This window comes from Paenalicyclobacillus ferrooxydans, assembly GCF_001399675.1.
Taxonomy (GTDB): domain Bacteria; phylum Bacillota; class Bacilli; order Alicyclobacillales; family Alicyclobacillaceae; genus Alicyclobacillus_B; species Alicyclobacillus_B ferrooxydans.
The window spans coordinates 1-56081 of record NZ_LJCO01000085.1 but is presented as its reverse complement, the minus strand read 5'-3'; the positions used below and the strand labels follow the sequence as shown (position 1 = coordinate 56081).

70 protein-coding genes (1 of these 70 running past the window's edge) are annotated in these 56081 nt (G+C 50.8%); 14 read left to right on the top strand and 56 right to left on the bottom strand.

The genetic code is table 11. From position 1 onward, the window contains the following. The 21 genes from AN477_RS19810 to AN477_RS19715 form a co-directional block, all read right to left on the bottom strand. Positions 1–2239, bottom strand: the 5' portion of a protein-coding gene (locus tag AN477_RS19810) for a phage portal protein family protein (RefSeq protein WP_054970920.1). 101 nt of this gene lie to the left of the window's left edge; only the first 2239 of its 2340 coding nucleotides appear in the window; its start codon is at positions 2237–2239; the stop codon falls past the left edge of the window. A gap of 15 nt (positions 2240–2254) precedes the next feature. Then, complete coding sequence (locus tag AN477_RS19805) at positions 2255–3739, bottom strand: hypothetical protein (RefSeq protein WP_054970919.1); 1485 nt, start codon at positions 3737–3739, stop codon at positions 2255–2257. Continuing rightward, positions 3736–4263 (bottom strand): terminase small subunit, encoded by a 528-nt coding sequence (locus tag AN477_RS19800; RefSeq protein ID WP_054970918.1) that lies wholly within the window; start codon positions 4261–4263, stop codon positions 3736–3738. The genes AN477_RS19805 and AN477_RS19800 overlap by 4 nt, the downstream gene beginning before the upstream one ends. A gap of 239 nt (positions 4264–4502) precedes the next feature. After that, a complete protein-coding gene (locus AN477_RS19795; protein ID WP_054970917.1) occupies positions 4503–4844 on the bottom strand; it encodes a hypothetical protein in 342 nt (113 codons plus the stop codon). Positions 4845–4863: 19 nt separating this feature from the next. Continuing rightward, the gene (locus AN477_RS19790) at positions 4864–5388 is read right to left on the bottom strand and encodes a Holliday junction resolvase RecU (RefSeq protein WP_054970916.1); all 525 of its coding nucleotides are present in this window, start codon (positions 5386–5388) and stop codon (positions 4864–4866) included. Beyond that, complete coding sequence (locus tag AN477_RS24790; RefSeq protein WP_054970915.1) at positions 5385–5681, bottom strand: BC1872 family protein; 297 nt, start codon at positions 5679–5681, stop codon at positions 5385–5387. Before AN477_RS24790 ends, AN477_RS19790 begins: the two co-directional genes overlap by 4 nt. An 11-nt stretch (positions 5682–5692) precedes the next feature. Then, positions 5693–6148 (bottom strand): DUF5651 domain-containing protein, encoded by a 456-nt coding sequence (locus AN477_RS19780; protein ID WP_054970914.1) that lies wholly within the window; start codon positions 6146–6148, stop codon positions 5693–5695. Further along, positions 6145–6381 (bottom strand): hypothetical protein, encoded by a 237-nt coding sequence (locus AN477_RS19775; RefSeq protein WP_054970913.1) that lies wholly within the window; start codon positions 6379–6381, stop codon positions 6145–6147. The genes AN477_RS19780 and AN477_RS19775 overlap by 4 nt, the downstream gene beginning before the upstream one ends. Beyond that, positions 6378–6635, bottom strand: a complete 258-nt coding sequence (locus tag AN477_RS19770; protein WP_054970912.1) for a hypothetical protein — start codon at positions 6633–6635, stop codon at positions 6378–6380. Before AN477_RS19770 ends, AN477_RS19775 begins: the two co-directional genes overlap by 4 nt. Then, positions 6632–6805, bottom strand: coding sequence for a hypothetical protein (locus tag AN477_RS24785; protein WP_157062083.1), 174 nt, complete (start codon positions 6803–6805; stop codon positions 6632–6634). Before AN477_RS24785 ends, AN477_RS19770 begins: the two co-directional genes overlap by 4 nt. Beyond that, entirely contained in the window at positions 6802–6978 is a 177-nt protein-coding gene (locus AN477_RS24780; protein ID WP_157062082.1) for a hypothetical protein, read from the bottom strand. Before AN477_RS24780 ends, AN477_RS24785 begins: the two co-directional genes overlap by 4 nt. A 12-nt stretch (positions 6979–6990) precedes the next feature. Beyond that, positions 6991–7887 (bottom strand): ATP-binding protein, encoded by an 897-nt coding sequence (locus tag AN477_RS19765; protein WP_083486502.1) that lies wholly within the window; start codon positions 7885–7887, stop codon positions 6991–6993. Continuing rightward, positions 7793–8800, bottom strand: a complete 1008-nt coding sequence (locus AN477_RS19760) for a replication protein (RefSeq protein ID WP_054970910.1) — start codon at positions 8798–8800, stop codon at positions 7793–7795. Before AN477_RS19760 ends, AN477_RS19765 begins: the two co-directional genes overlap by 95 nt. Positions 8801–8819: 19 nt before the next feature. Then, positions 8820–9605: a phage antirepressor KilAC domain-containing protein gene (locus AN477_RS19755; RefSeq protein ID WP_054970909.1), complete on the bottom strand. Its 786-nt coding sequence runs from the start codon at positions 9603–9605 to the stop codon at positions 8820–8822. 165 nt (positions 9606–9770) lie between these two features. Beyond that, the gene (locus tag AN477_RS23985; RefSeq protein ID WP_083486500.1) at positions 9771–10277 is read right to left on the bottom strand and encodes a LysM peptidoglycan-binding domain-containing protein; all 507 of its coding nucleotides are present in this window, start codon (positions 10275–10277) and stop codon (positions 9771–9773) included. 411 nt (positions 10278–10688) lie between these two features. Continuing rightward, complete coding sequence (locus AN477_RS19740; protein ID WP_054970906.1) at positions 10689–11408, bottom strand: MBL fold metallo-hydrolase; 720 nt, start codon at positions 11406–11408, stop codon at positions 10689–10691. Then, positions 11405–12289, bottom strand: coding sequence for a recombinase RecT (locus tag AN477_RS19735; protein ID WP_054970905.1), 885 nt, complete (start codon positions 12287–12289; stop codon positions 11405–11407). Before AN477_RS19735 ends, AN477_RS19740 begins: the two co-directional genes overlap by 4 nt. Before the next feature lies 1 nt (position 12290). Continuing rightward, positions 12291–14267: an AAA family ATPase gene (locus tag AN477_RS19730; protein WP_054970904.1), complete on the bottom strand. Its 1977-nt coding sequence runs from the start codon at positions 14265–14267 to the stop codon at positions 12291–12293. Further along, positions 14264–14530 carry a hypothetical protein gene (locus tag AN477_RS19725; RefSeq protein ID WP_054970903.1) on the bottom strand — a complete coding sequence of 89 codons (267 nt, stop codon included), beginning with the start codon at positions 14528–14530 and terminating at the stop codon, positions 14264–14266. Before AN477_RS19725 ends, AN477_RS19730 begins: the two co-directional genes overlap by 4 nt. Continuing rightward, positions 14515–14697, bottom strand: coding sequence for a hypothetical protein (locus AN477_RS19720; protein ID WP_054970902.1), 183 nt, complete (start codon positions 14695–14697; stop codon positions 14515–14517). Before AN477_RS19720 ends, AN477_RS19725 begins: the two co-directional genes overlap by 16 nt. Before the next feature lie 14 nt (positions 14698–14711). After that, positions 14712–15218 carry a helix-turn-helix domain-containing protein gene (locus AN477_RS19715; protein ID WP_054970901.1) on the bottom strand — a complete coding sequence of 169 codons (507 nt, stop codon included), beginning with the start codon at positions 15216–15218 and terminating at the stop codon, positions 14712–14714. A 167-nt stretch (positions 15219–15385) separates the two neighbouring features. Between AN477_RS19715 and AN477_RS19710 the strand changes: the two genes are divergently transcribed. Beyond that, on the top strand, positions 15386–15583 hold the full coding sequence (locus tag AN477_RS19710; protein ID WP_054970900.1) for a hypothetical protein: 198 nt from the start codon (positions 15386–15388) through the stop codon (positions 15581–15583). Between the two features lie 159 nt (positions 15584–15742). On the opposite strand, the gene AN477_RS19705 is transcribed toward AN477_RS19710, so the two are convergent. From AN477_RS19705 to AN477_RS19690, 4 genes are all read right to left on the bottom strand, one after another. Beyond that, entirely contained in the window at positions 15743–16045 is a 303-nt protein-coding gene (locus AN477_RS19705) for a helix-turn-helix domain-containing protein (protein WP_054970899.1), read from the bottom strand. A 79-nt stretch (positions 16046–16124) separates the two neighbouring features. Next, the gene (locus AN477_RS19700) at positions 16125–16337 is read right to left on the bottom strand and encodes a hypothetical protein (protein ID WP_054970898.1); all 213 of its coding nucleotides are present in this window, start codon (positions 16335–16337) and stop codon (positions 16125–16127) included. Between the two features lie 198 nt (positions 16338–16535). Next, positions 16536–16736: a hypothetical protein gene (locus AN477_RS19695; RefSeq protein ID WP_054970897.1), complete on the bottom strand. Its 201-nt coding sequence runs from the start codon at positions 16734–16736 to the stop codon at positions 16536–16538. A 12-nt stretch (positions 16737–16748) separates the two neighbouring features. After that, positions 16749–16982, bottom strand: coding sequence for a helix-turn-helix transcriptional regulator (locus AN477_RS19690; protein WP_245631905.1), 234 nt, complete (start codon positions 16980–16982; stop codon positions 16749–16751). Positions 16983–17137: 155 nt separating this feature from the next. On the opposite strand from AN477_RS19690, the gene AN477_RS19685 reads away from it, so the two are divergent. After that, positions 17138–17524: a helix-turn-helix domain-containing protein gene (locus AN477_RS19685; protein WP_054970895.1), complete on the top strand. Its 387-nt coding sequence runs from the start codon at positions 17138–17140 to the stop codon at positions 17522–17524. Positions 17525–17560: 36 nt separating this feature from the next. Here the strand turns inward: AN477_RS19685 and AN477_RS19680 are convergent, their stop codons facing one another. Then, positions 17561–18214, bottom strand: a complete 654-nt coding sequence (locus AN477_RS19680; protein ID WP_054970894.1) for a stalk domain-containing protein — start codon at positions 18212–18214, stop codon at positions 17561–17563. A gap of 165 nt (positions 18215–18379) precedes the next feature. Here AN477_RS19680 and AN477_RS19675 point away from each other — a divergent pair, with 165 nt between their 5' ends. The 5 genes from AN477_RS19675 to AN477_RS19660 all read left to right on the top strand — a co-directional run bounded on the left by AN477_RS19675 (position 18380) and on the right by AN477_RS19660 (position 21981). Further along, positions 18380–19012: an ImmA/IrrE family metallo-endopeptidase gene (locus tag AN477_RS19675; RefSeq protein WP_054970893.1), complete on the top strand. Its 633-nt coding sequence runs from the start codon at positions 18380–18382 to the stop codon at positions 19010–19012. A gap of 11 nt (positions 19013–19023) precedes the next feature. Beyond that, positions 19024–19458: a hypothetical protein gene (locus AN477_RS19670; RefSeq protein ID WP_054970892.1), complete on the top strand. Its 435-nt coding sequence runs from the start codon at positions 19024–19026 to the stop codon at positions 19456–19458. A 1-nt stretch (position 19459) separates the two neighbouring features. Further along, positions 19460–20617 (top strand): site-specific integrase, encoded by a 1158-nt coding sequence (locus AN477_RS19665; RefSeq protein WP_054970891.1) that lies wholly within the window; start codon positions 19460–19462, stop codon positions 20615–20617. A gap of 371 nt (positions 20618–20988) precedes the next feature. Continuing rightward, positions 20989–21162: a hypothetical protein gene (locus AN477_RS24775; RefSeq protein ID WP_157062081.1), complete on the top strand. Its 174-nt coding sequence runs from the start codon at positions 20989–20991 to the stop codon at positions 21160–21162. Between the two features lie 219 nt (positions 21163–21381). Further along, on the top strand, positions 21382–21981 hold the full coding sequence (locus AN477_RS19660; RefSeq protein ID WP_054970890.1) for a transglycosylase SLT domain-containing protein: 600 nt from the start codon (positions 21382–21384) through the stop codon (positions 21979–21981). Between the two features lie 128 nt (positions 21982–22109). Here the strand turns inward: AN477_RS19660 and AN477_RS19655 are convergent, their stop codons facing one another. Beyond that, entirely contained in the window at positions 22110–22340 is a 231-nt protein-coding gene (locus tag AN477_RS19655) for a hypothetical protein (RefSeq protein WP_054970889.1), read from the bottom strand. Between the two features lie 72 nt (positions 22341–22412). Between AN477_RS19655 and AN477_RS19650 the strand changes: the two genes are divergently transcribed. From AN477_RS19650 to AN477_RS19635, 3 genes are all read left to right on the top strand, one after another. Beyond that, entirely contained in the window at positions 22413–23822 is a 1410-nt protein-coding gene (locus AN477_RS19650; RefSeq protein ID WP_054970888.1) for a purine-cytosine permease family protein, read from the top strand. A gap of 358 nt (positions 23823–24180) precedes the next feature. Continuing rightward, positions 24181–24384 (top strand): hypothetical protein, encoded by a 204-nt coding sequence (locus tag AN477_RS19640; protein ID WP_054970886.1) that lies wholly within the window; start codon positions 24181–24183, stop codon positions 24382–24384. Between the two features lie 319 nt (positions 24385–24703). Further along, entirely contained in the window at positions 24704–26005 is a 1302-nt protein-coding gene (locus AN477_RS19635; protein WP_054970981.1) for an amino acid permease, read from the top strand. A 237-nt stretch (positions 26006–26242) separates the two neighbouring features. Here AN477_RS19635 and AN477_RS19630 read toward each other — a convergent pair whose 3' ends face one another. Then, the gene (locus AN477_RS19630; protein WP_054970885.1) at positions 26243–26548 is read right to left on the bottom strand and encodes an aspartyl-phosphate phosphatase Spo0E family protein; all 306 of its coding nucleotides are present in this window, start codon (positions 26546–26548) and stop codon (positions 26243–26245) included. 185 nt (positions 26549–26733) lie between these two features. Beyond that, on the bottom strand, positions 26734–27996 hold the full coding sequence (locus AN477_RS19625) for a UDP-N-acetylmuramoyl-tripeptide--D-alanyl-D-alanine ligase (protein ID WP_083486514.1): 1263 nt from the start codon (positions 27994–27996) through the stop codon (positions 26734–26736). A gap of 235 nt (positions 27997–28231) precedes the next feature. Between AN477_RS19625 and AN477_RS19620 the strand changes: the two genes are divergently transcribed. Further along, a complete protein-coding gene (locus AN477_RS19620) occupies positions 28232–29275 on the top strand; it encodes a CapA family protein (protein WP_054970884.1) in 1044 nt (347 codons plus the stop codon). On the opposite strand, the gene AN477_RS19615 is transcribed toward AN477_RS19620, so the two are convergent. The 8 genes from AN477_RS19615 to AN477_RS19580 form a co-directional block, all read right to left on the bottom strand. After that, complete coding sequence (locus tag AN477_RS19615; RefSeq protein ID WP_054970883.1) at positions 29265–30029, bottom strand: GNAT family N-acetyltransferase; 765 nt, start codon at positions 30027–30029, stop codon at positions 29265–29267. The two genes, AN477_RS19620 and AN477_RS19615, sit on opposite strands and share 11 nt — an antisense overlap. Before the next feature lie 46 nt (positions 30030–30075). Beyond that, the gene (gene asnB, locus AN477_RS19610) at positions 30076–31977 is read right to left on the bottom strand and encodes an asparagine synthase (glutamine-hydrolyzing) (RefSeq protein WP_054970882.1); all 1902 of its coding nucleotides are present in this window, start codon (positions 31975–31977) and stop codon (positions 30076–30078) included. A 219-nt stretch (positions 31978–32196) separates the two neighbouring features. Next, the gene (locus tag AN477_RS19605) at positions 32197–32727 is read right to left on the bottom strand and encodes a hypothetical protein (RefSeq protein ID WP_054970881.1); all 531 of its coding nucleotides are present in this window, start codon (positions 32725–32727) and stop codon (positions 32197–32199) included. Positions 32728–32752: 25 nt separating this feature from the next. Continuing rightward, positions 32753–33586: a hypothetical protein gene (locus AN477_RS19600; protein ID WP_054970880.1), complete on the bottom strand. Its 834-nt coding sequence runs from the start codon at positions 33584–33586 to the stop codon at positions 32753–32755. A 15-nt stretch (positions 33587–33601) separates the two neighbouring features. Then, entirely contained in the window at positions 33602–34117 is a 516-nt protein-coding gene (locus AN477_RS19595; protein WP_054970879.1) for a hypothetical protein, read from the bottom strand. Continuing rightward, positions 34114–34623 carry a hypothetical protein gene (locus AN477_RS19590; RefSeq protein ID WP_054970878.1) on the bottom strand — a complete coding sequence of 170 codons (510 nt, stop codon included), beginning with the start codon at positions 34621–34623 and terminating at the stop codon, positions 34114–34116. The genes AN477_RS19595 and AN477_RS19590 overlap by 4 nt, the downstream gene beginning before the upstream one ends. A 192-nt stretch (positions 34624–34815) precedes the next feature. Beyond that, entirely contained in the window at positions 34816–37242 is a 2427-nt protein-coding gene (locus AN477_RS19585) for an AMP-dependent synthetase/ligase (RefSeq protein WP_054970877.1), read from the bottom strand. A gap of 333 nt (positions 37243–37575) precedes the next feature. Further along, positions 37576–37770, bottom strand: a complete 195-nt coding sequence (locus AN477_RS19580) for a hypothetical protein (RefSeq protein WP_157062079.1) — start codon at positions 37768–37770, stop codon at positions 37576–37578. 230 nt (positions 37771–38000) lie between these two features. Here AN477_RS19580 and AN477_RS19575 point away from each other — a divergent pair, with 230 nt between their 5' ends. Beyond that, positions 38001–38225, top strand: coding sequence for a hypothetical protein (locus AN477_RS19575; protein ID WP_054970875.1), 225 nt, complete (start codon positions 38001–38003; stop codon positions 38223–38225). A 132-nt stretch (positions 38226–38357) separates the two neighbouring features. On the opposite strand, the gene AN477_RS19570 is transcribed toward AN477_RS19575, so the two are convergent. Continuing rightward, positions 38358–38843 (bottom strand): hypothetical protein, encoded by a 486-nt coding sequence (locus tag AN477_RS19570; RefSeq protein WP_083486495.1) that lies wholly within the window; start codon positions 38841–38843, stop codon positions 38358–38360. Positions 38844–39041: 198 nt separating this feature from the next. Here AN477_RS19570 and AN477_RS19565 point away from each other — a divergent pair, with 198 nt between their 5' ends. After that, positions 39042–39425 (top strand): DUF2512 family protein, encoded by a 384-nt coding sequence (locus tag AN477_RS19565; RefSeq protein ID WP_054970874.1) that lies wholly within the window; start codon positions 39042–39044, stop codon positions 39423–39425. 58 nt (positions 39426–39483) lie between these two features. On the opposite strand, the gene AN477_RS19560 is transcribed toward AN477_RS19565, so the two are convergent. The 18 genes from AN477_RS19560 to AN477_RS19475 all read right to left on the bottom strand — a co-directional run bounded on the left by AN477_RS19560 (position 39484) and on the right by AN477_RS19475 (position 55680). Beyond that, positions 39484–40008: a hypothetical protein gene (locus AN477_RS19560; protein ID WP_054970873.1), complete on the bottom strand. Its 525-nt coding sequence runs from the start codon at positions 40006–40008 to the stop codon at positions 39484–39486. Then, entirely contained in the window at positions 40005–40202 is a 198-nt protein-coding gene (locus AN477_RS19555) for a hypothetical protein (protein ID WP_054970872.1), read from the bottom strand. The genes AN477_RS19560 and AN477_RS19555 overlap by 4 nt, the downstream gene beginning before the upstream one ends. 67 nt (positions 40203–40269) lie before the next feature. Next, the gene (locus AN477_RS19550) at positions 40270–40878 is read right to left on the bottom strand and encodes a cytochrome c oxidase subunit 3 family protein (protein ID WP_054970871.1); all 609 of its coding nucleotides are present in this window, start codon (positions 40876–40878) and stop codon (positions 40270–40272) included. After that, entirely contained in the window at positions 40878–42749 is a 1872-nt protein-coding gene (locus AN477_RS19545) for a cytochrome c oxidase subunit I (RefSeq protein ID WP_054970870.1), read from the bottom strand. The genes AN477_RS19550 and AN477_RS19545 overlap by 1 nt, the downstream gene beginning before the upstream one ends. 54 nt (positions 42750–42803) lie before the next feature. Next, positions 42804–43616: a cytochrome c oxidase subunit II gene (locus AN477_RS19540; protein WP_054970869.1), complete on the bottom strand. Its 813-nt coding sequence runs from the start codon at positions 43614–43616 to the stop codon at positions 42804–42806. A 39-nt stretch (positions 43617–43655) separates the two neighbouring features. After that, positions 43656–44291, bottom strand: a complete 636-nt coding sequence (locus AN477_RS19535; RefSeq protein WP_054970868.1) for a cupredoxin domain-containing protein — start codon at positions 44289–44291, stop codon at positions 43656–43658. 48 nt (positions 44292–44339) lie between these two features. After that, positions 44340–44879, bottom strand: a complete 540-nt coding sequence (locus AN477_RS19530) for a sulfocyanin-like copper-binding protein (RefSeq protein WP_054970867.1) — start codon at positions 44877–44879, stop codon at positions 44340–44342. An 86-nt stretch (positions 44880–44965) separates the two neighbouring features. Beyond that, a complete protein-coding gene (locus tag AN477_RS19525; RefSeq protein ID WP_054970866.1) occupies positions 44966–45751 on the bottom strand; it encodes a cytochrome c oxidase assembly protein in 786 nt (261 codons plus the stop codon). Between the two features lie 189 nt (positions 45752–45940). Beyond that, positions 45941–48376 (bottom strand): heavy metal translocating P-type ATPase, encoded by a 2436-nt coding sequence (locus AN477_RS19520; protein WP_054970865.1) that lies wholly within the window; start codon positions 48374–48376, stop codon positions 45941–45943. Beyond that, positions 48364–49101 carry a sulfite exporter TauE/SafE family protein gene (locus AN477_RS19515; RefSeq protein ID WP_211266038.1) on the bottom strand — a complete coding sequence of 246 codons (738 nt, stop codon included), beginning with the start codon at positions 49099–49101 and terminating at the stop codon, positions 48364–48366. Before AN477_RS19515 ends, AN477_RS19520 begins: the two co-directional genes overlap by 13 nt. 83 nt (positions 49102–49184) lie before the next feature. Continuing rightward, complete coding sequence (locus AN477_RS19510) at positions 49185–49589, bottom strand: hypothetical protein (RefSeq protein WP_054970864.1); 405 nt, start codon at positions 49587–49589, stop codon at positions 49185–49187. A 616-nt stretch (positions 49590–50205) separates the two neighbouring features. Next, entirely contained in the window at positions 50206–51114 is a 909-nt protein-coding gene (gene trhO / locus AN477_RS19505; protein ID WP_054970863.1) for an oxygen-dependent tRNA uridine(34) hydroxylase TrhO, read from the bottom strand. Positions 51115–51228: 114 nt separating this feature from the next. Beyond that, complete coding sequence (locus AN477_RS19500) at positions 51229–51585, bottom strand: hypothetical protein (protein ID WP_054970862.1); 357 nt, start codon at positions 51583–51585, stop codon at positions 51229–51231. Positions 51586–51661: 76 nt separating this feature from the next. Beyond that, positions 51662–52108: a CBO0543 family protein gene (locus AN477_RS19495; RefSeq protein ID WP_054970861.1), complete on the bottom strand. Its 447-nt coding sequence runs from the start codon at positions 52106–52108 to the stop codon at positions 51662–51664. Beyond that, on the bottom strand, positions 52108–52632 hold the full coding sequence (locus tag AN477_RS19490) for a CBO0543 family protein (protein WP_054970860.1): 525 nt from the start codon (positions 52630–52632) through the stop codon (positions 52108–52110). Before AN477_RS19490 ends, AN477_RS19495 begins: the two co-directional genes overlap by 1 nt. Positions 52633–52719: 87 nt before the next feature. Further along, positions 52720–53850, bottom strand: a complete 1131-nt coding sequence (locus AN477_RS25570; RefSeq protein WP_054970859.1) for a universal stress protein — start codon at positions 53848–53850, stop codon at positions 52720–52722. Positions 53851–53877: 27 nt separating this feature from the next. Continuing rightward, a complete protein-coding gene (locus AN477_RS25565; RefSeq protein WP_054970858.1) occupies positions 53878–54963 on the bottom strand; it encodes a universal stress protein in 1086 nt (361 codons plus the stop codon). A gap of 192 nt (positions 54964–55155) precedes the next feature. Beyond that, entirely contained in the window at positions 55156–55680 is a 525-nt protein-coding gene (locus AN477_RS19475) for a hypothetical protein (RefSeq protein WP_054970857.1), read from the bottom strand. 104 nt (positions 55681–55784) lie between these two features. On the opposite strand from AN477_RS19475, the gene AN477_RS24770 reads away from it, so the two are divergent. After that, on the top strand, positions 55785–55937 hold the full coding sequence (locus AN477_RS24770; protein WP_157062077.1) for a hypothetical protein: 153 nt from the start codon (positions 55785–55787) through the stop codon (positions 55935–55937). Positions 55938–56081: the final 144 nt, after the last annotated feature.

Below are 56081 nucleotides of genomic sequence, written 5' to 3'. Positions count from 1 at the left end.
ATCTGCAATTAAAGTGTAACGGTGGCCTGAACACATCAAAATCCGGATTATCTACGCTGATGGTTTTGCCGTCCAAACTAGCACAGAGCGGACACGTCTTGTTATCCAGGAGCGCACTCCATTGCGCGCCTTGGACGCCTTTATCCCGTGCTTCCGAACCACGCCCGATATTGAGCGCCTCACCGACGCTGACGTTGGCTGACAGCTTGAGGTCGTTCCCTTCGATGTATTGCGTACCTGCTTCCTTGGCGGCCGCAATCGCTCGTCGAATATCACCGTTAACGTTGTCACCTGCCATTGGCCTCTCGAGGGATTGTAGCGCTGCCAGCTGGACAGCGTTCACTAGCTTTCCGGTCTGGATTGATGTAAGTGTCTTTGCCTTCGCCTCGAATGCGGCTTTGATATCCTTTGGCAACTCCTTCGGGACACCAGGCCTAGTAAGTTCCTTTGCAACAGTTCGCATACCGTGCTCAGCCACTCGCTCTAGCTGTGTGACAATGGCATCCTCATAAGCAGCCACGTCACTGACTTTGAGCGTAGCTACCTTTTTCATTGCCGACTGGAGTGTTAAACCGGTAAGGACTTGCTCCATGTGCTTGTACACCCCGTCGGCAACCTTGTGCATTTGGTGCCTGAGTTCGATCAACATAGCTCCCTCAGCAGCAATCCAGTACGCCTCGATAGCCTTCACGTCTACCTGTTGCTCGTATTGGGTTAATGGACGGCTGTATGTACCATTCTGAGTCTGTGCCGTTCCGCCCTGCGATGTATCGGCAAACGTCAAGCCGCTTTCGTCATCTGACATTTGTTGCTTGCCTTGTGTGCCACCACCTTGTGCAAGCAGTCCCTTAGTAGACTCACCGATAGTTTGCTGTTGTTGCTGAATCTGACGTATCTGTGCAGGTGTAAGACGCGTATCAGGCACAATCGGCGGTACATAGTTTGTTTGGGGCAAACTACGCTGATTAGCAAGTGCAGCTTCAGGGATCGGCGGAATGCCCATCATGCCACGCAGAGCATTCTCTAGGCTTTCGTCTGGATTGAGCAAGTGGCCTGAACCAAGTGCGGCAATGGCCGTCATCCGGTCCGTAACACTGTCGATGTTGATAGACCCGTGTTTGAGGATTGGCACGGGTGCATCTTTGCCAAAGTTCCACTCCACGAGCTGCTCGATGTCCTTCTGCACCTCACCGGCAATATAGCCTGCAATAGCCTCAAGGCCCATGACGAACATGCCGACCATCGTGTTACCGAGTGCATACGAACCGCCAGAGGCACTGCTCATCGTGCCCAGGTTAATGAACTGAGCAAGCATTGAGCGAGCGATTTGCGTGTCCATGTGCTCGATGAAAGGCATCGCGTTCACGGCATTACTCTTGCCCTCAAGGATCGAAACAGTGACACCTTCGGGAAACGTCGCGCCTGCTTCTTCTGCCACACGCATAGCTGTGAGTGTCTCAAGTATTCTTGTTCGGTCCGTGTCTGATGTGCCTTTGGGTAGTGTCGCGTAAGGTGTACCAATCAGCCCTTTTTCCACGCCGACTGCAACGATACGATACAGAGCGTCTTTGATATACCAGTGCTTGTATGCAGCACGTAGAGCACTGATGCCGATTGGATTGTCTCCTTCGCGCTGATATGTGTAAAGCCGCGACTTTGACAGCGGGATGTCGTAGAATTCGCCGGTATAAACATTCAGCTGCTGAACCGCAATGATGGCGCCAGTCTTCTCATCCTGCGGAAAACGCCATATGCTAGGCGCTACACGCGGCGCATACTTGTCGAGCACAATAACAGGCTTACCTTCGTACTCATCGAAGCGAAATACCTTCTCAAACATGCTGAAGCCGAAGTCGAGCATCAGCAGAGCTTCACGAAGATGGTCGTCCCAACTGAACTTCATTCCACCCCCTAGCAAGTTCCACTCAACGAACTCAGCAATCTTTTCTGCCAATCCCTTGTCCTTCGCGTCATCGTCAGGTTCGACGTACCATTTCGCGCTGCGGATTGGAAGTTTCATTGCATTCAAGACGCCCGCAACCTGCCCGTCAGACCGCCGCATCTGGTCGTACACCTGTACAGACTGAGGAAACGCCAAATCCGGATTATATTCATCCATCGGCAAGCCACTGAATATGAGGTTGCCAGTGTACCCAATCTCACCACTCATTTTGCGCGGCACAACCGGCGTTTCAGCCTTTCCACCGCGTAACGCTTTCCACGCATCTTTTACACCCATAGGATTGCCACCTTCCTAAAACCGCTTCTGGCGAAGCCCAGCAGTTGCCGGTTTCGACTTCACGGTTTGCACTTCGTTCCGGATGTTTATACCCGCATCATACAAGCACAGCACGAACGCATCGGCGCGGTCAGGACTTCCTTCTTCCGCATGGCGCTTCTTGTAATCGTCCTTGGACTCAATCTTGAACTTGCCACCCTTCCAAGTGACGTTGTATTTCCGCGTGGTCAGCTGCCCGATGGTTCGGTCATCGTTCGGAATGTGCAACTCAGGCAACTTATCGCGTGCAGTCTTATAAGCGATTGTGGCGGCATCGTCACAGTCTTCGTCACCAGCGCCACCGAAGTTAAACGGCACGATGTTCCACTGCCCTGGGAATGTTGATTTACCCACCACATCAGCAACCTCGTCGTGTACGCCGGAGCCCATCGCACCCATGTCAATGACCACTGTGATGTCCGGTCTACGCCAGCGTTCCATGAGATCACGTCCGAGTTGGATAATTCGTCCGGATAGCTCTGTCGTCTTAAGGTTGTGAAACACCAACGGCTCGAACACGTACGCACCAACACGCGGATAGATGACGATCTCATCGCCGCCCATGCGCGCTGGGTCAACGCCTAGCTGTATCGGCTGGCCTTCCAGCAGTGGTATGCGTTCAATCACGCGCCCTTGTGCATCAGTCCGTTCGTCATACTCACACACGTCACGCATTGTCGCCTGTTCAACGAGGGGCAGCGGAATGAACACATCCGGCTCCGAATCCGGGAAGTCTCCTTTGACGCGTACCTTGTAGACTTGCGAATGTTCGCCGTACTTCTGCTTCAGGTTGTCGATGTACTCACGCGTGACTCGAGGACTATCCAGGCAAGACACGTGCATTGGGTGATACAGATGTCTGCGACGATGGAAGGCCTCGTAAAACTCGCCAGACAGCTGCGTCGGGTTTCCGCACAAGATGAGCTTTGCGTCTGGCGTTGTCAGCGCACCTTCTGCGACTTCGTATATCTTGTCGCTGATGCCACTTGCCTCGTCGCAAACGATAAGGACATGCTCTTCGTGGATGCCGGCGAAGTTATCAGGACGTGTGGCCGTTCGTGCAGATGCCCACCAACGTTCTGGGGACTGGACCATGATGATACGCGTCTTCTGCCACTCAAAATACGTCTCAAGCACTGAAGACGTCTGCATCCATTTAGCAAGCTCAGGCCACAGAATATCGATGAGCTGCTGCTTGCTCGGTGCAGTAGCAACCACCTTTGGGAACGGCCGCGTGAACAAGAACCAGAGGATTGCCCAGGCTTCAAATGCAGACTTGCCAACTCCATGACCCGCGCGAACTGCGAGGCGCCCTCGGTCAACGAGTGCGGTTAGCGCTTCAATTTGCCACTCATCGGGTTCAGCACTGAGTACCTCACGAACAAACGCCACCGGGTCGCGGATGTATCGCCGCATGCCGATGGCGAGCTTCTTCATGTCTTGTTGGGTGCTGACAGTCATGTATTATCACCCTGCTCCATGTTCCAGGCTTCCGAAAGCACATCCGCGAGAGATGTGGTAATGTTCACATTCAGCTTCGTATCTGTCAGGCCGAAATGCTTGGCAAGCAATCCAATCATCGACTCTTTGCTCACGAGCTTGAGCTTCCGCGTTGTGATTGGACCCATTAGCGTTTCACGAACTTCCTCGCTTACTTCAGAAACGAGTTGGCCGTCGATAGAATCTGCAGACCGAACTCGAAAGCCTTGTTCCTCGTTGTCCCATTCAACGAACTGACGAATGTCCGCAAACGCAGCGCGAGTTATCAGACGCAAGACGTCATCAGCATTGATATCTGCTCGACGAATCTTGTCGCGCCAAGCTTCTTCCAGAGCCGCTTGAATCTCAACATTTTTCAACATGCGTGAGCCTTGTGAATACGCGGTCTTCTCACTGAAACCAGCGCGAATGGCAGCCTGCGTGGCATTCATGTCCACTAGGTATTCATGCACGAAGACCTGTTGCTTACGCGTCAATCCTGCCACTGCTTCTCACCTCGCTACTTTTTCAGCAATTTGTCCTCGATATGTCCGCTACGACTGACAACCTTCACACACTTCGGCACGCTACAGATGACTCGAGTCTCGCTTTCTTTTCGTCCCCATTCACATTTGTGTCCAGTCTGGCACGGTCGTTTCTTTGGGCTCATTCGACCACCCCTCTGAAACAAAGGTAGCGGACAAAAAAAAGACAGCGACGCAGTTTACACGTCACTGGGGTGTTATCAAACATGCTGTTCCCTCAAGTATGGAATTCCCTCTATCCCGTGGCGCCGTAACTTGCAAATCTGCCTCTGCAGATTCCAGGGAGTCCGTCCGAGAGCATACGACAGACTCAGCACATCATCCTTGCCCCACCAGTCAAGAAGGTACTTTGTGTCAGACGCCGACCACGCTCTGCCGTTCTTCGGAAAGTAACTCTTGTACTCCATCGGGTCGATGTCAGCCAGTCCACGATACCGAGCAAGGATATCCGGGCTATATCGAGTCACTTGCATGGTTCGGCGACGAACAACAGTCTCCTCACCGAATAGTTCCACCATAAAGTCTGCTTGTATCGCCGCCATCACCATGCTCCTCTCGTTATTAGGCCGTCTGCTGCTCTAGCAACTTGTCCACTACAGCCAGATAGTCCAAGACCACGCCGCGTCCGGAGGCTAGTGGAAAGCACAAGCGCTCGATGTCGTCGTACGGCACTGACTTGCGTCCACCATTCACACCTTTGTCCCAGGTATCGATAACCAGTTTCCCGGGCACGTAGTAGGTCTTGCGTAGCTGCGTAAACTCGACAATGAGAAATGTCACTGCCCCCTGCATTGCGCAGGCCCGTAGGTGCTCCACCTGGTGCTCATGAATGTTGTCCAGCGGGAACCGTGTCTTCTCTTTCGTCATTTTCGCGTCGAAGTAGAGTGCACGGCCCCGGTAAACTCCTGAGTAGTCAACCGTGCTTTTTGCCTCCAGGAAGGCTGCAGTAATCCTTGTGCCCTGCGTCTTCATGATTTTCACAGGGGTTGGCAGTTTACCCACGACTGCAATCCCCTTGGCCATATACTGCTGATTGGCGAAGTTGATGAGCTGCTCGAGCTCCATGCCTCGATTGCCCTGGTTCATAGCACTTGCACCCCCATCACCGCTAGAGCAGCCAAGCAGATGGCCTCGGGTGCAGTCTGTGCAATGGCTTTGTATTGCTTGTCGCCCATGCGTCGAAAGATCGCAATCCATGTATCATCGTCACTGTCTAACGTGAAGTCGTACATCTCGGAACGCATGAGTGTGACCACTTCCCACGCAGCCGATATTTTGGACGTAAACCAGCGCACGGTTGCGGTGTCTACTTTGTGGCCGAAAATCCTTTCTGCAACTAGCGCATTGCGTTGTCCGGGAGACATTTCTGACCATTTCATCATGTACCACCTCACACCATGGAATACGGGCAATTGCGATGATTCGGGTCAAACTGTGGTACATCGAAGTGCACGTAGCTCTCATAGAGCGGACAAGTGTCACGACAGGCTCCATCACAACTCGCACATTTGGCCTCCATCGTAATTTCAGCCATCCGATGCACAAACTCCTTGCCTCCGATGTACATGTCGGTTGACTGCTTCCACGCTTGCACGTCCTTCTTGCTCACGATGCCGATATCGACATCCTTAATGATGTTGAGCAGCTGTCGCTTCGTCTTGTCATCGAGTGGTTTCAACGTCGCCTGTACCGCCTTCCAGGCGAACGACTTGGCGCGCTTCATGTCAGACTGGGCAGCCTTTGGAACGTGGCGGATGCCCTCGAGTGACTGTTCAAGAAATCCCGCGCAGGCAGTCATCATTGTGATTGCCTGCTTGTCCGCTGAGTTGAGATAATGAAGCTTCATGTGTTCATCGCCTCCAGTTCATCAAAGGTGGTTGCCAATCGGTAAATTGCAGGGTAGGCAGCCGCGATGCTTCCAACATCCCCTTTGGTTTGTTTGTCTATCAGCCCATACCGCCAGTTTTTCACGGCCTCATACAACCGCTGTAGACCCGCATACTCAGCTCTCGTCAACACCTTGTATCCTGCTGCCTCGATGTCGTCGATGACAGGCTTAGCAATAACACTGTCGGTCATTCGTCGTCACCGTCCTCGTCGGATTCAGAGCGCTCTCGCGTCTCAGCATCGTAATACGCTAATTCATAAGCCTGACTTTCAATGTCCGACATGATGTATTCGAGTTCGCGGTCAAAGTCTTGCTCGTCAAAGTTCACACCTCCGATTTGGTGGGCGCCGTAAGATGTCAGTTCATGATTTGCCACATACGTCTTATCGTCCATTTCTAAGGTGACCGAATACTTCTGCCCGCTTGTTTCAATTGTGACTTTCATCCAACCTCACCGCTTTCTACCCAAGCCTTCGCCGTCATCACAGGAGCAGGAACGACGATGGTTTTGTGGGCTATCTGGCGCACCATTGCTCGCGCCATGTCGGATGTCACCGGAGAACTAGGCCACCATCCGCCTTCGGTTCGATGCCACACGATGTATAACTCACTCACGCAGCACCATCTCCATCCGGCTTGCGCAACTCAACCATGGACCGGTCAGTCTTGTCTAGTCGGTACCACGCCAGGTTGAACACCTCTGTCACGTCTCCATCGCGCACGACTGCATAGCCGTCACGTATTTCGCTTACGTGGCCTTGGATTGTTGATTTCAAGGCTAATGTCATGTCACTCGCTCCTTATCCCTCAAACCCAAGCAGTCTGTGATTTAGTGACCCCTTCGGTTCTCCGTCCTTGTAAGTCATGTCAGCGATGTAACTGCGCTCAAACAACCGCGATGCTGTGGCCTCACCGATAACGCCGTCCGAGGCGAGTTCTGCGTACATCTCACTGGACCAAATCACTGGCAGGTTGTTCTCGTACCGAAAATCAATCAGCGCGTAGATCTCGTCAAAAACAGACTTGTTGATGCCTACTGATTTGGCCCTACGGTCAAACTTCCCTTTCGCAAGGTCGTCAATCATGAGCACTTCACAGGTCATTAGTTCCCACCGAATTTCCTCAACAGCTTGGCCGCCCTGGTCATACTTCGCAAACATCTCTTTAAAGCCGGTCACGAAGTTAAAATACCGAACGAAGATGCCGCGAGAGAGTAGTGCATTTGCAATCGCACAGAGCAGATGCGTTTTCCCGATGCCCACAGCACCTACGATGCCAAACCAATTTTTTGACTCACCACGACGTTCTTCAAACGTCTCCGCGTACCGCTTCGCCAGTCGGTAAGCCATCTGAATCCGCTTGTCCTTCCCTTGCGTTTCAAACGTTTCGAACGTGCGTTTACGAAACTCCTCGCTGATGTGGCTGTGTTTCAGTGCCTTATCAACACGCTTTCGTGGTACACACCGACAAGATTCAACATGGTGCCTTTTCAATGCCGGTGGATGTACCGACCAGTCAAACAGTTTCATGTCTCCGACCGGGACACGTTCTCCTGTTTCCTCGATGACTGCACAAACGCATTCATCACGACAGATTTCACAATCAACTTCCCTTTCGGTCAATAAGTCGTTGGATGTAGACTTCCGCTCCCGGATCTTCTGCTGTATGTCCAGCACGCGCCCTGTGATAGCCTCCATGGGACTCCCCTCCTACGGCAATTTCTTGAACGGTCTGTGATAATGCCCACGTGTCATAGATAGGGCCTTCGAAATATGCGAACGATGTTATCCCCCGGTCGTATTCGTGCTTTGGCTGATACTTTTTGCACGTATCGTCAACCGCATCGAGAATCGTTTGTTTGGGTATTCCTTTTGCCAACATCCCATGAAGCAGAAGCCTGTCCGTGGTTTTGAGTATGTATCGCTCATTCCCTGTGCCTTGCTTCACATGCCACTCGACCTCGGTCTCGAATTCCGACTCCGACATGTCAAGGGGGGATATAGGGGGGATAGGAGAAGAAGCGATCTCTTTACTTTCTTTAATACTTTCTTTAGACGCCCCGAATCCCGCGCCACTACTGGGATTTTCGGATATAAAGGTTGTTCTAGAGGACAACCGTTGCGTTGTTCTAGAGGACAACCGTTGCGTTGATGAAAGGTTGTCTTGCAGAACAACCGTTGTGCTAGAAGACAACATTTTTTTGGACGAGTGTACATACAAATTTTGGCCGATTGCTTTTAACAGTTTTTCTTTGTCAATCGCCTCGTCTGACCATGAAGCAATATCCGTGTTCACGCCGTACTCTTTGGTACGGCCCGCTTGCTCCACGGTGATCACGTTGGCCGCAACGAGCACCTTCAACATTTTTGACACGTATGTGCGTTCGGAGTTTACAGCCGCTGCAAATTCGTCCAGTGTAATGCGGTCCGTCTTGAACTTGTGCCCTTCGGCGTCAATCCATCCGTACGTCCTGCGCCAAATAAAGACAAGGACACTCTTTGCAACCCCGTGAAGTGTCGACATGGATACAGCCTCAAGAAGGAGGCGTGCAATGGGCACTGTGCCGTCTTCGATATCCGCTTTGAGATGCTTATAGTCCCCTTTTGGCACCTTCTGCACGCCTCCTTCCTTACACCTCGACTGGTTCTAATGATTGCTGTGTCTTGAACTTGTTCACGAAGTACACCTGGTCTTTACCAGTGACCTTCGTCGTCTTGCTGACCGTCACAGTACCGTTTGAATGCACGATTGGAGTCTCCTTGATTTCGAAGAGTCCCAATTCCTTGGCCTTCTGCGTTGGAGTATTGCGGTCCGTTCCAGCGCGCTTGATGAGGTAACCGTTGTCACGTAACCACTCGAACAGTCGCTTCTCTCCAATCTCGATATCGTTCTGCTTCAGAATGACTGCGAGCTCGCGAATGAGAATGGTATTCTGACTGACCGTGACAGCATCCGCGAATACAACCTTGGGGTGCTGGACACGCAGCTGGTACTCGAGTTCTGCGTTCTTCTTTTCTGCATCAAGACGAGCCATCTCCGATTCACGCGCAAGGTCGATAAGTTCCAAGCGAGACAGCTCACGAGGTTGAGACAGCGCCTCTTTCATACGCTTGAACTCATTCAAGAACTTGACCTTCATCTTCATTGCCTCCGGCGTTACGTAGGACATGGCAACGATGGCAAAAGCATCTTCGGTCATGTTGAACTTGGAGTAGAGTTGACCGTTCTGTGGATGCCTGTAAAAGGTCTCGCCAAAGTTGGTGACACCCCACTGGAACTCATTCGCTTCGTCCAACTTCGCTAGTTGTTGGCGAATGTCACGCATCACATGGTCATGAGACTTCTCAAATACTCGCGCAACTGTCAAACTATCCGTAACAAGTCGCCCATTATCTACAAAAACTAGCTGTCCCAAGTCAGTCCCTCCGTTCTGTTTCAGGCTTGTCCGACATACAGTAATGTGTGGGATGCGCGCGCAACACTCACGCCAACTGAAACACCTCGTACCGACGTAACTCCTGCAGATCATAGGTTGTCGGTGTAACTTTGCGTGCGCTGGCTACGCGCGCCCCCACCACCCCTATCTACCCTCTGGTATTTGAATTACTTCACCCGCTCGAATCATGGAGCTACCTAATCCGTTTTTCTTTTCTATCTCTTGCTCAACAGCCATCGGATACCCAGCATTGGACGCTGTAGCAATCCCATAGAGCGTTTCGCCAGCCTTCACGGTATGTAGATGCCAAGATGTGATGTGTGTTCCATAGAAGGCGTTAAGCCTGGCATTGACGGCCACTATCGATGCAGCCAAGAACATCACGAGAGCGGTCCATTTTAGGAGAGCCAGGAGAATCAAGCGCCAGCTATGTTCATCCGTACCTACGGACGGGTGTTTCGAATGCCCTTGATACGCTCCAACCTCGATAAACTCTGTGTTGCAAGACATGGTATGGAATGCCCAATTCTTCCGCCCAATCTTTGAGTATTCTTGTTTGTCCGCGGTACGTAATACGCCTACATACCCTCCGGTTGGATGTCTGTTCAGGCTTTGGAATCCACTTGCAATTTCGCGGCCCGTACTCCCCATCGTTGTCAACCCTTTCTAACGTGAGACCCTCACGATATCCATTACACACGGCCCAATCACGAAATGGTTCAAAGGTGTTCCACATTGGGTTGACGTGAATTCCACGACCACCATAGTTCGCATAAGCCTTGTCTGTTGGATTGCTACAGCGTGCCTTCATCGACGACCACACTTTGTAAAGCTTGGTGTTGCACTGACCGTGGCGTCGCATTCCCTTACCAATGTGTTTTCGAAAAATGCACCCACAATCCGTGATAATAAGGTTTTTCAACTGATATCCCGACAACGGCTTCTCTTTCATCCGTCCGCAATCACACTTGCAAACCCACATTCGCTTGCTATTTCCGGTGATTACGTCAACGACAGTCAGGTGACCAAACTTCATTCCAATCAAATTGTCTGGAGCCCCCATTAGCTGCGTCCCTCCTGGGCAACAAACACCTGCCTACCGGTTGCCTGCTGCACCTTACGTTTGAACTCCGCTTCATCCGAGTTCGAACTCGATAAGTGAATCAAAAAGATTTCTTGAACTCTTGATAAGTCGTTGGCCTTCAAGAACTCGATGGCCGTTTCGAGTGACATATGGCTGCGCAACAGGCGACTCGCCAGAACCTGTGGAACACGACCAGACGCAACGTTTTCACGAAGAATTTCCGAGCTATAGTTGGTCTCAATCATTACGTGCGTCAGTCCCGAGAAGCGATAGCGACAGTAATACGAATCTGTGATGAACACCAACTTCTCGCCAGCCATGTTCGCCAGCAGGTACCCCATCGGTTCACTCACGTCATGCTGTACATCGAAAGGAAGTACGGTCCAAGTCCCAACCGTGAATGATTGGAGGGACTGGACCGGATGCGCTCGGTGGTGTCCATCTAGCCCAAGCGCATTCCAGGTACCATAACTCGCGTAGACGTCGATCCCGGCCTTCATAACTTCCTTCACCGACCGCGAATGATCGCCGTGTTCATGACTCACCAAACATGCGGCGATACTGCTCATCTGGAACTCCACGCCCCGCTGAATGTCCCGATAACGGATGCCTGCCTCGAGGAGCAGAGGGGTTGTCCCATCGCTAACCAGGTAGGCATTACCCGCGCTGCTGCTCCCCAAAGGCTTGATGCTGATCAAAACGGAGGATCCCCTGACGCTGCTTTCTTCATCTGCGGAGCTGCGTCGAAGTCGAAAGAAGACTGTTCTGCGTCAGTCGGCGCCTGACTATCTTGGAACTGGTACTCCACGTCGATAGGCTGCTGGTTGGCGTTCTCGCTAATTTCAGCTTCCACGGAAGCCTGTTCCGCCTCAGTCTCCGTACGACGGTAGTGCTTCATCACAAGGCTGCTATCGTCCGAGGAATTGAGAAACGTCTTACAAGCACGGTTGATAACTGTCTTCTTGCACATTTCTTGTGGGAATTTGTTGTGGGTACTGCCTTCAGATTCGGAGTTCATCTTGCTCTGCTTCCATGCTTGCTTGATTTCGGCAATGGTCATGAACTCAGTGAACTCGCGGTCATCCGCGTCCACCAGCGTGCAATAGGCGCCTACAATTTCGCCCTGCTCGATGGTCTCCACGGTCTGCACGTGCTTGGTTACCCTCTTCTTGCCACGCACAATCTCAAAAGCGAAGTCATCGCCCTTGTAGACAACCTCTGCAAAGATGTCTCGAGCCCCAGTAGCACTCTTTGTAACCGCCATGGTGCCCAGGTAACTGCGCTGACAGGTGAGTTTGTTTCCGTAAACGATGAAATAGCACTGGTTCTTCGCAGGATTAAGGCCCTGCACAACCATGTCGAGGAGTGAGTTAGCAATACTGTCGCGCGTGCATACCTCCAATGCTGGCCTATGCGCCTTGTCCTCGACGGATTGCAGTACCAGCCACGCGCTTTTGAGAGCATTCTCAGGACTGTAGTTGGCTGGGAAGTGCAACTCACCAGAGTCCTGAAACTGCCGAATCTTGTCCGCCACAATGTCGACTGTGCTTTTCTTGACGAGTGCGATAGTTTCTCCCACGTTAGACCGCCTCCTGTTCCAAGTCTTCAATCTCGAGCTTCTTCTTTGTTGGGTCCGCAACGAGTTCGATTAGCTGGCAATCAAGTTCAATCGGCGATGTCAGCGACTCGCGGTTATCAACCCAGACAGGCAACGAGTACCCGAAGTGCTTCTGCAGCGTTTCAAGGATGTCGAGTCCAACAAGAATCTTGCCGCCGGTGTTGAGACCTCCTGAGTAGGAGACACCCTTGTAGAGCGTTTCGCAGGTCTCGGTGAGGCCACCGTTGATTTGCTCCGTGAACAGCTTGAATCTGGCGTGCCTGAACTTGGAGTTGATCTTGTCCTCGAGCATGGACACCTTCGCCCGTGTGAACTCCTCGAGCAAGTACAACTGCCTCGACAACCGCTCATACTCGGCCGCCAACGTGCGCTCTTCTGTCTTGAGCTCGTCGGTACGTGCATTGAGCCTTCTAATCTGCTCGAATCGAGTCAACAGCGTTTCTTTGCGTCGAAGCTCATCCCGCAGGTCCATCAGTTCCGTCCGAACACGCTGCACATCGTCTAGCACGGATTGTCGCAGGCCGACAATCTTGTTGGCGACTGACTGTCGCTCCATTTCCTTCGCGCGGTATTCGATAGACTGGGTTGGGTCCGAGACCTGGGAAAGCAGTTTCTCAAGTTCCGTCTTGGCCTCCGTCACGGCTTGCTGTTGTTGTTTCAGTTGACAGTCCAGAAGCTCGATTTCCGACTGCAGCTGTTCGTTTGTTTGCTCCAGCTCATCAATGCGTGTCTTGGCTTTCTGAGCATCGTTTGTGATGGACTCGAGCTTCTCGGCTTTGTGCCGGTTAAAGTGAGCAATGGCTTTCTGTTTGGCCGCCTCCACCTCATCTTCAGGGAGGGCCTGTCCACACGTCGGACAGCTATCGGCCACACCTGTTTCAGCTAGCTCTGTGTTGTTCTCCGTGACCCAGTTCTCACGAAGCTTTGAAACTTTGGCCTCAAGTCCTTGAATGCTCTCTTGATTCGTTGCGATATCCCTCGATTTACGCTCAATCTCTCGGGTGAAGGTATCAACTTTCCCCTCGAGTTCCGATACAAGCTTGCGCTGAACAGTGACTTGCTCCATCACACCGAACTGAGCGTTGTTCTTGATTTGCAGCAGTTCAGCCTCGACCTCACGCAGCCGCTTCTCTTTTTCAGCGACTTCCCCGCCAGAGTGCAAACGGGTCTGTTCTGCCTCTTTGTCAGCAATCTTGGATTTGAGAGTGTCAATATCCGTTTGCAGTTCAATCTCATTCAGGCCGTCTGTGTCTGGCTTCGAACGCGATACCTCATCGATACGCACCGGAATCTTTTCGAGGTCCTTGTTCACCTGTGCCATCGCAGCCTTCACTACCTTGCGATGGTCATCGATACTACGGCCCTCGAGGAAAGACGGGATTGCGGAAAGTGATTGGTTGCTCTGGATAACCTCGTCGTCCATAACATCGCCGCAGACTTCAAGCAACAGACGACGGCGTTCTTGCCAGGTCAACTGTTCATTGAAGTGCATCGGATTCGTGAGGAGTTTTAACAAGTCTTCACTGACCAGCGAGTCAATGAACGCCTGGTATTCCTTTTGCTTTGCTGGGACCCCATCGATGTAGTAGTCGGTCGTATGACCAGTAAATTCTTCCGTCGCTGACCCGCGCTTCTTGGTCCATTTCTCGCTGAACACCTTACGAAGCACGACTGGCTTGCCATCAACGCGAAGCTCAACCGTGACGTCTGGCGACAAACCATGAATAACCTGGTTGCTCTCGTTAAGTGGCTTGATGTCAAACTGCTTTCGGCCAAGCGAATCCTTGTCCGTCAAGACCCAATCGAATCCATCGACTGTAGTTGTCTTCCGACTCTCGTTTGGTCCTAAAAGGCGCATATGTCGGCTAAACTCAATCACCATTTCTTTTGCACCCTTGAAGTTTCTCAGCGTTAATTTCCGTAGGTAAATCTCTTTCATCCGACTGCTACCTCCTTTCGCTCATCCATCCCGAGCCGTTGACGCAGCTCGTAATTTTCCTCGAGCACTTTCTCTACTTGGTCAGCCAGGTCGTAGAGTGTCATCATGTCCGCTTCCGCATGGGCCTGTACGTACGAACCAGCCAGCGCCATAACCTTTCCAACATTGATGGGTTTCCAGGCGGGTACAGGTGTTTTCGCTGTGACCAACGTATCGAGCCGTCTGGCAACCTCACGCAACTGCTCCTCTAGCGGCTTTGACATGACTTATCCCCTCTCGTCTGATAGAATGGGACCAACGGATATTTACCTGAATTCAGACCGTCCTCGGTGTCCGCCGTGGCGGTCTTTTGCTGTTCCCGGGATGCTTCCATCGCATCCAACTCTGCGCGAGCTTTCTTGAGCAGTTCCTCAAACGATGGGATTGACATCCTAACCCCTCCTCTCACGTTACGTACCGCTTGCCCTTCAGCTTTGCGTGATGGTCCTTGCTCAGCTGTAACATTGAAAATCCGTACTCCAGACACTGCACACCGATGTAAGCAGTTAGTGCGACCAGTGCATCAAAGCACTGTAACAAATGCTCGTAGCGGCGTTTCCTCTCCCCGTCCGTCTCGACATTGGGAGGACGGCTAGCGGGAAACCTTTCAATATTCAAAATCGCCTCTTGAACCTCATCTAGCGTTCGTTCCCGAACACTTGCTCGGTGTAGGTCGACGTTAGGACCGTCCAACCACGAAGGCCCATAACCTCCGCTTAGCTCACGCGCCAACTCTAGATATGCTGCTGGATGGTCCAACTTCTGACCAATCAGTGGTGCTACGTCGACAGCTGGCAGTCGTTCCCCGCGTTCCATCATGGACACCATCGACTTGCTGTACGGTACGCCGAGTTCGTCTTGCTGCAACCTGCGTTGTTTTCGAGCGATCTTCACCGCTCGTGCGATGGACAATGTGCCATCTCCTCTCCTGTGTATTCAGTTGCCAAAGTGCACGCTTCCGAGTGATACGCTTCATGTAGAACCTCACCAGGGCCATTACATACGAATCACCCCTCTCCGGCTTGTCCCACCTGCCGACCCGCGGCCCTGGTAAAATCCCTCTCAAGGAGCGACTTCACATGACCGCAGACCCCATTGATGAATTGCTTGATGTCCTCGACCAGTTACTTGACGACCTCTCGACCGCGCTGTCAGAACGGTACGGTTCGGCACACATCGACCTTCGTATTTCCGCAGTTCGAGCAGCTTCCTCGTCGTTCGACTATTCTTCAGCAGTCACCAGATTTCAGCAGCGTCAATCGACATTTTTGAGGTAAAAAGAGAACCGGATTGCTCCGGGTATTGCTTAGGCTGACTCTTCCTCGTCGTAAGCCATGGTCGTGCATTGAATCAGGTCCTCAGTACCTGAAAAGTGGAGCTCCGGATCTGGATGGAAGCACTGACCACTGTCCTGAAAGAGACAAGGCATGTCGCATCTAAGCACGCTGCGTCGCCTCACCTGTATTGCGGAACGCTTCCTCTTCCAACCATCGGAACAGCGCGTCCCGCGGGATGATAATTTTCCAGCCGTCTCTGATGCACGGAAAACCCTTGCGCCGCGTCAGCTCATACATCTTGTTCTTACCTAGCCCGATGACCTTAGCTGCTTCTCTTACAGTGAGCTGCGCAGGTACTGTGGAATCGACATTCACTGGACGAGGTAAGTTGCTCATTGCTTTAAGGACTTCCTCGCGCACAATCTGTCGCAGTACCTCTTCGTCCGCGACTACAGTTGCCATGTGAATCACTCCTCTCATTGTCATTTGCAGGAAGTTCCCTTCTGCCGTGGTTGGTTAGACAACGAATCTGCAGAATGGATTAAGAATCACTTCCCGTGACACTTAATTGGTTCGTTCCTGGCTTTCCGACAGAACAAATTCCTTCATGGGGAGCCGCCGTTGCCGCGGCGGCTTTCGCCTGAATCTGTCGACTTAAACTGTTGTTGAGTTCCCTGATTACTTCATTGGACAGCGACTGTGTCTGTTGCCTCAGTTCCTCGCGCACAATCTCGCGAACGCGTTGCTCATCCATCCTCAACACCTCCTATGCTGTGTGGTTCAAGGACTCTTCCTTTCTATGTCGAACCGATGATTAGAAAGGAGGAACTTGATATGGACTACACAGATGTTCGTCGCATCACTGCAACCATCGTTGCTCAACTCGGGAAGCAGCCAAATGAAATGAGCAACGAAGAATTACTAACCGTCGTGTCAAAAATCGTTGCCGAAGCTATTGCTCTGTACGAGCGCCAAAGAGCGGCAATACCTCATTCTCGTCACGTCTGAGATAGCGACCTTCCATCACTAATGCTGCGGTGCTCCGAATCATCTCCGGCAGGAGTTGCAGCTCCTCGCCGGAGCACCCATTTTCTACGCGTGTGCGAATCCATCTAAGAAGACTTGCAATCGTTTCGTCGACCTCGTCTATCACAAAGTTCACCTCCTAGGCTGTGTGGTTCCTCAGAAACGTTTCGTGTCCATTTTGGTTAAAAAAAATCACTTCTACAGACACGCCGTAATAGTCGGCAATGCGTTTCGCTAGGTCTAATGATGGATTGCGTTGATCGCGTTCTATCATCCCAAGCATTTGCGGTGTAATCCCGAGTTCCAGAGCAACTTCACGTCTGGACCTTGTGCCTCGAAGCTTGATTAAGGCATCTCGCCGACCACGTTTCAAACTCATGCACCACCTTTCACATAGAAACATTTCGTTTCCTTTATGAGTTCATCATATAGAAACATAACGTTTCTGTCAATCTATTTTAGAAACTTTTTGTTTCTAATGTAGCATGGAAACTACTTGTTTCTTAGAATTGACATGAGGTGTCCTACATGTCCTTCGGGGATCGATTGGCACGACTAAGAAAGAACAAGGGATTAAGTCAATATGAGTTGGCTGATCGGCTAGGCTTTTCGCGCGGGAAGTTGGCTAATTATGAGCAAGGACAACGCGAGCCTGACTATGCCACTCTCAAGCAATTAGCCGACTTCTTTGAGGTCACGACGGACTACTTGCTCGGCCACGACACGTCTTCTAACAATATCTCAACTGAAGAGACGGATTTCCTCCGTTGGATCGACGAGAACATGGACGATGCAGACGTGTTCTTCTATGACTTTCACAAGTCGCCTGAGGAACAAAAGAAGCAATTCATGGAGACCATGCGTGCATTGTGGGAAGTGGAGAAAAAGAGGGGTAACATTAAGCCGAAGGAATAAAAAGTACGAAGTGGGGCCGACGCCCCACCTGTTGGGTCAACTGTTCAGATTAAAAGTAATCGTGTGATTGTTGAAGCTAAAATCCATAAAGTACAATGTGAATTGTGTCGCTCCTGTCTTCAATGGACCAAAGACAACATTCCCCGTTAGTGACTGACCCGGCTCTATATTCCCACTGGACCCGTACAACGAATCATCTTGACTTACAAATGGTACTTGGCTTCCGTTGTCTGAAATCGTTGCTGCGCTCATGATTGCAGAATCAGCATTGGCATTTGCGCCAGTGTTTGCGATTGTCATGTTTATGACTGTCGACTGTGCCGACGCGTTAATACTATTGAAGGTAATTTTTGTACCGTCTGCAGCGGTAAATGTGTACGGCAGCTTGGAGACTCCAATTACGGTACCGTCGGGCGACGCTACACTATTGCTAGACGTCATCGAAAACGTCGTCCCATCCCAGCCAACGTTAAATCCGGACTTCTTCAACGCCTGCTCAATCGAATACAACTGGACGTAGGTTGTTCCCCCATACACCAATTTCGGCGGCGAGGATATTGTCTGACCATTTAAGGTAATTTCTGATTTTCCTGCAATCGCCTGAACTGCTGCAGTCCCGGCGAATGCGACGGTCCCTGTTAACATACTGCCTGCCACAAATGCCCCCACGTAACCGGCTAACTTTTTCATTGTTTCACCCCATGAAAAATTTGTAAGTTCTCTCCTAATCAGAGTTCGCTATACAACTCAGATATCCTCTCAAATATATTATTTATTTCCGTATAATCCCTTCCCTTCCCGCACTGTTCGATCTAAAATACGAACATACGTTCTTATTTATGAGGTGATTCGACAATGCAATACGAAGACTTGGCTTTGTATCGTCCAACTCCACTGGAGTCTGCAATCGAGTCGTGGCTACGCAAACTTGATATGTTGAGCCCTTATGAAATTGACCTCGACATCATTGCACAGGAACTCAATATTGAACTTCGTTACCTTCCACGAGAAACCAATTCGGTACGCCTTGGTGACACGCATTTCGTGGTGGTCGACAGTCGCCTACACTGGACGCAACAACGCATTGAGATGGCTCATGAGATAGGGCACATCCTCATGCACGCAGGAAATCAACTCCGAATGCCAGACGACTTACGCAATCTGCAGGAATGGCAAGCGGATCGCTTCGGTATGTACCTGTTAATGCCCACCTTTATGGTGGCAAACTGCCTTACGTCCGCATATAGCCGCAAGCAAATGCTCCGTCAGCTGGCTGAAGTGTTCGACGTCACGGATGTATTTGTGGATGTGCGACTCAACATCCTCGAGCAGCGCATTCGAAGTCTACAGTGGGACCAACAAGTCGCAAATGTCGTTGCAGAACAACGCCAAATGTACGACTACACATACCCTCACCCGACGAACAAACGTATTGAATACATGGTCAAAGACGGCTATGTCATCGGCAGCCGCCGCAGGGCTGAATAGGAGGCTGTCACATGACTGAAAACTTCATACCCATCATTGGTCCAATTCCTTCACTGGACACCGTTGTCTGGCAAGAAGACGATACCAAACGTGAGCTCGTTGTTAAGTCCTGGGCGCCCTATCAACGGTTTGCAGTAGAGATTGGAGACTCCGGTTTGGACAGCTTTGGACTTACGCAAGGCAACTTTGGTGTGTTTCGTTCCGCACGATGGCCAGACCGGGAGTGTCAAGTATGTCTTGTTCGATTTGGTGATGAGGTAACGATTCGTTTGATTGAAGGAATTAACGCCACAATGGTGACACTTCGTGTCTCAGGGGACCGCATTCCACCCTTGGAGCTTGAACCTACGGACTTTTCCATTGTCGGCATACTGGATGGCGTCATTGACATAGAGTTTGCGAAGGTGGTCGAGCCACAGGCAACCGAGTTCGACTGGGGGTGCTGAAATGCGCGGACACGTCGCACAGAAGGGCAAACGATATTATCCGGTAGTATTCCTTGGCTTTGATGAGAATGGCAAACGCAAATACAAATGGTTTGAGGGTCACGATTCGCAACGTAAGGCAGAGAAGGCACTCGTCCAGCATCTCAATGAAGTCTATTCGGGGACATTCGTGGAGAGCCGGCCGGAGCGTCTGGGGGACTACATGCGTCGTTGGTTGGACGACAAGTCGGCACAAATCAGACCGTCCACGCTGCGCTCGTACAGATGGCTGGTAGACGGCCATATCATCCCTGGACTTGGTGACATGGTCCTGTCTAAACTTCGTCCCCAGCACTTGCAGCATTTTTATACATCGCTCCGTTCCGGCGAGAAGCCATTGTCGAATCGCTCCATTCAGTTTGCACACACGCTGATTCATGAGGCGCTCGATCGCGCAGTCAAGTGGGGCCTCGTATCGAGGAACGTTGCAGACGCTGTTGATGCCCCGCGGCCAGACCGGAGCAAAGGGACAACCTGGACCGTCGAACAGACGATGACATTCCTTCGAGACAACAAGAAGCAAGAGCCTAGATACTATGTTGGATTTGTGCTAGCTATCATGACCGGGATGCGCAAAGGAGAAATACTAGCGTTGCGATGGTCGGACATTGACCTCGAGAACCGTGTCCTTCAGGTAAACCGAACTCTCACATGGATTAAAGGGGAGGCCGTCTTTCAGGAACCAAAGACGGATCGAAGCCGGCGGATGGTTGCACTTCCTGAGGATGCAGTCACAGCCCTTCGTTCTCATCGTTCCACCCAAGCACATGAGAAACTAATCATGGCGTCGGAATATGCCGACCATGACCTTGTGATAGCAAGGGTTGATGGGCGCCCAGTAAACACGAGAACGTTTGACGATGCCTGGTACCGTTCCCTCGAGCGCGCAGATGTACCTAAGATACGTTTTCATGACCTGCGTCATACCCACGCCTCATTGTTGCTTCAACAGGGTGTCCATCCGAAAATCGTCTCAGAGCGTCTTGGACACTCCAACATCAACATCACACTGGACACTTACTCGCACGTACTGCCTGGTCTGCAACAAAAAGCAGCTGACGACTTCGGCCAGCTGCTCAGTGAAAAGAAGCGTTCTAATCTCAATTCTAATCATAAGTGAAAGAAGGTCCGGACACACTCGGGAAACTTTCTCAAAAAAACCTTACGTGGCGCGGATTATCGGAAAGGTTAAGTGGGATTCGTGGGTGGAGGGGACAACCTACACAGGACTTAAAATCTGCCGGGGATAACTCCCCGTACCGGTTCAAGTCCGGTCCTCGGCACCAAAAGAATCGTGGTATGAGGCGGTATCTCAGAAGTTGGGATACCGCCTCTCTTTGTTGACTGGGTATATCCCGTCACATTTGACGCAAGGTCCACGTTGTCTAAACGTGCATAGCGCGGGAAGTTTTCACAGGTCGAGTGGAGCATGAACGAGCTTAGTGTCAACCACCCTAACTGCATCGAGTAATGTTCGGAGGGATGCTGTCGATGCGGTGGACGATAGGTCTCATGTGGTTTTCAGTTATATTAGCCATCGGATTCGCAATTCTCGATATCATTCAAGGGCACCTAGGCGGTGTATTCTTCGACGTCTTCGTGGGAATGTGGGCCTTGTGGCAAATGGAGAGAATCGACCGATGGAAACGACAACGTCGAAAGTGAACCTACTCAATGTGCGCTTACTGTGATACCATATGACGTCTTCTATCGAGTTCTCGCCAGTCTTGCTCGATGATTAGAAATGATTTAATCATTGTGGAAATAACCCATGCACCCACACACCGCAGTCTCATCGACCGAAACTCTATTTTGGTCTCTATTTTAACGTCTTACGAAAGGGGGAACATACGGTCTACACTTTGATACGAAGGGGAGAACGAATTGACCTTTTTAGCTCCAATGCAGGTCGCCCATTATGCTTATGATGCAGGTTTTCGGGGTAACGCTCTGGTGACAGCTGTAGCAGTGGCCGATGCTGAGTCAACGTTCGACACTTCCGCGGTAAGCCCGACAGATACGTGTTTTGGTTTATGGCAAATCGATGAAATGCATGCCCGTGGTAATCCATCGGCTCTTCTGAATCCAAGTTTTAATGCAAGCATGGCGTATTCGGTTAGTGACCATGGAACCAATTGGAGTGCATGGACTACCTACACAAACGGATCGTATCGACGATATTGGAGTGTCGCTGAAGCCGCTGCCCACGCAGTCAGTCAATTGTCATACCCGCACCTGAATGTTCATGTAAACGACACACCCTTCCCTGCCATCGCCAACCATAACGCCACGTATCTCCTATGGACTGCCCTCTCCAAGTGGAATATCCCACACCAGTACCTCGGTAACGGTAAATTCTCCGTTGATGGACACACAGTGCAAGGCATTGTCTATGACGGCAATACCTATCTCAGCTGGGGTTCGATCCCTGATATTCATGTGACAAAGACCAACGGCGAATTTAACTTCACCGATAGTTACTAAGTTACTACTTGTACTGCTTCAAACTTCTTTGGATCACAAGAGGCTGTTCCGTCATTCTCGGGACGGCCTCTTGTTCCGTCTCGTCGAGGTATTTGTTGCCTCTCACAGCCCATAACCTCACCACCTATCTACACGATCCACCCCATCTCCCGTCCAAAAAGCTTCCAGTCCTGTTCTGTCAGTTCCAAGCGTCCATAGTTAACCTCTCCATGAGTCTGAGTGCGTTTTTCTACGTTGATGATCAGGACAGACTCGCCCTCCTTGACAATCGAGAGCACCACTTCTGATGTGCCAAGAAAGTTTTTCCATTGACCGAGCACCTTGTCATCTTGAGTCTTATCCTGAAGCCTCTTGAGCAAATGCTTCACCTCCAGTTGCCTAAATTGTAAGATCTGAATCTTAACTACATGTTGAGCCGATATGAAGAGATGATGAAGAACGCTTGGTTCATCACCGCGCGATGGTCGAGACATGGCAAGGCTTCAGACCTGATTTTTCTCTGGTTTGGTGCCAACGCTCAAATGGCTGTAGTCGCAACGGGGCTTATGGCCATCGTGCCAGGGTTCAGCCTGACATGGGCTGTACTCGGCGTCGTCATTGGAACGTTAATTGGGACCATCTTTATGGCGTATCACTCTGCTCAGGGTCCACATTTAGGCATCCCTCAAATGATACAGAGTCGAGCGCAGTTTGGTTATTACGGCGCTGTCATTCCACTTATCATGGTCGTTCTGATGTACTTGGGCTTCTATGCAGCTGGTGCAGTCATTGGGGCGCAAGCGTTGGCGATGCTGCTGCATGTCTCTGTCGGTACGGGTATTCTGATTAGTTCTGCTGCAGTTTTCCTTTTGGTTCTCGCTGGATATAACATGATTCACAAGTTCAACCGCTGGATGTCGTATTTTTTCACGGCCGTATTTGCAGTCGTAACCGTCCTGCTCATCATCGGAAGTCCAGTCGGGCACACACAGGCGGCTGCCGCCAGCGCGGTTCACCCAGGTTTTATCCTGGGGCCATTTTTACTCAGCATATCTCTGGCGGTGATCAACACGCTAGGTTATGCACCGTATGTGGCCGACTATTCCCGATATTTGCCACAGAGTACCACGGTCAAGTCAACGTTTTGGTACACCTATTTTGGGATTGTGATCTCAAACAGTTGGATGATGATCCTAGGGGCGGTGATGCAGGCCCAATCTCCGAGCAGTGATGTGCTTAAGGGATTCGCAACGCTTGGGTCCACTCTCGGTCCGTGGTTCCGAATTCTGGTCCTGCTTGCGGCCGCTCTTGGAATTGTGAGTATCAACGCGCTCAATATCTACGGCGGATTTATGTCTTCACTGACGATTACAAGCACATTTTTACGGAAGCTCAAACCAACACTCGCGCTTAGGGTCTGGTTCATCATTCCCATCAGCATCATTGGAACGTACCTCGCGTTTCTGGAAAAAGGCAGTTTGTTAAGCAGTTTTGATGCATTTCTTGGCGTGCTCATCGACTTCTTGGTTCCGTGGACGGCGATTAACCTGACGGATTACTACTTCGTTCGTAAAGGAAAATATGATATTCCGGACATTTTTCGGCCTGGCGGTCAATACGGGAAGTTTAATTGGGTAGCCTTGATGGCGTATGTCGTTGGGTTTCTCGCTGAAATGCCTTTTATGAATACGACACTCCATGAAGGCGGTATTGCAAAACTGCTTCATGGAGGAGATATTTCCTGGATAGTTGGCGTGCTTGTTGCAGGCGCAATTTACCTATTTGCAGCGAAGCGGTCTTTGGCTTCTGCAACCGCATCGGCACAAGACAGTGATGAAAGGTCTGCCTCTCAAGTTTCTTAACGACAACAAAGTCAAACCATACCCAAGGCCGGTCGAAGCCAATCCTTAGGACCGATCTTGTTTCTCCCGAGCGGTATTTCAAGTAAGTGAGATATCGCTCTTTTGTTGTGTCTCTATGGTGCTCATCTCGCATTGACACATTGCGTTCAAACGCGCGACACTTGTAAAACAATCGAACAACCTGAGTGCCAACCTAATCTTGGTGAAGGCACCCACCAGGAATTGCTGGAGAATAACCGGCTCTATCGTGACCTGTACGAGGCACAGTTTGCTGTCCAGGAAGCCTAGGCCTTCTTGATACACGAACGTATGTTCGTGTCTAATCCAGTTAGACTCATCTGAGGGAGGCTGGATTGAAGTGACGAATTATCGTTTCTGGCAGGTCTACAGCGACCCAACTCCGTATGCGACACCCACACGAGCCGATATCGTCGCGGAGCATTACTCAGAGGCGATTAAACGATTTTGCAATGCATATGGATTTCAGTTAGAGGACATCGACAAAGACCACGTGTGGGTCGACAGTCAAGGCGCCAGTATCGAGTATTTCGTGAATTGGTGAAATGGCTTGAACGCTTGATCCGCCTTGTCTTTCACGTATAATTAGGGGCGCCCGTGAACGCACCTTAGATCTGACAGCCTGCCGTTCGATCAGAACAAGTTCAAAGCATTCATGGCAAACACAAGCATCCATTGCTTGTGTTATTTGCTTGTGTTTGGCTTCCCCCAAACGAAAGCCCGTACAGTCTTAGATAAGCTGAGAGGAGAAGAGAAGAGTGAGTAACACCAAAGAATCTGCAACAAGGACGCAAGCCACTGCCGGTACCCACGACGCCACCACACAAGACCTGAAACGCCAGCTAAAACCACGGCACATCATCATGATGGCTCTCGGGGGAGCCATTGGAGCCGGACTGTTTAAAGGATCTGACACGTCTATCAACCAAACCGGACCAGGTGCGCTTGCAGCGTACTTGCTTGGTGGACTCATCTTGCTATTCGTTATGCAGGGACTTGGAGAAATGGCAGTACATCACCCCCAGGCCCGAACATTCCGTGAACTCATCCATCCCCTGCTTGGTCCCTTCGCTGCACATCTGACAGGATGGATCTACTGGCTTGATTGGGTTCTTGTCATGGCCGCAGAGACGGCTGCTTCGGCAGGTTTTTTGACGTACTGGTTTCCAACCGTGCCTGTCTGGCTGCTTGCACTGATTGTGTCTGTTGTAATGACCGTATTGAACCTCTTTCAAGTTGGTGTCTACGGAGAGACAGAATACTGGATGTCTGGCATCAAGATTGTGGTCCTCGCCCTTTTCGTGATTTTTGGCATCATCTTGCTGTTTACCGGATTCCACGGACAACCCGCCCCTCGTTTCTCGCATCTGACGGACGCTGGCGGTTTCTTTCCACACGGACTCAACGGATTTGCATCATCGCTCCTCGTTGTGATGTTTTCCTTTGGTGGAACCGAAATGATTGGCATGACACTCGGCGAGACAGACAACCCGGCGCGTATTATCCCTCGCGCAGCACGAGGGGTGATTTTCCGCATTCTGCTGTTTTACGTGCTTCCGATTCTTGTCATCGTAAGTCTCGTACCATGGAATCACCTTGGAGCAGGAAACAGTCCATTTGTAACTGTGTTCCAATCAGTCGGCATCCCTTACGTGGCTGGTGTGATGAATTTTGTCATGTTGACCGCGGTACTGTCTGCCACGAACTCGGGGATGTATGCAGCGTCCCGCATGCTCTACACCCAATCCCTGAGCGGTCAGGCACCTCGCTTTTTTACGCAGCTCTCAAATCGCAAAGTTCCGATTCGAGCACTGCTTGTCAGCACCTCATTCTTATATGTTGGCGTGATTGTCGCGTTCTTTGCGAAAGGCAACACGTTCGGATATCTCATGACCATTCCTGGGTACTCAGTGATTCTGGTCTGGATATTGATTGCTGCCGCTCACCTGAAGAGTCGCAGCCAGCGTAAGGGCGCACCACATTCGTCAACAGGTGGCAGCGTGATCGGGAGTTGGTTTGCCCTCTTTGCGCTTGTGGCGATATTCATCGGCGTAGTGGCAACGACACCGATTTGGGGAACAATTGTGATGGTCATTGTGCTCGCACTCGTAACGGTTGGCTACTTTATGCAAGACCCAAAACGACGCACTACTGACTCGAATTAGCCCTTATTGCCAGTGCGCCTTCCTGACAGGCGAAGACAAAAAAACTGCTCCCAGGCTCATCCATGAATGAGCCTGGGAGCAGTGCTATTTTTATCGATTGCTCGACGCTTCCAAACAAGTTATCCTTATTTCATAGCCTTCAGCAGATTAGACGAATGGAGACGGGTTTTTATGCATTACATCGCACTTTTTCTGAAAGATATCGTGACTCCGGCAGTTGGAGCCCTGATTATTGTCTTACTGCTTTGGGCTTGGATAAAGTCCAGAGATGAGACCTGACTCCCATGACCGATTGAGAAACGACGACTTGTTTACACTGGCAGCAGCGCCCATCGCATCCCCTGCAGTGACAGTCCATGTCGATTGTCCTGTACCGCCCCGGACCAACTCAGGATTTGCCATGACCCTTTGAGCTTGAAGAATATAGCGGTCCAATTGTTGGCTTACTGCAATCACGTCCGGATGCGTCAGAGACTGGACGTCCTCTGCCACCTGGATCATCTTGGACCGCAAATACTCTGGAATTTCTACAATGCTTGCCATATTACCATCCCTCACCGTTTCCACTCGTCACAACAGTCATCATTATACTGCGGCATTCGTGGGGAATGTGTGACAAGTTTGACGATCGAGGTCGAATCCCGTCGATCCCACCATTGAAATTTCTGTGACATCTCAATCGTATTCAAAATTATCCTGTACAGCTCAATTTCAAATATAACCGGACGTTATGATACAGCGCTCCTGCGTCGGACGCCCTTGCGCTGGCGGCGCAATTTCGCCCCTTTTACAGCCCTCATGGCTGTAGACCCCCGAGATTTTCGCGCCACCCCCCTATCCGTGACCTTGGCTTTCACACCGACAGGCTTCGTTTTTCCTGTTGCAGAGGGATTGCCAAGGCGTCTTGTCAGGAAGTCTGCGGTGAGCGTCATGCCGGCCGCATGGGATCCTTTAACAAGGATGGTTGTATTCGGACCTATGGTCTGCACTAATTTTCGGTGTAATGCACTTCGGTCGGTAAAGTGGTGTACCCTCGACTTCGGGAACCCAGCCCGAATGGCAGCATTACCAATGGCCGGTGTAAACCGTCCGATTGTAAACAGGTGTGCAATCCCCTTTTTCGCGATGTGGCGCCCTACCTCTTGATGACCACGTACTGCGTATTTCCCCAGAGCTAGCATGCTGCCGAGCACGGCAATTTTTGAACCCTTCCCAACTTGACTCAAGGTGTCGATCGCGGCAATGGCTGCATTGGGATTGGAACTGAAGCTGTCATCAATCACAGTGATGCTCCTGGAAAACCGCCGTATGGTCATCCGACGCGCCATCCGTCGAAAACGCCTCAAACCCATCCTAATTTCGTCGTATCGAAACCCAAGTGTGCGAGCTACCGCAATCGCCGCCAAAGCGTTGTATACATGATGTCGTCCTGAAATGGGGATGTAAAAGGTTTGTTTCCCGCCGCCCGTCTTCAAGTCAAAGGCCATCCCGCCAGCTGCATAACGGACATTGCTGCCCCGATATACAGCCTCATTATGGATGCCGAACGTAATCGTACGACCGTGGAAATTTCCCTTATCCATGAGTTTTGTGTTCGGATCGTCTCTGTTAATGACAATGGTCCCGGTCGGTTTCATGTACCTTATTAACTCAGACTTTGCCCGGGCCAGTTTCTTGACATCGCCGCCGAACGCGCCAATGTGGGCAGTGCCAATGTTTGTAATCACCCCGTAATTGGGCTGGATAATCTTACAATGTTTGCGGATATGCCCTGCACCCGACATCCCGTATTCAAGTACAACAGCCCTGTGGTTTGGCCCGATTTGCCTGCGGTATTTTTGTGTATGGGTATAAAAGTTCCAGTTATCTGCAGATTTGAATATTCTCCATCTCGTCGAGAGGATTGCCGCAATCATCTCTTTTGTTGTCGACTTCCCGGCGCTGCCTGTAATCGCAATCACCGGCCGCTTCAAACGTAAGGTCTCAGCCATGTCCACCATCCCTCCGGCTTGGCCTCCCCCATCTCATACTCCGTACCCATGCGGAGACCAATCTGCACCAAATATATGGTCTAGAGGCGTTTGTGGTATAGGTCTCCATCCTTACAAGACCGAGAATATTTCACATACGGTATGTAGAGCAGGGTCAACGTGTCGTTCACAGGGCGTTGGGGCGTTGGTGTGTCGTTCATTAGGAGGGTATAGCATCATACAAGGGGGGCGAAGTATGACGGTCATCCACATTGCAGCCGTCGGGGATATTCTGATGTGGCAACGGCAAATCCATGCAGCCAAAGTGGCTGGTCAGAACAAGTATTCATTTGACAGCATGTTCCAGCCGGTTGCCCCGTTCCTGCGCAGAGCGGATTTGACAATCGGCAATCTCGAGACAACCTTGTCCGGACGAGAATCAACCTATCAAAGACGTCAGCCAAAGACAGGTTGGCCTATGTTTAACTGCCCGGATGAGCTCGCTCCCGCATTGAAACGCGCTGGTTTTGATGTGTTGGTCACAGCAAATAACCACTGCATGGACCGAGGCATTTCCGGCTTGCGGCGAACGCTTGGCGTACTCGACAAGGTCGGTATCAAACATACGGGGACCTACCGCACCTATGCGGAGTCACAACAATACCTCATCAAAAACGTAAAAGGCATACGTGTTGGTATTCTATCCTACACCTACGGAACAAATGGAAACAAGGTACCAGCAGATGCACGCTACGCAGTCAACTACATTCATATGGGGAAGATTAAGACTGACCTAAAACGAATCAAACAGAAATCCGATGTCGTCATTGTCGTTTATCACTTTGGGCAAGAGTTTCACCGCTATCCAAATGCGCGTCAGAAGGCCTTGGTGAAACATGCTTTTCAGAACGGTGCAGATATTGTGTTTGGTGTTCATCCGCACGTTCTACAACCCACAACCTTACAGTGGGTGGCACAGAGTCACGGGAATAAGAAGCGAAAGTTTGCCATCTATTCACTCGGCAACTTCATCTCCGACAAAATGATGAGTGATCCCTATTCAGCCAGCGGGGTTATTATGAACCTCCAGCTTCAGAAACAAAGTAACGGAACAGTGACCATGCAGAAGATAACTGGAATTCCGACTTGGGTACACAAAATACACACCAAATCCAGGGTTAAGTTTCGCGTCTTGCCAGTACGCAAGTACTTGAAAACCCCGGATGGTCTGTTGACGAAAAGTGATATCCGCACAATGCACACCGTGAACCGAAACACCAGTGTTCATCTTAAGGTCTAGCTAAACTGTCACCCTGGAACCACTTCTCGTACAACTCAAACGATTCTCCACTGCGGCTGGTGATGGAACTCTTCACGCGCCAGCCCAGACGTTCGTAAAACCGTCCGGCTCCACCTTCTTCGAAGGGGAGTGTCACCAACTCCACGCAATCAACGCCAGAATGTCGAGCCTTCTCCTCGTACACGGATACCAGTTTAGCCCCAATGCCGAGTCCTCTTAATTCCGGGTCAACGAACAAATGCGTAATTTCCCCAACACGAGGGTCTGCTGGCAGATGATTCAGGCTTGTCTCATTTGCGGACGACTCTGCTGGCGATGGTGACGCAGACTCCGCTGACTGGGCTGGTGGTTGATGACGCGCTGGCGAAAGTTGCCGAAGAACGCCAAGCACATATCGTTTTAAACGCGTTTCTACAAGCGCTTTGGCCACCTTCGGACGTGCCAAAGCGCTCATCAACAGCGAGAGGGCGAGTGTCGATCCATGCCTTCGTGTCAGCCTCCGATAGTGCTGGACCGGATCAACCGAGCCGAGTAAACCGCCGACCACATCTTTGCCCCGTACAGCTACAAGCACGACACCATACGGGCTCTCAGAAAACGCATGGTAATACCGCCTCAGGAACCGCTGACCGAGTGAAACAATAAACTCATCCGGGAAAATCGCCCTGTGCATACGCACGGCAGCATCAGTGAAATGTCTGGCTGACCCAAGCACGACAATTTGAATATTTTCTTCTTGAATATCTTCTTCCATAAAGCCCTCCGTATGAACAAAACACAAATGCCGTTTCGTGTGTGCCCTAGCTCGCTGGTCCCACCTGTTGCCATTCTACAGCATTTTGGCCCACTTGGACTCGCCCTTCAAACACTTGGTACCACATCAAAAAGGACAGTAGTGTCCATAGCTCTCGACCGTAGTCGCGAGCACCGCTGCGGTGCTGAAGGAGCATGTCTTCTACGTAGCGAGCAGAGAAGTAGTGTCGAATTGAGCTGGACTGGAACACATCCCACAAGAGCTGGCCCATCGATTCCCGCAACCACTTTCGATAGGGTACAGGAAAACCGAGCTTTGGTCGCTCACGGACTTCTTTTGGCAGCCACTGCGCAGCAGCCTGCCGGAGAACATATTTGCCTTGCTTTTCAAAGACTCGATACTCTGTTGGAACAGTAGAAGCAAGTTCGAACAAATCGGTGTCCAAAAACGGTACGCGCAACTCAAGAGAGTGCGCCATCGTCATTTTGTCTGCCTTTAAAAGAATGTCTCCAGGCAGCCACGTGTTGAGATCGATGATCTGCATCCGAGTAATCTCATCGACATGATGATTTTGCCGGTAAATGGGATCTGTGATCCGATAGGTCGGATTCGGTTCACGTAAAAAGGCGCCGGATTCAAACAGGGTATGTTTCACGTCTTCATGAAAAACGTGAATGTTTCCGAGAAATCGCCGCTCGAGCGGTGTGGTGCCTCGGAGCAAAAAACTTTTCCCTTTCATCCCATACGGCATGGATTCGCCTACGCGCCTCGCCAACGTTGTCGACCAATTCGGCAGATGTTTGAACAGCGCAAGAGATTTTGGCTCATGGTAAATGGGATATCCGCCGAACAGTTCATCCGCACCCTCACCGGATAACACGACCGTAACATGACGTTTCGCCAGTTCGGACAGATAATAGAGTGCCAATGCGCTGGGATCGCCGAGCGGTTCCTCAAGGGCATCCAACATGACTGGCAAGTCCGTCCAAATATCCTTACTGGAGATAACTTCGAACTCATTACGTAAACCAAGCAGTTGCGCTGTCTGCTTTGCAAATTTCAATTCGTCAAGGTGTGGCGCAGCATCCTCAAACCCAACAGAAAACGTCATTAAATCCTGCTCACGAGCCGCAATTGCCGCGAGCGTACTGGAATCTACGCCGCTTGACAGAAAAGAACCGACACGGACATCACCTTGCAGGTGGCTGTGTACACTTTTTTGTAAGCCTTCCCGCAACGCCTCGGTGAAGTCGTCAAAGGACATGTCATAGCGAGGTTTATATTCTGGACGCCAATACTGATAGCGCGACAATGTGCCATCACGGTAGCGAAGAATATGAGCAGGCGGAACTTTCTCAATCCCGCGAATCAGGGATTCCCCCGCCGGAACATATTGAAATGTAAAGTAGTCCCACATCGCTTGCTCGTTCAACGAGAAATATGGATGCACTGCCAACAAACTTCGCAAGTCGGATGCAAACGTCAATCCGTCAGACGTATGGGAGAAATACAGTGGTTTGATACCAAACGGATCACGAATCAGGTAAAGGTCTCTTGATTTCAAGTCAACGATGGAGATAGCGAACATCCCTCGCAGATGTTGAACTAAATCGATGCCATACTCCTCGTACAAATGCACAATGACTTCTGTATCAGAACTGGAAGCAAACACGTGCCCGCGGGACTCCATCTGCGCCCGGAGGAACTTGTGGTTATAGATTTCTCCGTTGCATATCACCCAGACCGAACGGTCCTCATTGGTCATAGGCTGATGACCATGCGCTAAATCAACAATGGACAGCCGACGAAACCCTAGGCCGATACTGCCATTGACCATAAAACCGTCTTCGTCTGGTCCGCGGTGCATCATGGTGTCGGCCATGGTCCGCAGTTCCTCGACCACAACGGGTCTCCCCTGATTTCGATACACGCCGCATATTCCGCACATATCCACACCTCAGATCTTTTCGCTGGCTGTGAAGTGAGTATAAAAAAAGAATGTCAATCGGATTTGCGCGAACTGTCAACGGAATATGTTGACTTGTCAAGAATTTGTGGTGGTGAGTGAAGTATCTCCATAAAATCACGAAATATCAATTCTTAGGCAGTGAAAAAGGCCCGCTGAGGGGCCTCACGGTTACTGTCATTATAATCTCACCCAGCAAGCTTAAGGTACCAATTTCAGTGCAGCCAGTTTGGTATTCAGCTGGCGGAGTTGACTAATGACTGCCCCGGTCTGCTGATTGAGCGCACCGAGTCGCCCCGCCTCTGTTGTTGCTGTCGATGCCGAGGTCGTGGACGCGGTCAGGATGTCTCCGTTCGCCCTGCTCACACTTCCAATGTTCTGACTTACGGCGGTTGTCGTGCTATAGACGCTGTTCATCCCAGACAAAATCATCTGCTCACTCGCACCAATCGCCTGCAAGTGACGATTCATGAGAGCGAGGTTTTGTACCGTCTTTTCCTCCTGTATCTCGATTGTCGCCAAGGCAGACGTCGTCGCCGTCAGTGGATTCAGGGCTTTTGCGGTCTTCCCCACAAGTGGTACAGTCGCCTGAAGGTCACCGTTCAGTTGGGTCATGGAATGGTTCATCTGTCCCTGAATGCTGGTTTGCTCGGTCATGGTGTACCCGAACAGCCCGATGCCAACCAGCGATACACACCAGGATAGGATGCGAATAACGCGTGTGACGGGCATCCTGATATCCCCCTTTCACCCTCTATTACTGGCCACCAAGCAGGCCGAGCAAGCCCGAGCCTGTGTGATTTGATGACGTCGATCCCGATGAGTTCGTCGATGCCGATCCCGATGAACCATTCGATGTCGCCCCCGACGAACCAGTCAAGCCGCTCGTCACACTGTTTGCAACAGAGCCGAGACCGGATGCTAGTGTGGATGCACCTGTGGACCCGAGTGACTTGGTTACAGTCCCAAGCGGATTCTTAAGCAGATTCACCGGGCTCTGGCCTGAGAGTAGTAATTGATTGACCTGGCCGAACACGCGAAACTCCTGCTCAGATGATTGCAGTTCTGCCAGCAGGCTGTTCAGTTGAGCATTCAAAGTGTCACTTTCCTGGCCCGTGGTTTCCATGGTGCCGGCGAGACCTCGAAGTACACTCGCGCTCTGGTTAATCTGAGTCAACAGCTGACTCGACTGTTGCCGAACCACGTTGGTGACTCCAGCCGTACCTTTTTCAGCACCGAGAATCTGTCGCATCAGACTGACGTTTTGACTTGTCAGCGCTATTTGGGTCTGTAGCTGACCCGCCAGTGCTTGCCCGGTCGCAGTCTGTTGGGACAGGATTTGCTCTTGAGTTCTGAGGCTGCCAAGCTGACTCTCGACGTGATTCACTTGCGATTTCAGTGCTCGCGTGTTCGTCAGAATCTGACCGGTCGTCCCTTTTAATGCACTGACCATCGAAAAGATGTTTCCCGTTTTCGGGAGATGCTGCACAAGCGGTGTTGCGGCTGCGCCAGCAGCACAGATGGCAGCAATCAATCCTGAGACGGCAAACGCTTTCTTTTGCCGCAAGAAGGTCTCAAACGAAAGTTGCATTGTTATCCCTCCTCGTCATGGAATCAAGGCCGTCTTTTGATTCATTTGAACAAGATCTTGGCGGATACTGTCTTCGTCGGCCAACATCACGCCGAGGTTATTCACCACGGATCCATTGATTTGGTTCAGCTGACCAAGCGTACTAAGAATGTGCAGTTCTGACGCCGAAATTGATTGAATATCCGATTGCGATTGTCCGACGCCGGTTTTGATTGTCGATACGGATTGATTAATCCCTGTGACTGTCTGCGAGAGACTGGCCAGCCCCGATGCCATGTTCGCAGATGCGGTTTGAACTTGGACCAGGGTTGCCTGCATTGATTCGGTCGTCTTTTGTAATTCCGTCAGCCCTCCAAGCCCCTCTCCAAGCTGGCCGGACAGTGACTTGGCCTGACTGACCTGCTTCGTAAGCGTGATTGTCTTTGCTGCCATGTCCTTCTGCAGCCGAACCTCCACAAGGCCGTTTATGCCGAGTAACAATAGTCCAACGGGAATGATGGTACGCACGATCCCGATCCACGTCACCTTCATCCTGCCACCCCCGGAACCTTACTGTTCATGCTGTGAACAGCCTGTTTCATCTGGTTCATATTGCCTACATCCTGCTGAACCATTCCGCCGAGTGCACTGAGCGTCTGTTCAAGATTGGTCATCGAGCCGTCGAGCTGATGCAGCGATGCGGCAATTGATGCGAGGTGAGCAGCACCTGCCTTTGTCTGTCCGCCGATGGAGTCGTTGATCTGCAAGGTTTGCTCATTCAACTTGTTGATGAGAGCGATATTTTGTTCTAATTGTCCTGTCGTCTGATTCGTTGTCCGCAGTGTCTGATTCATACTGTTTGCCGTATTCATCAGTGTCGTCAAACTCTTGTTATTTTGGATAATGGCTGATTCAACATCGACGAGCTGACTTGTAGAATGCAGGCTTGATCGTAATCCGACGTCAAGCTGACTCAATCGGACCGTTGTCGGTACTGTCATGCCCAAGAGACCTAGTACGACCACGGCACCAACGCTGCTTACCACTTTTCCAAGCACACGTATCACTTCCTTATACAGGTCTCATGTGACTCCCATCAGCATACAGGTCTCATGTGACTCCCATCCGCGGACGACATACCGTCTCCGTATAGTTCTCATCAGCGGATCAGCGTACCACGGACCGAACTCTGAATTCGGACGTGCTGGCCGTAATCCCGCGAGGTTGAAGGACGGGAACCGGTGCGCTCGTTACGGCACCTCACTCGCCACAGTCTGTGTCTTGGCGGTTGCATCGTTTAACTTACTGGCTATCTGCTGGTTGGTGTTTGCAATGTTTGCAGCGGTGGATGATAGTTGTTTCGCCGTCTGACTCATATTTGCAGCGGCATCTGACTGACCCTTGGTTGTTCGAGCGACACTGCCGAGGTTTCTGTTCATCGTGGACGCAAGATTGGCGAACTGCTTGCTCAGCCCAATCTCATCTACACTCAAATTCTGCAGTTCAGCTAAGCTGTTGTTTTGTTGATGCAAACCGCTTGACAGTGTACCGAGTTGCGTGGCAAGTTTCGGACTCAGTCCCGACAGATTTTGCACCTTGCCCATTTCCCCGACAATTTGGTTGTTGGCTTTGTCAATCTGTGCATTGTTGTGTTTGACCTGACCCAATGTGGCAAGGAGATTGAGGTTTGCTGGCAACTTTGGCGGACCGACCAAGACTATGAGGACACCAACTGCTGCAACCAAAGCGAGTCCGAACCACATGCCCCACCGCCGCTTTTTGCGCTTGCTCTTCATGGAATCTGCAGCAATATTCGCGTTGGTTTCTGTCCCTGCCGAGGCTGCGGTCTCCACACCGCTGTACGGGACATTCGGAACATGTGTAATCTGATCGGGAGGAGACGGAGGGACTGAGCCTGTAAGGCCCGTCTCCGGATCGCCAAAGATATCAAGGAAGGAAATACCCTCGTACATCTGATTGATCTCGCTTTGGTATTTCTCCAACACCACTTTCGACTTGACTTTTAACGTCGGCGTCAAGTCTCCGCTCTCAATACTGAACGGGGCTGTCAAAAGAACGGCACGTTTGGGTTGCTCAAATTCCGCAAATCCAGTCACTGATTGCTGAATCTCTCGCTGCAGGAGCCTGCGTACCTCTAGATCTGAAACCCACGATGGGTAATCGCTTTCAGAATGACCCTCACGTCCGAGTTTGTCTGCAATAGCTGCAAAATCTGGAGCAACCAGACAGGCTACATACTTTCGCTGGTCTCCAACCAACACTGTGTCCACGATATATGGACTGAGGGTCATGGCGTTTTCGATTGGATACGGGGCCACATTCTTCCCTGTGGCTAACACGAGCAGGTTCTTTTTACGCTCCACGATACGCACCCGACCATCGACCAATTCAGCAATGTCACCGGTGTGAAGCCAGCCATCGGAATCGATGACTTCAGACGTTGCTTGCGGATTGTTATAGTAACCACTCATGACATTCGGCCCTTTGACCAAAAGCTCTCCATCGTCTGCAATCCGAATCTGAAGGTTTGGGAGAGGTTTACCTACCGTTCCCGGTTGAATGGACTCCAGCGTATTGACCGCAATCACGGGTGCGGTTTCCGTCATGCCGTAGCCCTCGCAAACAGGGATACCCGCCTTTTGGTAGAATGAGGCGATATCTGCGGCTAAGCCGGCCCCGCCTGACACGACGGCACGGATACGACCGCCGAGCCCTCGCTGCAGCTGCCGATAGACAAGGCGATCGGCCACTTTGCTTTTCCAAGTGCCCATCGGAGCCTCGATGCAGGCATGGACAAACCTCGCAAGAAATGCCGGTTTCTCCTGAAGGCGTTGCAAAATCCCCGCATACACCTTCTCGAGGAGGCGCGGTACCGTAACCAATACGGTAGGTCGAACTTCCTGAAGGTTAGCCTGAATGGTATCGAGCCCTTGTGCATAAGCGACTGTTGCTCCGGCTGTAAATAAGCAAAAATGACCGACCGTTCGTTCGAATATGTGCGACAAAGGCAGGTATGACAGACTGATATCGCTTGGTTCCACTGGCAGAACAGACAAGCAAGCCTCAATGTTCGAACTCAAATTTTGATGTGACAAGATGACGCCCTTTGGGGTGCCCGACGTTCCAGAGGTGTGCACAATGGTTGCCGTTGAAGTTGCCGGAATGTCGTCAATCTGCCGTTCGTCAAAAGATGAGACATCTGCTGTCTCAATGATGTGCTTCATCGATTCGACACCAACGGAAGATGACACCTCTTCTCCCTCGAACAACACAACACGTGAGACAGACTGTGGCAACAGCGGCACTAAGTCAACAACCAGGTCCCACGAGCCGGCCAACAGGCACTTGACGTCCGCATTTTTCAAGATGAATGCTGCTTGCGGTGCCGTGACAGAAGGGTAAATTGGTACTACACTCGCGCCAATGGCCATCACGGCAAAATCGCAGAGCACCCAGTTTGGGGAAGATTCAGCGAGGATTGCGACCTTGTCTCCCCGACCCATTCCACGCGCTTTCAGGCCTGCGGCAACCTTCATAACCTGTTCCCACACGAACCCGTACGTCCAAGTTCGATACTGTCCATCCTCTTTAAATTGCAGGCACGGATGCTGGGGATTTCGGACTACTGACGCACGAAATAATTGAACAACGTTCAACATCATCCCCCCTGATAAGTGTTTGGGACACCAGGCTGAGTCTCTTCGCCTGGAGAGTTGTCGAAAAAAACGGTTGCACGGTCAAAGATGAGTTCTAGAATTCGTCAAGACCCGAGTCGACTGAATCCCCATTTTGAACAACTGTTCGAATTAATCTGTTATTTGTTGGGGGTACTTTGCGTAAATTTTTTAAGGTGAACTTTGGCTCTCGTGCGCGCGGCTTCGGCTTTACAGCCCATGAGAAACCGTACGCCGCTCAAGGGACAGCAGAAAACAGAAAGACCCGCACAGCGGGCCTTCCTTCCACCAACCATGGATGTGAGTTGTATCGCTCTATTTTCGACGTCTGCGTCTTCGTCGATAATGCCGTCTGCGAACAGCCACTGGACTCCGAACACCGAAAGCTCCAAGCAAAACGAGCACCAACAGAACCAGCAGGATCGCCAGCAGAAGGCCAAGTAAATGCACACCGACAACAGCCAAGACCACCATCAACCCAATCAAGGCAAGAACGATAATCGGATCCAACATGTCACCTTCCTTCGGACGACTTCCCTCACCCGATGTCCTATTTTCTGTGTATGCGCGGATCACTTTGGTTGTCCACGACACTTGTCACAGTGAACACAATGAATCCACAACCGCTTCACTGCTTCTTAACATGAGGACGTTACACTAGGCACAGGTGGACGACAATTGGGGTCGTCAACGTGATACGGCGAAGGCTGGAGCCGATCACACAATCTGGAGGGGATCACATGAACCAGGCATTGCTGGCGAGCCACTTAGGTTTTACGACGTGGAAAGCACTTGTCGAAGCTTCAGAACGTGTAACCTCAGCAGATGGACACGTATGGTATGTCACTAAGACACCAACGTGGTATAAATGGGTGCTCTGGAATACCGATGGAGATGTGTGGTTTCACTATCGGTCACGTGCAAGTGCAATTCAAGCGTTAGCCCCGTCGCACGTCACATTGTGACAATCATAATTGACAATAAAGAATGACTTCGATGAATGACTTCAATGAATGACTTCAATGAATGACTTCAATGAATGACTTCGATGAATGACTTCGATGAATGACTTCTCCTTTGGCAATCCAAAGTCGTGGCTACTGTACGTGTTTCTCCACCTGCTTCGCGGTTTCTCCCGGTTGTGGAACGGGATTCTTCCCCTCCTTGGCCAGCTTTTGAATGAGCCAAGTGGGAAAGGTAGTTGAGTGAATGCCGGTGCCGCTGTTCCCATCCTCGTGATCAACACCAGTGTGATGGGCCTGGCATAGTACAAGCAGGCATCGTACCTCCTCGACGCTCTTCAAAGGTTTGTGACGCAAAAGTCGCCCATATCCGTACGGATCGAACTCCTCGACAAACTCCTTCACTTTTTCGAGATCGGCCAAGTGTTTGTGCATATATTCGACTGCAAAGTGGTGTACCTGGAGGTTTTCAGTCGCACCGCATATCCAACATTGATAATGGCAGTCTTCCTTCAGCCGGTCTTTTGCCTTGCGGAATGTTTCAGACTCCGTCCGGTCGGCGTGTGCCGGATCGATCACAATGTCACGGATGGTTCGGGACTCGATGTGAATGTCAGGCATCTTCATCATCTCCTCAATCCACCGTATGACCTCGTACGAGTCTGCGTTCTAGCACGAGCCTAACATCCATGCACCGACTTTCACCGTTGTTTGAGTCAATGTGCACCTTAAACTTGAAGTGCTCTGTTCTTGATGAACTTGTATGGGCAGGGGGCTTTGCGGTCACACTGAGCTTGAACACGAAAGGGGGAATGGTACGTGGGTGTGCATATTCGCTTGCCTTGGGCCGATGTACTTCTAAAGTTTGTTCTGACCGCCGTGGTTCTTACCGTCGCCAATGTGCTTTATACACTTTACACTTATTTTTGGGAGATTATCCTTACAGCGGCAGCTGTTGCCGTCCTCGGTCTGATTCTCGACTGGCTGGTGCTCCCGAACATGGGCAGCTTTCCATCTCTTTACGTTGATAAGATGGGGTACCTCATTGTCATTAGCTTACTGTCTTTAGGATTGTCCGACAGCACCATTGTCCCGTTTTACGTCGCTGAGCTGATTGCAATTCTCCTCGCTGTCTTTGAGGAATTCATGCACAGGATGGTGTTACCTAGGGAGCGCCGGCTCCCGGACGGACACCTGGCCTGACACGATGTGATTCACCTGTCACGGGATAAACCCGGTAAGCGATGGGTAGGCCGCAGAGTTATTTGTTGGCATCAGGAAAGTTGCGCTCAATATCTGCCAGTACGACATCGCTGCCGACATCAAGGTGAGCAAGACGGTCTGCGGCAAAGCGATGAAAGTGATTCACGAGTGTTGGATCTGCGCTGACATATACACGAATCTGGCTTGGTTCTTGGCGAGCGAGCCAATCTGCGGCTCGCTCCAGCGCAGCTGCGACATTACGCTTCGGACCCTCCAATTCCACACCCGCATAAAGCCGATCATTGCCCTGAATGACCACGGCGTAATGGATATCATGGACGTGTTTCATCAGTCCCGTCGCAAGTTCAGGGCGTGGAATCATGTTTGTTGGGGTTACCTTAGCATCATTTAGTTGTGCGTTGTTATACGTGGGAATATTTTTGTGGTTCGACTTATCGATGTCAGGAACAAACCGAAATCCACTCGTTCCGATAAACGCCGTTATTGCGAGACTTGCAATCGGGATTCTTTTAACGGCAGTCCGAACTGTACGCTTAAAAGCCCGTGTGTCGTAGAATCTCATACCGATTTGTCCTCCCTTGATTCGTCTTCGGCTCGGACAAAATCCCGATCTACACCAGTAGCGACGCTGTAGAGCATCCAAAGTAGCCCTGACATGATTCCCAGTTGAAACAGCCACCAGACAAGGTCCCATCCATTTGGCATGCCTGTACTATAGGGGATGTAAAAGGGTGCAGTTGGCCAGAAACCGTTCATAGATGTCCCTCCAATTCTAAGACTCAGCTCACGGGGATTGATGAAAATGCGATGGTTCAGTGTCCGCCTAGATGACGTACAGCGCCAGATAGAGGGCAAACCATGCCACTGCGTTAAATGTCCAAGTCACCGCAGCAGACTCAGGTCCATATGGCGTTCGCGGGCTAACGAGACCTGCAGCGGACCGAAAGATGACACCAAGCATGACGATAGTTGAGACAATGGTGTAGAACACAGCTGTGCCTAAACAGGTAACATAAATGGATCCATAGTGGCTTAGCGTATTGAACGGGTACGTCGTGAGTGCGACGAGCAGTATCACAATCGCTGCGACACCGAGCAGGACATTGACGGTAAACCACCCCTGAAGAGCACCTTTACGTCCCTCTAGGTTCGCATGTACACCCAACCAGGCGAAAAGAATACCAACCACGAGAAGGATCGTCGGCAATAGGCCCCCAACCCATTGGTTCATACCTGCCGGAATATAGCTTCCCGCAAGCATCCATCGCACATTCACGAGGACAAAATAAGGGATAGCTTGAGAAATGACGAACAACGCTGCGCCAAACCTTCCCAACCGCAACTCTCTAGGTGTCAATTCAGATATGGCAGGGCGACGAATGATAGTCCAAGGCTCTGCTTCAAAAGGATGTTTCTGCTCATTTCCAGCCATCATGACACCTCCGCAGGTGACGTGGGCTTGCATACCGGACGCTCGTCGGAGTAATCGTAGAAACCCATCAGCACTTGAACCGGCGGGTCAAAATTGGTTTCGCCAGGCGCCGAAGTCGACTGCCATTCAAGCGTTTTAGCTGACCAGGGGTTCGCATCGACTCGCTTTCCGTAACGCCACACCCAGATGTAGTAGACCAAATTAAACAAAAACCCGAGTCCTAGCAAAAAGGCGAACAACGAGATCTCGAAGTTCATGTTTTGCAGATACTTGGGGTACACAGGCACCCAGCGATTCATCCCTCTCAGGCCAATCAGCAAGAACTGCCCAAACACCGCGTTAAACGCGATGAACACCCAGATTGCCCCTACCTTCCCCCAAAACTCGTTGTACATTCGACCGGAGAATCGCGGCAACCAGTAGTACGCTGCGGCCATGAACGAAAATACCATGGCACCAATGATTGTATAGTGGAAGTGACCGACCACGAAGAATGTGTCGTGGGTCTGCAGGTTAATCACGGGGTCAGCCAGCATCACGCCTGTGACGCCCCCGATGAGGAAGTTAAACATGCTCATGAATACCAGCAGTGTTGGTGTGGTGAGCCGAAGTCTCGATTTCCAAACAGTTCCCAACGAAACCAAAAAAGCGAACCCTGTTGGGATGGAGATCATTTCAGTGAAGAACGAAAACGGGAGCATCTGGTCATTGCGCATATTTGTAAACATGTGGTGAGCCCAAACGAGACCGCTGAACATCATCACGAACACAAGGCCGAGTACACCCCAAGATCTCGCGAACAACGTCTTCTGCCCCATGACAGGAAGGATCTCCTGCCAGAGTGCAAATGCTGGAACCACCACGATGTAAACCTCCGGATGTCCGAACAACCAGAAGACCTCCATGTACGTGAGTGGTGTTCCAATTTGCGAGAACATCGGCAGCGGGACAATATTGTTTAGCAGTGCAAGGATGAACGTCATCTGTATTTCAGGCAGCCAGATAATGTTCAAAAGACTCGCTGCGAGGATTCCCCAAGCGTACATAGGGATTCGGTTCCATGTCAGGCCTTTTGCGCGTTGAAACAGAATAGTCGCCGTCAGATTGATAGAGACCAAGAGTGATGAAGTCGTCATGGCAAACACACCCAGGTAATAAAACACGATACCGTTCGGGTCTTGTTCTGCCAAAGGAGCGTATCCACGCCAGCCGGTTGTCCAAGTACCCAAAATAGGACTGAGGGCGACCGTGACAATTCCAACGGGCAGCAACCACTGACTGATGGCTGATACACGAGGAAATGCGGATGAGTTTGATCCGATCATCAGGGGGATGAGATAATTCCCAAAACCACCGACCAACATCACGGTACCAAAAGAAAACATCATAATGGTTCCATGAATTCCAACTGTAGAGAGATAGGCGTTGGGTGTCGGGAATGTCCACAAGTTCCCTTGCATCAGTTCAAACCGCATGAGCATTGCGGCTAACCCCGCAATGAAGAAACCAGCAACGGAAGTAACCATGTACTGAATTCCGACCACTTTGTGATCGAGGCTCATCATAAAGTAACGGCGCCAGTCGTTCGGGACATCCCACTCTACGGGAGATCCAAAGTACGGTTTCACAACCAGTTCCCAGGCGCCCACACCTAGGAGCCATCCGCAAGTTGCTGCAGTCCAGCCAAATGTCACGGACACCTTTGTTACGTAGGGAGCGAGTGGAGTGCGATCAAGGACCTCACTGACAAGAGTGTTCACGATAAAAAAGCCGATGGCTGCCCAGAACAAGCCTCGTACGACCGGCGGCAGCATGCGTCGTCCTCTTCGCAGAGCTTCTGATTGACTGATATCTGCAAAAATCGAACTCATGTAAATCTCCCTTCGCGATTCAGTATGCAGCGGGTGCAAACCTCAAACGTACACTCATTGCCCCTCCATTTTTTTCTGCTGATTGACCCACTGTTGAAAATCGTTGCCAGAGACGACATTCACGGGGGCTACCATGAATGGATGTCCCGGACCGCATACTTCTGTACACTGAACACGGACCATTGGGTTTACGTTGTATGAGGTGACTTTACTCGTGTGTACGTACATGTAACGAGTTTCCCCTGGGATAATGTCTTGCTTCAGTCCGAACGCAGGGATCCAAAATCCGTGGATCACACCGCTGTACGGAGCGTAGGTGTGAAACGGATCGTATGACCGTAGCACGAACTTAATATTTCTGTTGACAGGTAAATAGAGAATACTGTTTCCATTTGCATCCTGGGCGTCATCGATACCGTATTGCGGGTAACTGAAGAACCATTGCCATTGTCTTGCGACTACGTCCACTTCTAGGTCTTGCCGGTTCAAACGAGCTTGCTCAGAATTGAACATCTGCTCGAGCGCGGAAGCAGAAGGGTGGACGAAAAAGAGCAGGTTCAATCCAATACTAATGAGTACCCAGATTCCGATGAACAGCTTGTTTGTTCGAAACTGATGTCGGCTGCGCAGGACTCCGTCGCTTTTACGTGCACGAAACCGAATCAAGTCATAGACGAGCATGAGCACGACGAATGCTATAACGGGAGCCAGGACGTAAAGGATAAACGCTACGGCATGTTCGCCGTCAACAGCTTGCGTCGTAGCGGTGTAGTAGTACACACCGTAATGTACGAGCGTGTGGAAAATCCACTCAAACAATAGCGACACCGAGACCCACAAAACTGTAAAGACAACTAAATCAATCATTTCGTATCCCCTGCCTTACTGTCGGTAAGTGACGGATGGTCACGTCTTAGCGGGCAAGATGGTGATGGTGCCATGCATGCCTGCAACATAGTGCATGAACTGCTGAACAAAGCAGCCGTATTGCCAAGTACCAGGCTTGTTTGGCACAGTGAATGTCAAATCCAGGCTTCCACCCGGCTCAAGGGTAGGACTGAAGTTTCCGCCTTCTGTCGTAAACGGCTTCTGGCCGACAAAGGTGACAATCGCCTTGTTTGGAACGAAGTTGTCGACTTTGAAGGCATGGCTCATCGTGACATGCACACCGTCCCAGAAGTCTTGGTCAAACTGGGTATGGACGGGGCCCACAACATACGGGGTATCATCAAAGCCTCGGCCAATCATCATTTCGTGCCAGTGTGTCGCACTCGCGTTATGTAATGAGATGGTTACCTTGTCACCGACACGCCAAGTGATATGTCTCGGATGAAACCCATAGTCATACTGCTCTATGTGGGTGGTCCCGGTCTGAACGCGCTCGGTGCCAAACATCCGCGACCACGCGTCACCAATCTGGCGTTGCCAGAACAACGCGACAATGGCTGCTATGACGACGAGGATGAATACAACTGCAAACAAGGTTTTACTCCACTCTGGATTCCGTCGGGGCGTTGGACGGGAAGCAGGTGTATCTGACATAGCAACACCTCCTCACAATAGTTAGGCTGGTTAGCCTGGTTAGCCTGGTTAGGTGCTCGAGACATGTGGAGTGCCTGATTGGGTCACATGAAACCTGCCCCACATGCCAAGTGGTAAATGGCTTGGATTATGTCCTGGAAACTGATACAAAAGGTCTGCCAAAAGGTAATCACCGACTCGACTTGCGACAAACTTGTACGTCGTCGAGGACCCAGGCATGATGCCTGCACTGGGGTTTTGTACGTAATCTTCCATAGAGTTGCCCGCACCAGGAAATGCGAGCTGCTGGTCGCTGGTATAGACACCAACGTCGTACGGGACTCCCCCGTCGTTGGTAACGTGGAGTGCAACCTGATATCCCACGGGAACGCTGAAATTCAAGTTACCATTTGCGTAACCGTTAAAGTTGTCCCATACGTTGTTCCTGTTGTAGCCAGCAATGAGATAGATGTCGGCAGTACGTGAAGCCGTGTTCGTAACCATCAAGCTGGAAGGCGCACTGTTCGCGACGTCACCGCACCCGGTCAGAACACCAGCTGCAAGGGCCGTCGTCCACACAATAGACATGAGCCGCTTCGATTTAGGCAATGCTCTCCCTCCTGAATCCACAACTTGGTGTATAGTTTCTGCAAGAGATAAAATTTCATGCATATCCACGACGTGGATTTTTAGGCTTATTCATACCAAGTCAAATCGGAGTGAGACAGAAATGGTCGGATGGCTCGTAACGCATAGATGGTGGCCATCCCAACGACCATTATCGCTGCGCCTACCTGCTGGTCTGCAAGCAGGGGAATGTTTGCGTTGGATGTTGCATAGAAGGGGTACCAAGGAACCCGCGAAAACAACAAAAACACAACAATCGGCATCATGAAATTCATGGCGAAAAGTAAGTAAATAAGCTGTGCGCCTGGTGCAAGTCGGGGTCTAGAAGGCACGCTGCTCATCAGCGGCCACCAGAGGAAAATTGCAGTGATGATAAGCCCATACTGTACGATAAAATGTAAAAGGTCATTCGACAGCGCAGCCCCTAGGGGAGCCGGCAAAAGAAATACGGTAGCTGGTAAGTTATAGGCCAAAAGTGCCACAACTGGCCGAGTCCCAATCTTCACCGTGAAACCGAGATACCGCACTGACAGAATGCGTTCAAACAGCCATGTCGGCACGGCAAGGAACAGGAGTGGAGGCATGACTTGCGTCAAGAGCAGCATCTGCAGCACCCGTGCTGTAAACAGGAAACGTTCCGCTGGAAAACTCAATGGCCCCATCGCAAGGTACATTAGAGTAAAAACCGTACAGGCAGCCATGACCTGTCGACGGTTGATTGGCATCGAACCCGTAAAGTACTGACGCAATGGACCCACGAGCGCAAAGTAACTGCCACCTTGCAGTAACACAGAAAGTGCTACATCAGGCCGCCACAGCACGAACCCGTTTGAGTGAAATGTCCAAACATCCACGGTACTTTCCTCCTGGCTATTTCGACATTAAGTCGCTGACAGCGACTTAACCTTATGATTTTTGGATGTTAAGTCGGTTTCAGCCACTTACACTCGGTGTTTTTCGACGTTAAGTCGGTCAAACCGACTTCACTCGCCCGAAGCCTGGACCACCTTGGAGAATAAGTCGGTCAAACCGACTTAACGTGACTAAATGCGATACCAGGCAAGCACAAACAGTACAACAGCGCTTCCAAGCACCACTCCAAGAGGTTTCAGGTGCGCGAGTGGTCGGTCTCCAAGCAGTCTCAGCGCATTTCCAAGCACGAATGCCGAGGATAACACCATGGCAGCAGCAGCAATAGCAGGGCGAGCGAACCCAACGGCGGCCGCAATGAGAGCCACCACGTTATAGGAGACAGCCCAGGCAAGGTTCTGGCGTGTAACGTTCACAGCCTGCCGACAGGTTTTGAGCACTCTCGGGATAAGGGATAATTGCGTCCGCATTAATACGAGGTGACCCGACTTTACAGCAATATCAGTACCGGATCCCATCGCAATACCAAGATCGGACTGAAGCAAAGCCGCGGCGTCATTTACACCATCTCCGACATAGGCGACCTTGCGCCCAGTTGCTTGAAGTGCGCGGATGTAGTCAGCCTTTTCTACAGGGGTAAGTCCGGACCTCCAAATCAAGATGCCCGTGTTCTCGGCTGCATGGCGTGCGGCCTCTTCGCGATCGCCCGTTGCCATGTGCACCTCAAGACCCATCTCCTGAAGTTGTTGCACGGTTTCCAAGGCATCAGGGCGGGTCGTGTCCCTGAAGCAAAATACCGTGCGAGGGGTCCCGTCTATCCACAAGACGGAAAGACTACCGCCATCCGCATTTGATTCAGCTATCGCAGCCTCCAAGCGGGGCGGCAATGATTCGCCTCTGTAACGCTGAACGGTGATTTGATGACCTGCTACAGTTGCAGAAACTCCAGTACCGGGTTGCGCCCGAAAGTTGCTTGCCTGCTTCAGCGGGACTCCGTTTGCATTTGCAGCTGCGACAACTGCTCGGCCATATGGGTGCTCAGAACCAACCTCAGCCGATGCCGCCCATTGTAACAACGTCAGATCTGCTGGATAGAACCTCGTAAGTTCCACATGCCCCTGAGTCAATGTCCCGGTTTTGTCAAAAACGACGACACCAATACCCGAGCCACGTTCGATGGCCTCGTTGCTGCGCAATAATATGCCTGCCTTTCCGAGTACACTTACGGCGCACTGGCTGGTAACTGGAGCTGCAACACTGAGTGCACAAGGACACGCAATGACCAGTGTTGCCACGGCCCGCATGACAGCGGTCGCGGTGGTAACAGGCGTGATCCAGTTCCAGACGCAGAATGTCAAAACAGCGACAACGAAAACGGCTGGCACAAAAATTCGCAAAAGTCGATCCGTAAGTAACCGGTAGACCTGGCCTTCTGTTAGTGTCCTCTGCACCAATTGGAGCGTTTGTGCCAAGACGGTATCGTCGACGTCCCGTATATTTTCAACGACCAGTTGTCCCGTATAGTTGGTTGTTCCAGCATATACCATATCCCCAGGACCTTTCGTTACACCAAGAGATTCTCCAGTCATGAACGACTCGTCCAAATCTGACGATCCTTCGCGGATGATACCGTCTACTGCTATTTGATCCCCAGGACGTACTACGACAAAGTCGTGCTTTCGCAATTGTTCCACAGATATCTGTTCTTCGCCTTGCGCTCGGAGAACATTGACCATACTCACGGTCAGATTGGCAAGCCCTCGTGTCACAGCGAGTGCACGTTCTCGAGTCCCCGACTCGAGCAATCGTCCAAGGAGCAAGAACGTGACAAGGAAGCCGCACGTGTCAAAATAGACGTATGGCTCGTTCGTCACTGCAGCGATGACACTGTAAAAATAAGCCGCAAGGCTAGCCACGGTAATCAGCAGATCCATGGTTGGGACGCGGTGGCGCAGAGACGTCCAAGCACCGCGTAAAAAAGGAAAACCAGCCCAAAACACAATCGGCGTTGTCAGCAAGCCTAACAGAGAGATGAACAGCATTTTCACCCCCTGTGGGAATTCCCGCAGGTACCCCGACCAAATGGGGATGCTTACCATCATCAGGACCAGAGACAGAGTCAGAGAAATCGCAAATCTACGCGTTAACCCTTCCCGTGCCGCCTCTCCATCACTGCCGTGTCTGTCATTTGATGCAACCCCGTAGCCCAGACGTGAGACAGCTTCGCAAATCTCTGAAGGCGTCGTGAGCACCGGATCAAAAGAGACCTCAAGTGTTTCCGATGGACAGCTGACTTGGGAATGAACCACCCCTGGTAATCGATTTACGACGTGCTCAACCAAAAGACCACAAGAAGCGCACCACAGCCCGGTTACATGAAGGTTGAGTGCTCGGTGCTGATCAGAGTTTGTTTCTGTCCTTTCTGGCAGATTCGATGTGGTTCGAACCATCGACCAATCAACGCCAGGACGACCTTTCAACTCAACGATCTGTTCTTCGCCAAGGAGTTGCCACAGATCTCGGCAGCCGTGACAACAGAAACTCTTTCCGGAAAGGGTGACAGGATGTTCGACTTGTTGTTCGCAAAGATGACAAGTTAGAACAGCCACATGTTCACCTTCGGTACTAAGCCGTTAGATGCAAGCCCTCGGAGAATGAACAGAACACCCGATAATCCAATCAGACTGGCGGTGACGTAAGTGAATGCAAGGCCACGCAACCGTCTTCGTCCATACCACCCCATAATGGCAACTGCCAGAAGAGACGGCATGGTACCCACACCAAAGGCGAGCATAATTAAGCCCCCCCGCAGTGCTGAACCCGAAGCTGCGGCAGAAAACAACATGGCGAAGAGGAGCCCGCAGGGATGCATGCCTAGAATGGATCCCGAGAGCAAAGACGCCACTGGGCGCTTATGACCACTTAACCGCTTGAACCATCGTTGAATCACAGGCAACCGAATAATGGAGAACTGCTCGAGAAAAGCACCGGCATGGCGGGTTCGAAACTCATCGATTGCCCACCACAGCATCAGTCCACCGCCAAGAAATCCTGCAGCGGCTTGAAAACCGCGTACATGGGCAGCAGAATCCACAAACGACCCGAAAAGTCCGAAGACAGCTCCAAGCAAGCTAAATGTAATGACTCGTCCGATGTTGTACGGGGCGTGTCCTCGCCAAACGTGAGAAAGGAAAGAACTTGTTGGATTTGACTTGTCGTAACCGACTGACAGGCTGTAAGCCATGACGAACGGACCACACATTCCAGCGCAGTGCAAAAACCCTTGTAAAAGTCCAACACCGAGTGCCCAAGTCAACAAAGTCCACAACAACATGTCTTCACCTCGCTTGTGGTAGGCAATTCATAGTCACCTTGGTGGGGACTGCCCCATCCAAACACGGCTCAGTTCCTAGGGGATTAGACCCAACTGTGAATCGAGAGGACACTGCTCACAACCATCATGCTCATGGCGGAGGATAGCATAAGCCCCCACCAAGTCTGGCGGTGCAGTAACATAAACCATGCACCGCCAGATATCACCCCCATGATATAGACCAAAAACATGACATCTGTTTTAAAATGCTCGTGTGTTGCTGCGAATTGATTGAACCACCACAGAAGATACAACAGGCTAAACAAAGAACTTAGGATCAGAATGGTTGCACTAACGCGAACCTGACTGCTTCGAAAATCAGCCTTCTTTCTCCCATGTATCAACACCCGCCAAATCGTGTATGTCTGCCGTTCGAACCACGGGCCAGCAGCCATTCCCAGGAGCATCCCAGCCAACATGATGAAGGTGTATTGCACACCCTGTGCCAAAAGCCCTCCCTGTTGTGTTTGCTGTATGCACAGTGCGTTAAGTGGGGCTGAAATGGAAAGCGAATACAAAGTGAGCGATAAGAGTCCTGCTGCAACTGAAACCCAGCTCATCTTGAAAGAGCGGTTTGGCACCGCCTGATTCTTGTCCCATCGTTTGAACACGGAAATTGAGGAGGTTATGGCAAGTTTTGCTTTTCTTGAAGGTAGGCTAGGCACGTGTACCCCTGCAGTCTAGAAAATTTGTTGGTACTTGTAAGCAGCCACAAAATACCACACATATACTGAGCACATTTCCATGAACTTATACACATTGACATATCGTGGGTAGTCGCACGCGTACAGGAATCAACATCCAGGAACCCACATTCAGGAACCCACAATGCGCCGAATTCAAGTTTCGTTGGAGACCAAACAAAAATGGGAGTGCGAATTTAGCTGCTCATTCGCACTCCCATATGCCTTGCAATTCAGTTCTATCTTGCAAAACTTAGTTACACTTTGTACCGGTAAGCCTCATCTTGTAGCGCTGCTCAGCCTCAACGTGTAATGCTGCACAGCCTCAGTTTGTCGCTCTGTACGCCAAAATCTACAGCGCGCTAAGCCTCAAAGCACAGAATCAAATGGCTTCGACAGCTTCCTGATTTCTATCATGGGCCGTGTGACATTCTGAAGAGCAGTACCCGCCATGCTCTTCTTCACAGGATGGGCAAACCAGATGCTGCCGATGACATTTCGGGTACGCGCAGTTGATGTACTTGTCTGCAGGTTCGCCACAATGATAGCACTGCCCAACGACCTTATCCGCGACTTGGTTAATGGGGACTCCAATCCGCTCGTCAAACACATAGCATTTGCCCTCAAAGTACTGTCCCTGCGCCTCTGGGTCTTTTCCATAGGTCACAATACCGCCATCTAACTGCGCGACATCTTCGAAACCTTCGCGAATCAACAAGCCGGACAGCTTCTCGCAACGAATACCGCCCGTGCAATAGGTGAGAATTTTTCTGCCTTCGAACAGTTCCCGATTTTCGCGAATCCACTCAGGAAACTCACGGAACGTCTTCACGTCGGGACGAATGGCGTTACGGAAGTGTCCGAGGTCATACTCATAGTCATTGCGGCCATCCAATACAACAACGTTGTCTTGGTCGAGTTGCTCCATAAATTGAGGCGGAGCAAGACGCTTTCCGGTCAGTTGATTCGGGTCAATATCCTCATCAAGCTTTAAGTTCACCAACTCCGGCTTTACCTTCAGGCTGAGCTTTTTAAATGCATGACCGTGATAGGGATCCACCTTAAACGGCATATCAGAAAAACGTTCGTCTTCATGCATTGCCGTCATGTAAGCCTCCGTTTGAGCCAGTGTGCCGGAGACGGTTCCGTTGATGCCTTCCTTGGAGACGATAATTCGCCCCTTAAGCCCTATCTCGTTGCAAAGTGAACGATGCTCTTCAGCAAACCCTTCAGGCTCCTGAATAGGCACGTATTTATAGTACAGAAGGATTTGGTAGTCGGTTTGAGTCATATATGCGATAGCTCCTATTAAAAATTCTAGGTTTGGTCAGTTTTGGACAATACACTTCTAATTTAACACCGACTCAACAAAAGGTCACTGGAAACTTGCAAAGGACGGCCACTCCTAGGCCGAGGGTTTATTGAGCTTTTTAATAAACTTGCCAAGATTGGCTTCGATCTTATCTTTAGGCAGACCATTCATTTCAATCGATCCGTTTAATTTCGGGTCGATCATCCCAGCAATCAGCAAGTCCTCCATTCGGACACCTTCCGGTTTTAGGAGGCATGCAGACATCTGGTCCGCCAGTCGAGCACTTGTCTTTAAAGTTAACTTGACTTCAACCTGGTAAGTCCGCCCGGTGTTCTTACTTGTAACCTTTGTCGTACCTGACCAGCGAAAGGCATCCGCTTCTTGCGAAAAAGGAACCTTGTTGTCTCGAAAGGCCTTGTTCATGATGGATTGTTGTACTTCTAATCGCATTCATTCTCACCCGTATCTATGAAGTCGATTCTTGCTGTTCGTACTTTGGAAAGCACTTTAAAAAGTACTTTGGAAATCACCGTTTGAGACGGCGGATGAATCTCAAATGCCACACCAGTAAGCCAAGCAACAGAGGATAGCACATGGCAGAATACCATATCCTCCAACCATCGTAATAAAAATATCCAGACTTCAGCGATGCAAACTCATACAACAGTGAGGCCACTGTCCATCCAAGAATATAGCCCGTGCGCTTTAACAATGAACCGTGCAGCGGATAGTAATTTAAAAACATCGTTCCCACGGCAGGGTAAATTCCGCACACTGCAATCAGGAATCCCCAGTCCACGCCTTTATTAAAGTACCCATAGAGCTGCAATTTGACGTCGAGATACATATCGACAACCAATTGCAGAGCTGCTGCGAACAATATATTTGTCCACATTTCAAGGCGTGACAGTCGTTTTGGAATCCAGAGCGCTGCAACATTAAAGACGACAACAGATGCAAGCAGGAACAACATTACTTTACCCCCTGCAAGACGGGCACATGAAACCACACCAGAAGGAACAGCGTTATCGGGATCGACAGTATGTAAGCCGCGAGGGGGCGTGTGTGGTGCAATCGAAGCATGGAAACCATAACACACGCAAAACCAATAGACCAAGCGTATGTCCATCCATGGTGGTACACGCATAGTCCATGCGTAATCATGTACAACTCATAAGCCATCCACGCCACAATCCACATGAGTATGTATAAGACCTGCTTTAGAACCGACTTCCCGTATGGATATCGGTATAAATAAATCAGCATCGTGCTCGGGTAAATCACAAACATGATAAAGAGATTGGTTACCAGATGGTTAGGCAATAGGTTCGGAGGGTGTGGATAATCCCAAAGTAAATATCTCTCACACAACAGGTTATAAAGCATATCGCCGCCAATGAAATATTGAATCGTCGGCAGATAATGACGCCAGTTTCTCCAGTCACCCCATCGCCACGCAGCCAACACGGACACAAGACCAATCACAATTGGGAACATGATCCACCTACTCCATGGAAATGAAGTAAGTATGCCTCAATATCCAAGATTCATGTTCGACAAGCGTGACGAAAAGCGGCTTCGTGCTTAAGTCCTTGTATGAGCCACTACGTGCAGATCCACGAACTCAGCGTTTTCCAGGACGTAGTCAACCGGTGTACGCTTCATGCGGTCCAGCCATCTGTCGCTCATAACCGGCTGCCCGATGACAATTTGAGAGATGTCTAACTGTTGCGCAACAGCAACAATGGTGGCGCCAATCCCGCCTTCCTTCTCAGTCGTCGTAATGAAAATCCCATCGAACTCTTCGCTCAGTTTTTGCACCCGTCGCAATTCCTTTTTTTCCGTGTCACTGAGCTTAGCAGATGGTAACACGACGAGCACGTATAATTCGGCGTCAAGACGGTCTGCGATTCTCCACCCACGGCGAATCAACTTTTCGGAATGAGGCCGATAGTTGACGCAGACTAAAATCCGGTCTCGATTCGGATCCCCATACAGCGAAGATTCCACGTTCGTTTGCTTGCGTTCTTTGTCCATACGCTGATCGACGTCGTCAGCTACCTCAAGCAGTGCCAATTCTCGAAGCGCTGATAAGTTCCCTGGTTGAAAGAAGTTCTCAAGTGCACGCTGGATTTTGTCACGGGCGTAGATTTTCCCGTTGGTTAAGCGAAGTTGCAACGTTTCCGGAGTAACGTCAATCAGTTTTACCTCGTCAGCCATATCCATGAACCAGTCAGGGATCCGCTCTCGAACCTTAACGCCCGTGATGTGCTCCACTTTGTCGTGCAAACTCTCAAGGTGCTGAATGTTTACGGCGGTGACCACATTGATTCCATGATCCAAAATGTAATCAATGTCCTCATATCGTTTTGTCCGTTCACAACCGGGTACGTTCGTGTGAGCGAGTTCATCAATGAGAACGGTATGGGGACTCCTCTGAAGAATTCCATCGACGTTCAATTCCTGGTACTCATGTCCCTCAAAAGTGACAGTTCGGAGTGAAACGGACTCCAAATCTGCAACCTGCCTTGCAGTTTCCCCACGTCCGTGGGTCTCAATGAGCCCAATCACTACATCGGTGCCTTTTCGCTTCCAGTCATTTGCGTCTTGCAACATTTTGTACGTCTTCCCAACGCCAGGAGCTGCACCCACGTAGATGGTCAACCTCCCACGCCTCAAAGACGCTGCGCCGCCCCGTTGGTGTTGAATGCTCATGTTCTTGCCACCATCTTTATACACGACCTAATCTCGCCATCCTACGATTCGCAAGTCGACGTACTTCAAGTTTCGAAGGAGATAACGCACCGGACTATCCTTCACAATCCGCCGCCATTTTCGTTCTTTTGAAGGCTGGCCGATCACGATTTGGGTGACATTCTCCCGCTCTGCCACTGCAATGATGATCTGTGGAAGTTTTCGATCGTTTAAATACTCAACAACAAATCGCCCATCATACTGCCCTGAAAGTTCCTTTAACCCCTGAATGCGTTCCTTGTCTTTATGCGTGAACTGATCAGGGGAACGCGGGTTGACTGTCAGTACAATGAGCTCTGCTTTCATTCTCGCTGCAACTTTGCTTGCCTTTTCAATCAACTTGTTGGCACGATCCACGTAGCTCACACAAACTAAAATGTTCTCCTTCGCACCAACCGGGCCGGGAATCTTCCGCCGGTCAAACGATTGCTGCAACCGTTCGTCGACATCCTCTGCAACTTCTCGGAGTGCGAGTTCCCGAAGCGGAGCCAAATTGGACATGCGAAAGAAGTTGTTCAGGGCTTGCTTCACCTTGTCATGTGGATAAATACTTCCATCACGCAACCGCTGACGGAGCGTTTCCGGGGTGACATCGACAACCTCGACTTGTTCCGCCCTTTTGATAAACTCATCCGGGATGATCTCCCGAACCTTTACCCCGGTAATCCGCTCCGCCTCCGCATGAGCGTTCTCCAGATGCTGCACGTTGACTGTTGTGAGCACTCCAATACCGTGATCAAGAATGAACTCGACGTCCATATAGCGTTTTGGGAATTGCGAACCAGGAGCGTTCGTATGTGCCAACTCATCAATTATAACCATGTCGGGCTGCCGCTTAACAATTGCCTCCACGTCTACTTCTTCAAACGTTCGACCCTGAAAATTGATTTGTCTCCTTGGCACGAGCTCTAGTCCTGTAATTTGTGTTTCTGTATCGGGACGACCATATGCGTCAACATAACCAATGACCACGTCAGTCCCCTGACGTTGAAGGTCTTGAGCCTCCCGCAGCATGGTGTAGGTCTTTCCAACCCCTGGGGCCGCCCCAATAAAAATCTTAAGTTTCCCCGCCACCCTGCACCACCACCAGAGCTTCCAAGTATCTTTGTCCAAGTGTCATCTTTGTTGAATCATCGCGCGCAGTGGGGCCTCTGTCAAGCTGGTCAAGCGCACCCATGAGGGTTATAACTGGCCTAAACTATGGTGGTGTGTATGGTGTGGGGAAAGGGAGAGAAGCGAAGAAATAGGGGTCGTCCCCTAAAGGGACTACCGGTTCGTTCGGAATGAACCATCCAGGAAGTTAAGTCGAATGTGGTGCGTATCATTTACCTGGTTTACAAATTTTTCAAGGTCTCCATCGTTCTCACATACTGAAACGTGTTCTACCCATACAGAGAACCTCTCCTTGTGGACCGCAGAGACGTAATTCGGATATTCTTCTCTTGACCGAATGATATACCACCCCACCGAAGCGTTTCTCCAAGGTTTCTGAAGTATCACTCTGAGGGGCAACCGCGATCTGTTGTCCCAATCTTGCTGTCGCTGTGCTTTAAGAATTTCAGAATGCATGACTTGTACGTCGGATTCCCGTGCGCGAATTACATTCGCCAACTTGCCAGCCTTCATTGCTGTCGTTTCAACAGCACTTTGAGAATCACCAAACCAATACCCTGTAATCACCGTCCTTGATTGTTGTTCAGTCCAAGCACAGCCGAACCATTTGTACGACAAGGAGGAGAGGTCTAAGCAGTTCGGTATGGCGCCAAAAAAATCTTTCTCAACAACGCTCACAATCGAATTCACCTACTCTGATTTATAAGTTCTCCGTTGGGGACTGCGTTGCAGAGGACTGCATCTTTTTTACCTTCTCGTAAACCTGCAGGATGGGGTGCGGCGTGAACAATAAGGTGCAATTGTCAAACCACGGAGAGCGCCGCCAGTATAAGCAGGATTCGTCTTCTGTGTCGGAAAACCAGTACGCGATGGGACGGCGTTCTCCCTGGTTATACGTCCATAAGGCTGCAAACCAGCGTATTTTAGAGGTGTGAAAGTCGACCATGCCAGGGGTAGTGTCCCGTCAAGTGGTGTAAATTTGAGTGCAACCCCTTAGTGTCGGCTATTTATGCAACACTGACGTTGGCGCCAGCAATTGCTGTTCGTCGGTACCGGTGAGTTTTGCCATGGACTCTCGG

Coding starts and splice junctions, on each gene's coding strand:
- AN477_RS19805 (WP_054970919.1), bottom strand. CDS start 3,739: ATGACTGTCAGCACCCAACAAGACATGAAGAAGCTCGCCATCGGCATG.
- AN477_RS19795 (WP_054970917.1), bottom strand. CDS start 4,844: ATGGCGGCGATACAAGCAGACTTTATGGTGGAACTATTCGGTGAGGAG.
- AN477_RS19790 (WP_054970916.1), bottom strand. CDS start 5,388: ATGAACCAGGGCAATCGAGGCATGGAGCTCGAGCAGCTCATCAACTTC.
- AN477_RS24790 (WP_054970915.1), bottom strand. CDS start 5,681: ATGAAATGGTCAGAAATGTCTCCCGGACAACGCAATGCGCTAGTTGCA.
- AN477_RS19780 (WP_054970914.1), bottom strand. CDS start 6,148: ATGAAGCTTCATTATCTCAACTCAGCGGACAAGCAGGCAATCACAATG.
- AN477_RS19775 (WP_054970913.1), bottom strand. CDS start 6,381: ATGACCGACAGTGTTATTGCTAAGCCTGTCATCGACGACATCGAGGCA.
- AN477_RS19770 (WP_054970912.1), bottom strand. CDS start 6,635: ATGAAAGTCACAATTGAAACAAGCGGGCAGAAGTATTCGGTCACCTTA.
- AN477_RS24780 (WP_157062082.1), bottom strand. CDS start 6,978: ATGACATTAGCCTTGAAATCAACAATCCAAGGCCACGTAAGCGAAATA.
- AN477_RS19765 (WP_083486502.1), bottom strand. CDS start 7,887: ATGGAGGCTATCACAGGGCGCGTGCTGGACATACAGCAGAAGATCCGG.
- AN477_RS23985 (WP_083486500.1), bottom strand. CDS start 10,277: ATGGGGAGTACGGGCCGCGAAATTGCAAGTGGATTCCAAAGCCTGAAC.
- AN477_RS19730 (WP_054970904.1), bottom strand. CDS start 14,267: ATGAAAGAGATTTACCTACGGAAATTAACGCTGAGAAACTTCAAGGGT.
- AN477_RS19725 (WP_054970903.1), bottom strand. CDS start 14,530: ATGTCAAAGCCGCTAGAGGAGCAGTTGCGTGAGGTTGCCAGACGGCTC.
- AN477_RS19720 (WP_054970902.1), bottom strand. CDS start 14,697: ATGTCAATCCCATCGTTTGAGGAACTGCTCAAGAAAGCTCGCGCAGAG.
- AN477_RS19710 (WP_054970900.1), top strand. CDS start 15,386: ATGACCGCAGACCCCATTGATGAATTGCTTGATGTCCTCGACCAGTTA.
- AN477_RS19705 (WP_054970899.1), bottom strand. CDS start 16,045: ATGGCAACTGTAGTCGCGGACGAAGAGGTACTGCGACAGATTGTGCGC.
- AN477_RS19700 (WP_054970898.1), bottom strand. CDS start 16,337: ATGGATGAGCAACGCGTTCGCGAGATTGTGCGCGAGGAACTGAGGCAA.
- AN477_RS19685 (WP_054970895.1), top strand. CDS start 17,138: ATGTCCTTCGGGGATCGATTGGCACGACTAAGAAAGAACAAGGGATTA.
- AN477_RS19680 (WP_054970894.1), bottom strand. CDS start 18,214: ATGAAAAAGTTAGCCGGTTACGTGGGGGCATTTGTGGCAGGCAGTATG.
- AN477_RS19675 (WP_054970893.1), top strand. CDS start 18,380: ATGCAATACGAAGACTTGGCTTTGTATCGTCCAACTCCACTGGAGTCT.
- AN477_RS19670 (WP_054970892.1), top strand. CDS start 19,024: ATGACTGAAAACTTCATACCCATCATTGGTCCAATTCCTTCACTGGAC.
- AN477_RS19665 (WP_054970891.1), top strand. CDS start 19,460: ATGCGCGGACACGTCGCACAGAAGGGCAAACGATATTATCCGGTAGTA.
- AN477_RS24775 (WP_157062081.1), top strand. CDS start 20,989: ATGCGGTGGACGATAGGTCTCATGTGGTTTTCAGTTATATTAGCCATC.
- AN477_RS19650 (WP_054970888.1), top strand. CDS start 22,413: ATGAAGAACGCTTGGTTCATCACCGCGCGATGGTCGAGACATGGCAAG.
- AN477_RS19635 (WP_054970981.1), top strand. CDS start 24,704: ATGATGGCTCTCGGGGGAGCCATTGGAGCCGGACTGTTTAAAGGATCT.
- AN477_RS19630 (WP_054970885.1), bottom strand. CDS start 26,548: ATGGCAAGCATTGTAGAAATTCCAGAGTATTTGCGGTCCAAGATGATC.
- AN477_RS19625 (WP_083486514.1), bottom strand. CDS start 27,996: ATGGCTGAGACCTTACGTTTGAAGCGGCCGGTGATTGCGATTACAGGC.
- AN477_RS19620 (WP_054970884.1), top strand. CDS start 28,232: ATGACGGTCATCCACATTGCAGCCGTCGGGGATATTCTGATGTGGCAA.
- AN477_RS19615 (WP_054970883.1), bottom strand. CDS start 30,029: ATGGAAGAAGATATTCAAGAAGAAAATATTCAAATTGTCGTGCTTGGG.
- asnB (WP_054970882.1), bottom strand. CDS start 31,977: ATGTGCGGAATATGCGGCGTGTATCGAAATCAGGGGAGACCCGTTGTG.
- AN477_RS19605 (WP_054970881.1), bottom strand. CDS start 32,727: ATGCCCGTCACACGCGTTATTCGCATCCTATCCTGGTGTGTATCGCTG.
- AN477_RS19600 (WP_054970880.1), bottom strand. CDS start 33,586: ATGCAACTTTCGTTTGAGACCTTCTTGCGGCAAAAGAAAGCGTTTGCC.
- AN477_RS19595 (WP_054970879.1), bottom strand. CDS start 34,117: ATGAAGGTGACGTGGATCGGGATCGTGCGTACCATCATTCCCGTTGGA.
- AN477_RS19575 (WP_054970875.1), top strand. CDS start 38,001: ATGAACCAGGCATTGCTGGCGAGCCACTTAGGTTTTACGACGTGGAAA.
- AN477_RS19570 (WP_083486495.1), bottom strand. CDS start 38,843: ATGCCTGACATTCACATCGAGTCCCGAACCATCCGTGACATTGTGATC.
- AN477_RS19560 (WP_054970873.1), bottom strand. CDS start 40,008: ATGAGATTCTACGACACACGGGCTTTTAAGCGTACAGTTCGGACTGCC.
- AN477_RS19555 (WP_054970872.1), bottom strand. CDS start 40,202: ATGAACGGTTTCTGGCCAACTGCACCCTTTTACATCCCCTATAGTACA.
- AN477_RS19550 (WP_054970871.1), bottom strand. CDS start 40,878: ATGGCTGGAAATGAGCAGAAACATCCTTTTGAAGCAGAGCCTTGGACT.
- AN477_RS19545 (WP_054970870.1), bottom strand. CDS start 42,749: ATGAGTTCGATTTTTGCAGATATCAGTCAATCAGAAGCTCTGCGAAGA.
- AN477_RS19540 (WP_054970869.1), bottom strand. CDS start 43,616: ATGATTGATTTAGTTGTCTTTACAGTTTTGTGGGTCTCGGTGTCGCTA.
- AN477_RS19535 (WP_054970868.1), bottom strand. CDS start 44,291: ATGTCAGATACACCTGCTTCCCGTCCAACGCCCCGACGGAATCCAGAG.
- AN477_RS19515 (WP_211266038.1), bottom strand. CDS start 49,101: ATGTTGTTGTGGACTTTGTTGACTTGGGCACTCGGTGTTGGACTTTTA.
- trhO (WP_054970863.1), bottom strand. CDS start 51,114: ATGACTCAAACCGACTACCAAATCCTTCTGTACTATAAATACGTGCCT.
- AN477_RS19500 (WP_054970862.1), bottom strand. CDS start 51,585: ATGCGATTAGAAGTACAACAATCCATCATGAACAAGGCCTTTCGAGAC.
- AN477_RS19495 (WP_054970861.1), bottom strand. CDS start 52,108: ATGTTGTTCCTGCTTGCATCTGTTGTCGTCTTTAATGTTGCAGCGCTC.
- AN477_RS19490 (WP_054970860.1), bottom strand. CDS start 52,632: ATGTTCCCAATTGTGATTGGTCTTGTGTCCGTGTTGGCTGCGTGGCGA.
- AN477_RS25570 (WP_054970859.1), bottom strand. CDS start 53,850: ATGAGCATTCAACACCAACGGGGCGGCGCAGCGTCTTTGAGGCGTGGG.